Annotated in this window: 48 protein-coding genes and 1 pseudogene (1 of these 49 running past the window's edge); 18 read left to right on the top strand and 31 right to left on the bottom strand. The window is 65.5% G+C overall.

The features are described 5' to 3' along the window. Window positions 1–75: 75 nt before the first annotated feature. Together ACN0SE_RS06475 and ACN0SE_RS06470 are read right to left on the bottom strand one after the other, a co-directional pair. Window positions 76–225: pseudogene (locus ACN0SE_RS06475) on the bottom strand (IS1595 family transposase); the annotation flags it as partial. Window positions 226–939: 714 nt separating this feature from the next. Then, on the bottom strand, window positions 940–1,461 hold the full coding sequence (locus ACN0SE_RS06470) for a winged helix DNA-binding protein (protein ID WP_417523680.1): 522 nt from the start codon (window positions 1,459–1,461) through the stop codon (window positions 940–942). 236 nt (window positions 1,462–1,697) lie between these two features. Between ACN0SE_RS06470 and ACN0SE_RS06465 the strand changes: the two genes are divergently transcribed. The 6 genes from ACN0SE_RS06465 to ACN0SE_RS06440 are packed head-to-tail and all read left to right on the top strand — an operon-like array spanning window position 1,698 to window position 7,114. Further along, entirely contained in the window at window positions 1,698–2,669 is a 972-nt protein-coding gene (locus tag ACN0SE_RS06465) for a TRAP transporter substrate-binding protein (RefSeq protein WP_417523679.1), read from the top strand. 54 nt (window positions 2,670–2,723) lie between these two features. Beyond that, window positions 2,724–3,272, top strand: coding sequence for a TRAP transporter small permease (locus ACN0SE_RS06460; RefSeq protein WP_417523678.1), 549 nt, complete (start codon window positions 2,724–2,726; stop codon window positions 3,270–3,272). Window positions 3,273–3,283: 11 nt separating this feature from the next. Beyond that, complete coding sequence (locus tag ACN0SE_RS06455) at window positions 3,284–4,579, top strand: TRAP transporter large permease (protein WP_417523677.1); 1,296 nt, start codon at window positions 3,284–3,286, stop codon at window positions 4,577–4,579. Continuing rightward, a complete protein-coding gene (locus ACN0SE_RS06450; RefSeq protein ID WP_417523676.1) occupies window positions 4,576–5,316 on the top strand; it encodes a 5-oxoprolinase subunit B family protein in 741 nt (246 codons plus the stop codon). The genes ACN0SE_RS06455 and ACN0SE_RS06450 overlap by 4 nt, the downstream gene beginning before the upstream one ends. Beyond that, window positions 5,313–6,338: a biotin-dependent carboxyltransferase family protein gene (locus tag ACN0SE_RS06445; RefSeq protein WP_417523675.1), complete on the top strand. Its 1,026-nt coding sequence runs from the start codon at window positions 5,313–5,315 to the stop codon at window positions 6,336–6,338. Before ACN0SE_RS06450 ends, ACN0SE_RS06445 begins: the two co-directional genes overlap by 4 nt. Before the next feature lie 2 nt (window positions 6,339–6,340). Beyond that, window positions 6,341–7,114, top strand: a complete 774-nt coding sequence (locus ACN0SE_RS06440; RefSeq protein ID WP_417523674.1) for a LamB/YcsF family protein — start codon at window positions 6,341–6,343, stop codon at window positions 7,112–7,114. Between the two features lie 23 nt (window positions 7,115–7,137). On the opposite strand, the gene ACN0SE_RS06435 is transcribed toward ACN0SE_RS06440, so the two are convergent. Then, window positions 7,138–7,776, bottom strand: a complete 639-nt coding sequence (locus ACN0SE_RS06435) for a glutathione S-transferase family protein (RefSeq protein ID WP_417523673.1) — start codon at window positions 7,774–7,776, stop codon at window positions 7,138–7,140. Between the two features lie 66 nt (window positions 7,777–7,842). Next, window positions 7,843–8,505, bottom strand: a complete 663-nt coding sequence (locus ACN0SE_RS06430; protein ID WP_417523672.1) for a TetR/AcrR family transcriptional regulator — start codon at window positions 8,503–8,505, stop codon at window positions 7,843–7,845. A 111-nt stretch (window positions 8,506–8,616) separates the two neighbouring features. On the opposite strand from ACN0SE_RS06430, the gene ACN0SE_RS06425 reads away from it, so the two are divergent. Then, a complete protein-coding gene (locus tag ACN0SE_RS06425; RefSeq protein WP_417523671.1) occupies window positions 8,617–9,252 on the top strand; it encodes a glutathione S-transferase family protein in 636 nt (211 codons plus the stop codon). Here ACN0SE_RS06425 and ACN0SE_RS06420 read toward each other — a convergent pair. The 3 genes from ACN0SE_RS06420 to ACN0SE_RS06410 all read right to left on the bottom strand — a co-directional run bounded on the left by ACN0SE_RS06420 (window position 9,249) and on the right by ACN0SE_RS06410 (window position 12,025). Further along, complete coding sequence (locus tag ACN0SE_RS06420) at window positions 9,249–10,031, bottom strand: alpha/beta fold hydrolase (RefSeq protein ID WP_417523670.1); 783 nt, start codon at window positions 10,029–10,031, stop codon at window positions 9,249–9,251. The two genes, ACN0SE_RS06425 and ACN0SE_RS06420, sit on opposite strands and share 4 nt — an antisense overlap. Beyond that, window positions 10,028–10,810 carry a hypothetical protein gene (locus tag ACN0SE_RS06415; protein WP_417523669.1) on the bottom strand — a complete coding sequence of 261 codons (783 nt, stop codon included), beginning with the start codon at window positions 10,808–10,810 and terminating at the stop codon, window positions 10,028–10,030. Before ACN0SE_RS06415 ends, ACN0SE_RS06420 begins: the two co-directional genes overlap by 4 nt. Window positions 10,811–10,945: 135 nt before the next feature. Then, window positions 10,946–12,025, bottom strand: a complete 1,080-nt coding sequence (locus tag ACN0SE_RS06410) for a C4-dicarboxylate TRAP transporter substrate-binding protein (protein ID WP_417523668.1) — start codon at window positions 12,023–12,025, stop codon at window positions 10,946–10,948. A 184-nt stretch (window positions 12,026–12,209) separates the two neighbouring features. On the opposite strand from ACN0SE_RS06410, the gene ACN0SE_RS06405 reads away from it, so the two are divergent. Continuing rightward, on the top strand, window positions 12,210–12,737 hold the full coding sequence (locus ACN0SE_RS06405; RefSeq protein WP_417523667.1) for a TRAP transporter small permease: 528 nt from the start codon (window positions 12,210–12,212) through the stop codon (window positions 12,735–12,737). 1 nt (window position 12,738) lies between these two features. Further along, window positions 12,739–14,049, top strand: coding sequence for a TRAP transporter large permease (locus tag ACN0SE_RS06400; protein ID WP_417523666.1), 1,311 nt, complete (start codon window positions 12,739–12,741; stop codon window positions 14,047–14,049). Window positions 14,050–14,150: 101 nt separating this feature from the next. Here the strand turns inward: ACN0SE_RS06400 and ACN0SE_RS06395 are convergent, their stop codons facing one another. After that, the gene (locus ACN0SE_RS06395; protein ID WP_417523665.1) at window positions 14,151–15,077 is read right to left on the bottom strand and encodes a LysR family transcriptional regulator; all 927 of its coding nucleotides are present in this window, start codon (window positions 15,075–15,077) and stop codon (window positions 14,151–14,153) included. Window positions 15,078–15,185: 108 nt separating this feature from the next. Between ACN0SE_RS06395 and ACN0SE_RS06390 the strand changes: the two genes are divergently transcribed. Beyond that, a complete protein-coding gene (locus ACN0SE_RS06390; RefSeq protein WP_417523664.1) occupies window positions 15,186–15,971 on the top strand; it encodes a 3-keto-5-aminohexanoate cleavage protein in 786 nt (261 codons plus the stop codon). A 102-nt stretch (window positions 15,972–16,073) separates the two neighbouring features. On the opposite strand, the gene ACN0SE_RS06385 is transcribed toward ACN0SE_RS06390, so the two are convergent. The 14 genes from ACN0SE_RS06385 to ACN0SE_RS06320 all read right to left on the bottom strand — a co-directional run bounded on the left by ACN0SE_RS06385 (window position 16,074) and on the right by ACN0SE_RS06320 (window position 30,174). Continuing rightward, window positions 16,074–17,009, bottom strand: coding sequence for a p-hydroxyphenylacetate 3-hydroxylase reductase component (locus tag ACN0SE_RS06385; protein WP_417523663.1), 936 nt, complete (start codon window positions 17,007–17,009; stop codon window positions 16,074–16,076). 43 nt (window positions 17,010–17,052) lie between these two features. Beyond that, the gene (locus tag ACN0SE_RS06380; protein ID WP_417523662.1) at window positions 17,053–18,162 is read right to left on the bottom strand and encodes an LLM class flavin-dependent oxidoreductase; all 1,110 of its coding nucleotides are present in this window, start codon (window positions 18,160–18,162) and stop codon (window positions 17,053–17,055) included. Between the two features lie 349 nt (window positions 18,163–18,511). Further along, window positions 18,512–19,993, bottom strand: coding sequence for an inorganic phosphate transporter (locus ACN0SE_RS06375; RefSeq protein ID WP_417523661.1), 1,482 nt, complete (start codon window positions 19,991–19,993; stop codon window positions 18,512–18,514). A 63-nt stretch (window positions 19,994–20,056) separates the two neighbouring features. Next, window positions 20,057–20,584, bottom strand: a complete 528-nt coding sequence (locus ACN0SE_RS06370) for an NUDIX hydrolase (RefSeq protein ID WP_417523660.1) — start codon at window positions 20,582–20,584, stop codon at window positions 20,057–20,059. A 100-nt stretch (window positions 20,585–20,684) separates the two neighbouring features. Continuing rightward, window positions 20,685–21,683 (bottom strand): ABC transporter ATP-binding protein, encoded by a 999-nt coding sequence (locus ACN0SE_RS06365; protein ID WP_417523659.1) that lies wholly within the window; start codon window positions 21,681–21,683, stop codon window positions 20,685–20,687. Between the two features lie 5 nt (window positions 21,684–21,688). After that, window positions 21,689–22,525, bottom strand: a complete 837-nt coding sequence (gene ugpE, locus ACN0SE_RS06360) for a sn-glycerol-3-phosphate ABC transporter permease UgpE (protein ID WP_417523688.1) — start codon at window positions 22,523–22,525, stop codon at window positions 21,689–21,691. A gap of 62 nt (window positions 22,526–22,587) precedes the next feature. Further along, complete coding sequence (gene ugpA / locus ACN0SE_RS06355) at window positions 22,588–23,469, bottom strand: sn-glycerol-3-phosphate ABC transporter permease UgpA (RefSeq protein WP_417523658.1); 882 nt, start codon at window positions 23,467–23,469, stop codon at window positions 22,588–22,590. Between the two features lie 62 nt (window positions 23,470–23,531). Then, complete coding sequence (gene ugpB / locus ACN0SE_RS06350; protein WP_417523657.1) at window positions 23,532–24,842, bottom strand: sn-glycerol-3-phosphate ABC transporter substrate-binding protein UgpB; 1,311 nt, start codon at window positions 24,840–24,842, stop codon at window positions 23,532–23,534. A 94-nt stretch (window positions 24,843–24,936) separates the two neighbouring features. Then, window positions 24,937–25,875: an HAD-IIA family hydrolase gene (locus tag ACN0SE_RS06345; RefSeq protein ID WP_417523656.1), complete on the bottom strand. Its 939-nt coding sequence runs from the start codon at window positions 25,873–25,875 to the stop codon at window positions 24,937–24,939. After that, entirely contained in the window at window positions 25,839–26,654 is an 816-nt protein-coding gene (gene phnE, locus ACN0SE_RS06340) for a phosphonate ABC transporter, permease protein PhnE (RefSeq protein WP_417523655.1), read from the bottom strand. Before phnE (ACN0SE_RS06340) ends, ACN0SE_RS06345 begins: the two co-directional genes overlap by 37 nt. Further along, window positions 26,654–27,469, bottom strand: a complete 816-nt coding sequence (gene phnE, locus ACN0SE_RS06335) for a phosphonate ABC transporter, permease protein PhnE (protein ID WP_417523654.1) — start codon at window positions 27,467–27,469, stop codon at window positions 26,654–26,656. The genes phnE (ACN0SE_RS06340) and phnE (ACN0SE_RS06335) overlap by 1 nt, the downstream gene beginning before the upstream one ends. Beyond that, window positions 27,466–28,260 (bottom strand): phosphonate ABC transporter ATP-binding protein, encoded by a 795-nt coding sequence (gene phnC, locus ACN0SE_RS06330; RefSeq protein ID WP_417523653.1) that lies wholly within the window; start codon window positions 28,258–28,260, stop codon window positions 27,466–27,468. The genes phnE (ACN0SE_RS06335) and phnC overlap by 4 nt, the downstream gene beginning before the upstream one ends. A gap of 64 nt (window positions 28,261–28,324) precedes the next feature. Further along, window positions 28,325–29,299 carry a phosphate/phosphite/phosphonate ABC transporter substrate-binding protein gene (gene phnD / locus ACN0SE_RS06325; protein ID WP_417523652.1) on the bottom strand — a complete coding sequence of 325 codons (975 nt, stop codon included), beginning with the start codon at window positions 29,297–29,299 and terminating at the stop codon, window positions 28,325–28,327. Window positions 29,300–29,364: 65 nt separating this feature from the next. Continuing rightward, a complete protein-coding gene (locus ACN0SE_RS06320; protein ID WP_417523651.1) occupies window positions 29,365–30,174 on the bottom strand; it encodes a DeoR/GlpR family DNA-binding transcription regulator in 810 nt (269 codons plus the stop codon). A gap of 175 nt (window positions 30,175–30,349) precedes the next feature. Between ACN0SE_RS06320 and ACN0SE_RS06315 the strand changes: the two genes are divergently transcribed. From ACN0SE_RS06315 to ACN0SE_RS06290, 6 genes are all read left to right on the top strand, one after another. After that, on the top strand, window positions 30,350–32,011 hold the full coding sequence (locus tag ACN0SE_RS06315; protein WP_417523650.1) for a Na/Pi cotransporter family protein: 1,662 nt from the start codon (window positions 30,350–30,352) through the stop codon (window positions 32,009–32,011). After that, complete coding sequence (locus tag ACN0SE_RS06310) at window positions 32,008–32,475, top strand: NUDIX hydrolase (protein ID WP_417523649.1); 468 nt, start codon at window positions 32,008–32,010, stop codon at window positions 32,473–32,475. Before ACN0SE_RS06315 ends, ACN0SE_RS06310 begins: the two co-directional genes overlap by 4 nt. Window positions 32,476–32,530: 55 nt before the next feature. Continuing rightward, entirely contained in the window at window positions 32,531–33,556 is a 1,026-nt protein-coding gene (locus ACN0SE_RS06305; RefSeq protein WP_417523648.1) for an ABC transporter substrate-binding protein, read from the top strand. A gap of 153 nt (window positions 33,557–33,709) precedes the next feature. Next, a complete protein-coding gene (locus ACN0SE_RS06300; RefSeq protein WP_417523687.1) occupies window positions 33,710–35,836 on the top strand; it encodes an ABC transporter permease in 2,127 nt (708 codons plus the stop codon). Beyond that, complete coding sequence (locus ACN0SE_RS06295; protein ID WP_417523647.1) at window positions 35,833–36,906, top strand: ABC transporter ATP-binding protein; 1,074 nt, start codon at window positions 35,833–35,835, stop codon at window positions 36,904–36,906. Before ACN0SE_RS06300 ends, ACN0SE_RS06295 begins: the two co-directional genes overlap by 4 nt. Then, window positions 36,906–37,469: a histidine phosphatase family protein gene (locus ACN0SE_RS06290; protein ID WP_417523646.1), complete on the top strand. Its 564-nt coding sequence runs from the start codon at window positions 36,906–36,908 to the stop codon at window positions 37,467–37,469. The genes ACN0SE_RS06295 and ACN0SE_RS06290 overlap by 1 nt, the downstream gene beginning before the upstream one ends. Here the strand turns inward: ACN0SE_RS06290 and ACN0SE_RS06285 are convergent, their stop codons facing one another. Further along, a complete protein-coding gene (locus ACN0SE_RS06285; protein ID WP_417523645.1) occupies window positions 37,470–38,258 on the bottom strand; it encodes an inositol monophosphatase family protein in 789 nt (262 codons plus the stop codon). It abuts the gene before it with no gap. 215 nt (window positions 38,259–38,473) lie between these two features. On the opposite strand from ACN0SE_RS06285, the gene ACN0SE_RS06280 reads away from it, so the two are divergent. Continuing rightward, window positions 38,474–39,154, top strand: a complete 681-nt coding sequence (locus ACN0SE_RS06280) for a GntR family transcriptional regulator (protein ID WP_417523644.1) — start codon at window positions 38,474–38,476, stop codon at window positions 39,152–39,154. Between the two features lie 101 nt (window positions 39,155–39,255). On the opposite strand, the gene ACN0SE_RS06275 is transcribed toward ACN0SE_RS06280, so the two are convergent. The 7 genes from ACN0SE_RS06275 to ACN0SE_RS06245 are packed head-to-tail and all read right to left on the bottom strand — an operon-like array spanning window position 39,256 to window position 45,092. Further along, window positions 39,256–40,125, bottom strand: a complete 870-nt coding sequence (locus ACN0SE_RS06275; protein ID WP_417523643.1) for a dioxygenase — start codon at window positions 40,123–40,125, stop codon at window positions 39,256–39,258. Window positions 40,126–40,136: 11 nt separating this feature from the next. Then, a complete protein-coding gene (locus ACN0SE_RS06270) occupies window positions 40,137–41,444 on the bottom strand; it encodes a TRAP transporter large permease (RefSeq protein WP_417523642.1) in 1,308 nt (435 codons plus the stop codon). Beyond that, window positions 41,441–41,965 carry a TRAP transporter small permease subunit gene (locus ACN0SE_RS06265; protein WP_417523641.1) on the bottom strand — a complete coding sequence of 175 codons (525 nt, stop codon included), beginning with the start codon at window positions 41,963–41,965 and terminating at the stop codon, window positions 41,441–41,443. Before ACN0SE_RS06265 ends, ACN0SE_RS06270 begins: the two co-directional genes overlap by 4 nt. 10 nt (window positions 41,966–41,975) lie before the next feature. Next, window positions 41,976–43,061: a C4-dicarboxylate TRAP transporter substrate-binding protein gene (locus ACN0SE_RS06260; RefSeq protein ID WP_417523640.1), complete on the bottom strand. Its 1,086-nt coding sequence runs from the start codon at window positions 43,059–43,061 to the stop codon at window positions 41,976–41,978. A 34-nt stretch (window positions 43,062–43,095) separates the two neighbouring features. Continuing rightward, window positions 43,096–43,527 (bottom strand): OsmC family protein, encoded by a 432-nt coding sequence (locus ACN0SE_RS06255; RefSeq protein WP_417523639.1) that lies wholly within the window; start codon window positions 43,525–43,527, stop codon window positions 43,096–43,098. Between the two features lie 30 nt (window positions 43,528–43,557). Further along, window positions 43,558–44,214: a malonic semialdehyde reductase gene (locus ACN0SE_RS06250; RefSeq protein ID WP_417523638.1), complete on the bottom strand. Its 657-nt coding sequence runs from the start codon at window positions 44,212–44,214 to the stop codon at window positions 43,558–43,560. Continuing rightward, entirely contained in the window at window positions 44,211–45,092 is an 882-nt protein-coding gene (locus tag ACN0SE_RS06245; RefSeq protein WP_417523637.1) for a fumarylacetoacetate hydrolase family protein, read from the bottom strand. Before ACN0SE_RS06245 ends, ACN0SE_RS06250 begins: the two co-directional genes overlap by 4 nt. Before the next feature lie 92 nt (window positions 45,093–45,184). On the opposite strand from ACN0SE_RS06245, the gene ACN0SE_RS06240 reads away from it, so the two are divergent. After that, window positions 45,185–45,571 carry a YciI family protein gene (locus tag ACN0SE_RS06240; protein WP_417523636.1) on the top strand — a complete coding sequence of 129 codons (387 nt, stop codon included), beginning with the start codon at window positions 45,185–45,187 and terminating at the stop codon, window positions 45,569–45,571. 9 nt (window positions 45,572–45,580) lie between these two features. Here the strand turns inward: ACN0SE_RS06240 and ACN0SE_RS06235 are convergent, their stop codons facing one another. After that, window positions 45,581–46,400: the 3' portion of an NAD(P)/FAD-dependent oxidoreductase gene (locus tag ACN0SE_RS06235; protein ID WP_417523635.1), read on the bottom strand. Its footprint extends 398 nt past the window's final position; the window shows 820 of its 1,218 coding nt (coding positions 399–1,218); its start codon lies beyond the right edge, outside the window; its stop codon occupies window positions 45,581–45,583.

The raw sequence follows: 46,400 nt of genomic DNA, 5'->3' as shown, positions 1-46,400 counted from the left end.
ATCCACATCAGTGTAAGGGGGTCATTTTTGGACGCCGATCACCCCGTTACGGGGTCAAAATTGCACGCCTGTTCACAGCTTTGCCGCATGAAGTGGCGTCTTTGTGGTGACCACAAATTGGCGGCAACATTCCCTCTCGACGCACTGAGACAGACCAAGGCGCACAGACTTCCCGCGCAATGGGCCCGAACTCAGACTGCCGCAGTAAGGCCAGAACCTGCCTGTTCGCTTTCGGTGAAGCATGGACCGGATCACGCATTCTTAAAATGATCGGACACTCCCGTTCGGCGCACACTCAATTTCTCCGGTTCCTGACCAAAAAAACTATCAATTCTGCACTTCGGTTGGAAAGCTTTCGGCCAATGTCTCTTATGGCTGGCGCACAACGGATCGCCAATCACCTGCGGGAGGCACTGGTCGTGTGTGCGCGCCCTCGCCGCATGCCCTTGCGACGCGAGCCGTATTTGGCGGTCTGAATGAACGATCGAGGAAGCAATGCAACCTGTCACAGGAGCACTTATCGGAGTTGCCGCAGACGAGGATCCCTTGCTGTCGCGCTACAAAGTATTCATGAAGGTTCTGAAATCTCATGCAGCAGCGAAAGACGACCTTTCGGCCGCTCAACTTTGCTACAAGCGTGCTACATGGCTCGAAGAACACCCATAACATCCTGAAATTAAATAGTAAAAATTATGTCCCACCAGTCCATCATGGGCGCAACCGAGAGCCGGGCCGCCCGTCGGACGTCCGAAACCCATGGGCTTCCTGACTCTACAATCATGGCTACCGGACCCGTCTCTTTTCGACTTCGTGGCCTGTTGCCTTCGTTTCCGCGTGCGGTGCAACAGTCGATGGCGCGCGCTCTGAATTGTTCCACCACTTTGTCTTTCTTTGAGGCCAGCGAACGCAATCTATAGACCGGGAGCCCCGCGCCGCCCCTCAGAGCGAGGCGGCGGCGCGGCTGGCCTGATCGTAGTGGCCTGACAATGCCCGCAGGGTGCGGGCGATCTCGCGCAGTTCAGGGCCCGAGACATCGGTCGACGACAGCCCCTCGAGCAGGCATTGCCGCCGCACGTCGCGGTAGCCCTTGCAGAGCTCGATCCCCGCCTCGGAGGTCCGGTAGAACACCTCCTTGCCGCGTTTCTCGCTATCGAGAAGCCCGGCCTTCAGCAGCTTGCGCAGGGCGTAGTTGACCGTGTGGCTGTCTTCGATGTTGAGCAGGAAACAGATGTCCGACAGCCGCTTGTCGCGGGCGCGGTGGTTGACGTTGTGCAGGATCAGGATTTCCAGCGGGCTGAGGTCGGGGTGACCGGCGGCGGACATGCAGCGGGTCATCCAGCGCGAGAAGGCGTTGTAGGCGATGATCATGCCGAACTCGAGCTCTGAAAGCTCCCATCCTTCGCCGTCCGCAAGGTGCCGGGACGAGACGATCCGGCGTTTCTGGGTGTCAGGGTCGGTCATTTTCAGCCCTCATCGTCATGAACTCACCGGCGTTTTATCGGCATCATGCCATCAAACTCTGCCCGTCTCAATGGCGGCCGCGCCGGCCTGAGTCGGTTTGCATCGGGTCTGCACCGGTCAGCCCCGCGCTTCGGCACCCGCCAAGGCCCCGCTGTCACTTACTTTTATAAAACGTTGACAAAATGTCAACGTAGCGTCAGTGTCAGAGGGCATAACATTGCAGGGAGACCCCAAGAATGACTGTACATCGCATATTGGGCGGCGCCTTCGCCGTCGCAGCCGGACTGGCGGCACAGGTTCAGGCCGAGACATGGGACATGCCGACGCCCTACCCCGACGCCACCTTCCACACCGTCAACATCACCGAGTTTGCCGACGACGTGTCCGAGGCCACCGATGGCGGGCTCGACATCAAGGTGCATTCGGCCGCCTCGCTGTTCAAGCACCCCGAGATCAGCAAGGCCGTGCGCAGCGGTCAGGTGCCGATCGGCGAGTTCTTCCTGTCGCTGCTGGCCAATGACAACCCGGCCTTCGGTGCCGACAGCCTGCCCTTCCTCGCCACCAACTACGACGATGCCAAGCGGCTCTGGGCGGCGCAGAAGGACGTGATCGAAGGTCTGCTGGATGCGCAGGGCATGATGGTGCTCTATGCCGTGCCGTGGCCGCCGCAGGGGCTTTATACCACCAAGGAGATCGCCAGCGTCGACGACCTCGCTGGGCTGAAGTTCCGCACGTACAACGCCACGCTGGAAGAATTCGCCAACCTCGCCGGCGCCGCGCCGACGCAGGTGGAAGTGCCGGACATTCCGCAGGCATTCTCCACTGGCCGGGTCGAAGCGATGATCACCTCGCCGTCGACCGGCGTGAACTCCAAGGCCTGGGACTTCCTGACCCATTACACCGATATTCAGGCCTGGATCCCCAAGAACGTCGTGGTGGCCAACAAGCGGTCCTTCCGCCGCCTGGACGAAGCCACCCAGACCGCCGTGCTCGAAGCCGCCGCCGCCGCAGAGACCCGCGGATGGGAAATGAGCATGGCAGAGACCGAGGCCCAGACCAAGGTGCTGGCCGAAAACGGCATCACCGTCGTCGAGCCTTCGGAAGAGCTGATGACTGGCTTGCGCGAGATCGGAGCGCAGATGCTCGAAAACTGGAAGGCCGAGGCCGGCGATGCCGGTGCGGCCCTGCTGAGCGCCTACGGGCAATAACGACACGGGCCGGGCGCGATCCTGCGCCCGGCCATTGCAGATTGGGGGGCAGACATGCGGCGGACACTCGATTTCATCTATCAGGCGGCGGGGGGGCTCGCGGCCTTTTTCATCCTCGCCATCGTGGCGCTGGTCTTTGCCCAGGTCTGCCTGAACCTCGCCGACAAGATCGCGGTCGCCGCGACCGGCGCCGGGATCGGGCTCACCATCCCCTCCTACGCTGATTTCACCGGCTTCTTCCTCGCCGCCTCGACCTTTCTCGCGCTGGCCTACACGCTGCGCGCCGGCGGTCATATCCGGGTGACGCTGCTGATCGGGCGGCTGCCCGCGGGCACCCATCGCGCCTTCGAGATTGCCGTCGTGCTGGTGGCGCTGGCGATGAGCGCTTTTGCTACTTGGTATGTGATCCTGCTGGTGCACGAGTCGCTCGAGTTCGGCGACCGCAGCTCCGGCATGGTCTCGGTGCCGCTCTGGCTGCCGCAGCTTCCCGTGGCCCTTGGCCTTGCCATCCTCACCCTTGCCCTCGCCGACGAGCTGGTCGGCCTCCTGCGCGGCCGCCCGGCCTCGTGGGAGGGCAAGGGTGAAAGCCTGCTGAGCGAATAGGAGCCCCTCAGATGACCGTTGCCACGCTTTCCATCATCCTGCTGGTCCTGCTGTTCGCCTTTCTCGGCGCCGGGCTCTGGGTGGCCTTTTCGCTGCTGGGTGTCGGGATCGCCGCCATGGCACTGTTCTCAGACGCGCCGCTGGGGCTGGTCATGGCCACCACCATGTGGGGCCATTCGAATTCCTGGGCTCTGGCCGCCCTGCCGCTGTTCATCTGGATGGGCGAGATCCTGTTCCGCTCGCGGCTCAGCGAGGACATGTTCACCGGGCTGTCGCCCTGGATGAACCGCCTGCCCGGCCAGCTGCTGCACGTGAATGTCTTTGCCTGCGGGATCTTTGCCGCGGTCTCTGGCTCCTCCGCCGCCACCGCCGCCACCATCGGCAAGCTCTCGATCCCCGAACTGTCGCGCCGCGGCTATCCCGAGAAGCTGGTGATCGGCACGCTGGCCGGTTCGGCCACGCTGGGCCTGTTGATCCCGCCGTCGATCATCCTGATCGTCTATGGCGTCGCCACCGAACAGAGCATCGCGCGGCTGTTCATCGCCGGCGTCCTGCCCGGCATCCTGCTGGTCACGCTCTTTGTCGGCTACGTGGTGATCTGGGCGCTGCTCAACCGCGACAAGCTGCCGATGGAGGACATCTCGGCCAGCTTCCGCGAAAAGCTGCGCCGGTCGCGCCGGCTGCTTCCGGTGGTGCTGCTGATCGGCGGGGTGATCGGTTCGATCTATGCCGGCATCGCCTCGCCCACCGACGCCGCTGCCGTGGGCGTTGTGCTGGCGCTGGTGCTGTCGTGGAGTTCCGGCACGCTGACCCGCGAGAGCTTTGTCGGCGGGTTGATGGGCGCCACCGTGACCTCCTGCATGATCGCCTTCATCCTGGCGGGCGCGTCCTTTCTGACCGTGGCGATGGGCTTTACCGGCATCCCGCGCATCCTCGCCGAATGGATCGGCGGGCTGGGGCTGTCGACCTTCACGCTGCTGGCGGCGCTGACCGTGTTCTTCGTCATCATGGGCTGCTTTCTCGACGGTATCTCGGTCGTGGTGCTGACCGCCTCGGTCATCATGCCGATGGTGCTGCAGGCCGGGATCGACCCGCTGTGGTTCGGCATCTTCCTGGTGATCGTCGTCGAGATGAGCCAGATCACCCCGCCGGTGGGCTTCAACCTCTTCGTGCTCCAATCGCTGACCGGGCGGGACATCCTGACAGTCGCCTATGCCGCCCTGCCCTTCTTCTTCCTGATGGTCCTCGCGCTGGTGATCATCGTGATCTTCCCCTCGATCGTGACCTACCTTCCGGAGCAGATGTGACCGAGACCCAGACCAAATATCCCGTGATCCGCAGCGGCGGTGTCGACGGCATGCTGGTCAGCTTTGGCGACCGGCTGAGCGAGCCTGCCAATCGCGCCGCCCTGGCCTTTCGCGCGGCGGTCGAGGCCGAGAGCTGGGACGGGCTCGAGGAGACCTCCTCGACGCTGGTGTCATGCTTCCTGCGCTTCGATCCGCTGCACCTGTCGCACCGAAGCCTGCGGGCGAAGCTCGAGACACTGTTGAACGCCCGCGACTGGTACGCCGCCACGCTCCCCGAGGGCCGCCGCTTCTGGCGCGTGCCCACGGTCTATGGCACCGAGCTGGCACCGCAGCTGGCGCAGGCGGCCGAGGCCGCGGGGATGCGCGAGGCCGAGGCCATCACCTCGCTGTCAGAGGCGCGCGTGCGGGTCCAGACCCTGGGCTTTGCCCCCGGCCAGCCCTACCTCGGCACCCTGCCCGAGGCCTGGGACATCCCCCGCCAGAGCCAGCTGACCGAGCGCGTGCCGGAAGGCGCGCTGGTGGTGGCGATCCGGCAATTCGTGCTCTTTGCGGTCTCCGCCCCCACCGGCTGGCAGCACGTGGGCCAGACCGCGATCACCCTGTTTCAACCCGAAGCCGACGAGCCCGTCCTGCTGCGCCCCGGTGATGAGGTGCAGTTCACCGCCACCGATGCCGAGAGCCTCGAAAACATGCGCCGCGACCCCAGGGGCGGCGCCATCTGCGAGGCGATCCGATGAGCGCGCGCCTCAGGATAGTGCGCGCCGGTCCCAGCATGACGGTACAGGACATGGGCCGTGACGGTCATCTCGCCCTCGGTCTGTCGCGTGGCGGCGCGGCGGACCGGCTGGCGCTGGCCGAGGGCGCGGCGCTGCTGGGCCAGCCTGCCGACACCCCGGCGCTGGAAATGGCCGCGATGGGCGGCGAGTTCGAGGCCACCGAGGACATCCGCATCGCCCTGACCGGCGCGCCGATGCGCGCCACCATCGACGGCGAGACCGCGGCCTGGCACGCCTCCCACCTGCTGCCCGCCGGCGCGCGGCTCTCCCTCGGGGCGGTGACACGCGGCTGCTACGGCTATCTGCATGTCGGCGGTGGCTTTGCAGGCGAGAGCTTCCTCGGCGCCCGGTCCGCCCATCTGGCCGCCGGAATATGCCGGCTCCTGCGGGATGGCGACACGCTGGAGATCGGCCCTGACAAGGGCGGCGAGACGGGAATGTTGCTGGAGCCGGAAGACCGTTTCGACGGCGGCGCCGTGCGGCTTACCGCCAGCTTCCAGACGCATCTTTTCACGCAGGCCGACCTCGACCGCCTGCAATCCGAACCGCTGCACCGCGCCGCCCGCGCCAACCGCATGGGCGTGGCGCTGAACCCGTCCGAAGGCGGTTATCACATCGAGGGCGGGCGCAACGTGGTCTCGGAGATCGTGCTGCCCGGCGACATCCAGATCACCGGCGACGGCACGCCCTTCGTGCTGATGGTCGAATGCCAGACCACCGGCGGCTATCCCCGGATCGGCACCGTGCTGCCCTGCGACCTGCCGCGCGTGGCGCAGGCCCCGGCGGGCGCGGCGCTGCAGTTCTGCTTCGTCGATCTCGACGAGGCGGTGGCGCTGGAACGCACCGAGGCGAAACGGCGCGCCGAACTCACCAAGGCCCGCCGCCCGCTGATCCGCGATCCGCACCGGATGCGGGACCTGCTGTCCTATACGCTGGTCAGCGGCGTCGTGGCCGGTAACGAAGAAGACATCCAGGGAGAATGAACATGGCACAGTCCGTCGATCTCAACGCCGACATGGGCGAAAGCTACGGCCCTTGGAAGATGGGCGATGACCTGGCGCTGCTGGACATCGTGACCTCGGCCAATGTCGCCTGCGGCTTTCACGCCGGCGACTGGGACGTGATGGCCGCGACGATGCGGGCGGCGGTCGAGAAAGGCGTCGGCATCGGCGCCCACCCCGGCTTTCCCGACCTGCACGGTTTCGGCCGCCAGCGGATGAAGATCGCCCCGGCCTCGCTGCAGAACCTCGTCCGCTACCAGGTCGGTGCGGCGCAGGCGACGGCAAAGGCTGCCGGCGGCGAGGTTCGGCACCTGAAGCTGCACGGCGCGCTGGCCAACATGTCCTCGGAAGACGAGGCGATGGCGCGGGCCTGCTACGAGGCGGCGCTGGACGTGGCGCCCGACATCATCATCATGGTGCTGGCCGGCACCGCGCAGCAGCGGGCGGCATCGGCCCTGGGCTGCAAGACCGCCTGCGAGATCTTCGCCGACCGCGCCTACAACGACGACGCGACGCTGGTCGACCGGAGCCTGCCCGGCGCGGTGATCCACGACCCCGAACAGGCGGGCAAGCGCATGGCTGAAATGGTCCGCGAAGGCGCGATCCTGACCGAGAGCGGCAAGCGCATCGAAACCCGGATCGACACCATCTGCCTGCACGGCGACACGCCCACGGCGGTTAATATTGCCGCCGAGGTGCGCCGCGCGCTGCAGGACAGCGGTGTCACGCTGGCCAAGTTCGCGGGCGCGCCGGTCTGAGCCCCGGCCCGCCAGCGGGCAGGTCAGCCCGCCGGAATGTCCTGGACGAATTTCGGCACGTGATAGCCGCGCTGCACGGCGGGGCGCTCGGCAATGCTGCGGTACCAGCGGCGCACGTTCGGGAACGCCGCCAGATCGACCTCGTGGTACTCGTGCCGCGACACCCAGGGCCAGATCGCCATATCGGCAATCGTGTAGCTGCCGGCACCCTCGCCCGCCACGTAGTCGCGCCCCTCAAGCCGGGTGTTCAGCACGCGGTAGAGCCGCTGCGCCTCCTTGGCGTAGCGCTCTTCGGCATAAGGCGCCTTGCCGCGGTTGTATTTCACGAAGTGATGCGCCTGGCCCAGCATCGGGCCCAGCCCGCCCATCTGCCACATCAGCCATTCGATCATGCGCCAGTATTCCTCGCCCTTCACCAGAAACCGGTCATGCTTCTGCGCGAGGTAGAGCATGATCGCCCCGCTCTCCATCAGCTGCAATCCGTTGTCCCGGTCGACGATGGCGGGAATGCGGTTGTTGGGCGCGATCTTCAGGAAATCGGGGGCGAATTGCTCGTCCTTGGTGATGTCGATCGCATGCGCCGTGTAGGGCACGCCCAGTTCTTCCAGCAGGATGGAGACCTTGCGCCCGTTCGGGGTGGTCCAGGTATAGAGGTCGATCATGTCGCGTCCTTCGTGATGCCGTAGCGGTGGGGCCAGTTCAGATCGGTCGGCCCCGCCGGTAAAGTCCTAAGTGTCGTGAGATACCCTGTTCGCACTGAGCAGCATGTACATCTCCAGCGCCTGACGGATCACCCCGGCGCGGGCCGCGGTATCCTCCTGCCCGGTGACCTGCGTACGCAACCCGTAGTTCAGCAAACCGCCATGCAGCAGCCAGGGCGCTTCCAGCTCGGTGGCCGAGACCTGAAAGCCCTGCTCCACCCCCAGCTCGGTCCGGCGTTCGCGCACCAGCGGCTTGAGGATCTGCTCCTGCACCACCTCCTTGTACCAGCCATAGACCTCGGCATCGCGCAGCGACGCGAAATGCCACAGCCGCAGCCAGACCGGCTGAAAGACCGTCTCGGTATAGCTCTCGTAGAAGGTCTGGAACCGCGTCAGCACCGGCAGGCTGCCATCGGCCAGCATCTCGTCCCAGGCCGGGTCCCAGCTTTCGAGGAAGACCCGCGCATAAACCGCCTCGATCAGGCTCTCCTTGCTGGGAAAGTAGCGATAGAGCAGCGGCTGGGTGATCCCCGCCCCGCGCGCCACGTCGCGGGTGCTGCCGTCAAAGCCGGTTTCGGCAAACAGGGTCACCGCCGCCTGCACGATCTCGTCCCGCCGGGCCTCTGGCGACAGGCGACGCCGGGGCGCGGCCTCTTTCTCGGCGGCATGTGTCTGCTTCTGTATGGCCACGGGAACTCCGCTGGAAACAATGAACTCTGCTCCCTAAAAGAGCCTATTCCGTGCTTGCAGTCCAGTTATTTATCGTGTGATAATTTTCACGGTAATCAAGGAGGGCTGCGCATGCGCCTGTGGGGACGGAAAACATCGGTCAACGTGCAGAAGGTTCTCTGGGCGCTTGAGGAACTGAGCCTCGACTATGAACGGCTCGATGCTGGCGGGGCCTTTGGCGGGTTGGATGATCCGGCCTATCTGGCGATGAACCCGATGCGCAAGGTGCCGACGCTGGTCGATGGCGATCTGGTGATCTGGGAGTCGAACGCCGTGGTGCGCTACCTGGCCCGGGCTTATGGCGATACGCTGGGGGGCCGCGATGCAGTCGAGGCCGGACGGGCCGACATGTGGATGGAGTGGTTCCAGAACAACCCCTACCCGCAGTTCATCGCCCTGTTCTACCAGCTGGTCCGCCTGCCCCGCGCCGAGCGCGATGCCGCGAAGCGCGATCATGCCATCAAGGTGGTCAGCGAGAATTTCACCATCCTCGACCGGCATCTGTCAGACCGCGACTTCGTCGCCGGGGAAGCGTTCACCATGGGTGACATCCCGGTGGGCTCGGCGCTTTATCGCTATTACACCCTGGACTTCGACCGCCCCGACCTGCCGGCGCTCGCCGCCTATTACGACCGGCTGAGCCAGCGGGCCGCGTACCGGGAGACTGTCATGATGTCTTATGACAGCCTCCGCGCGCCAGAGGCCTAGCCCATCACCAGGTCGAGCGATTGCATCACCGCGACCGAGAAGTCCTCGGGGCGATCCACGTTGATCACGTGTTTCGCGCCGGGGACGACGCTGAACTCGGACCCCGGGCAGGCCTCTGACATGGCGCGCATGGTCTCCGGCGTGGCGCCGCCGTCGTTCTCGCCCGCGACGAAATGCACCGGCACCTTCATCTGGCCGAGGTGGCGCAGGTAATCGAGCTTCATCAGCGCCTGCGCACAGCCGCGATAGCCCTCTTCGGTGGTCTTGAGGAACTCGGTCCGCAGCGCCGCCTCGCGCTCGGGGTGGTCGCGACGGGTCTCTTCCGACAGCCAGAACGGCACCGTGCCCTGCCAGATCGCCTCGACCCCGCCGGTCTCCATCTTGGCCAGCCGGTCATGCCAGCTCTGCACGAAGGGCGGCGGCGCATCGGCGCGACCGGCGCAGCAGACCAGCCGTTCGATCCGCTCGGGCGCGGTCAGCCCCATGCCCAGCGCGGTCATGCCGCCCAGCGACAGCCCCATGACGCTGGCCCTCTGCACCCCGTGGGCGTCGAGCACGCCAAAGGCATCGGCCACGATGTCGTCAAAGGTGTAGGGCGCCGGCGGCGTCGGGCTCTGGCCATGGCCGCGGATGTCGCAGCGGATCACGCGGTAGAATTGCTCGAGCAGCGGCAGCTGCGCCTCCCACATCGCCTGCGTGGCGCCAAGACTGTTGAGCAGCAGCAGCGCCGGGGCGTTTTTCGGTCCGCTGATGGTGGAATGAAGGGTCGTGGAAGTCATGCGAGCTCCAGTTTTCTGAGTTTGCGTTGCGTGTGGGATTGATGGGTCTGCAGGACCGCGTCGGCAAAGAGCACCATTGACCGGCGGGCGCGGGCGGCATCGGCCCAGGGGTGATCGGCCAGGACCAGCGTCCCGAAGCCGTCCAGCGCCGCCTGCAGCGCGTCGAGTTGCGCCATGACCTGCGCCGCCGTGCCGAAGAGCACGCAGGCGTCGAGCCGCGCCTCGAGCGTGGCGGCATCGGCGCCCGGCATCTGCGCGGCGAAATGCGTGCGGCAGGGGCTGCCCGGGGCCTTGACCAGCGCCTCGGCGCGGGCCGGGTCGTCGTCCACCACCACTGTCCGCGTGATGCGCCAGTCGGTGCGGCGGGCGCAGCGCGCACCATGGGTAGAGCCGGTGACATGCGCCGCCCAGTGCTGCGCCAGCGTGTCGGTATCGGCCCAGCAGGCGGACAGAGGCAGGTGGCCCTGGCGGGATTGCGTGCGGATAGCCTCGGGGCAGCTCGCCGGAGCGGCCAGCGGGCCGGGCGTGCGGGCCGCGCCCCTGCGCGGCACCCCGTCGACCGAAGCCAAACGCGGCCCGGTGGCCGGCGGGCGATCCGGCAGGATGCGCAGCAGCGGCGCGCCATGCGGATCGTCGTCAAAGCGGGGTTGCGTGTCTTCGCTGTAGAACTCGGAAAAGCCCAGCGCGGCGGCCAGTCCGGAGCGGTCGCTGCCGGGGCCCCTGCCCGGCCCGGTGATCCGGCCGGGACCGGGCGGAATGAACAGGTATCCAAGTTTCATGTCGGGCCTCCTCCACAGAGCGGAGGCTCTGACGCGGCCTCCTGTCATTGAAGGCTAGAGGCAGCAGGCCCTACATATGAAATAATATAAGCGGGCGGCAACCATCAGAAAACCTGATGGACGCCGCCCAGCGCCTCAGTGCAGGTCGTATTCTACCGGCCAGACGTGGCCACCGGCCTTGGCAGCATCGATGAAGTCCTGCATCACCTTGGTTCCGGGCATGCCACGGCCATCGGCATCAGCAGCCGCCTTGCGCGGCAGCTCGGCCAGGCTTTGCGCCCATTCCGCGCGCACGGCTTCCGGCAGTTCGGTAATGATCGCGCCGTTTTCTTTCAGCGCGGCCAGACCCGCGGCCTGGCTGTCATCCATCGCCTTGCCGTTGCGTTTCTCCCATTCCATGCCGACCTCGGTGATGATCTGGCGCAGGTCTTCAGGCAGGCTTGCCAGCTTCTTCTGGTTGGCGGTCAGCACCACCACCGGCATCGCGCCATAGCCGATCAGCGTGTAATAGGGCGCCGGTTCATAGTACTTGAAGCCGTTGTAGCCCGCCGGCGTCATCAGCCAGCCGTCATAGACCCCGGTCTTCAGCGCCATGTAGCCTTCGGGCAGGCTCGATTGCACCGGCACCGCGCCGGCATATTCCAGCCAAGGCAGGTTCGGCCCCGCCCCGCCGATCTTGACGCCCTTGAGGTCGGAGACCTGGGTCCATTCCTTCTTGGTACCGAGGTGATAATTGTCCCAAGCGCCCAGCCCCAGCAGGGTCTGGCCGAACTCCTGTTCGAACTGCTCCGAGAGCCAGGGGTTCTTGTCATAGACGACCCTGACTGCCGTGATCGCATCCGACGAGGCCTGCGGCCCGAACGGCTGGAAGTAGGGGAAGTTGTGCAGGTAGAGGTTCGACGGCTCGAAGCAGACGCAATAGCCGCCGAAGTCCAGCAGGCCGTTCTGTACGGCCTCCAGCGTTTCCGAGACGCCGGCAATGCCGCCGCCGTATGATTCGATGAAGTTCACCTTGTGATCGGTCTCTTCCTCGGCGCGGCGCTTCACCTCGGCGACAAAGAACTCGGACATGGTGGTGACATAGGGCGCTGGCCCCTTGGGGTGGCCCGAGCCGATGCGGAATGTGAAGCGGTCGGCCTGTGCCGCGCTGGCCAGCAACGCCGCGCCAAGCGCCGCGCCGATGAAAGTGCCTGTCAGTCTGGTGGTTACGGTCATGTCGATGATCCTCCCTTGATGGATTCCTGCCGCGAAATCGCGCCGGGGTCACCTCCTTAATGACCCTGACAGACTCGCGTCTGCCGGTAAGTGATACATTAATTTATCGGTCGATAAACAAAAATCTTGTGCAGCCCGTCGGGGCCGCCTAGTCTGGCAGGCAATTCAGCACCGAGGAGGAGTGATGAAACAACAACTGGCAATCGCCCGATGGGCGCATGTTCTGTCAGCCGGGTGGGTTTTCCTGCTTGCGCTGCTGATCATCGCCGATGTGCTGGGGCGCACCCTGTTCCTGCACCCGATCGCAGGAACCAAGGAAATCCTGCAGAATTCCGTGATCGCGGTGACCTTTCTGCAGCTGCCGCTGGCGGTCTATTCCGGATCTATGCTGCGCACCACATTGCTTCTCGACAACCTGGGACCCCGCGCCGCGCTGACCCTGCGGGTCTTTGCCTGGTTGATGGGCGCGGTGCTGTTTGCGGGCATCGCCTATGCCTCGCTGCCAGCGGCGCTCACCGCAGTCCGGCTGGGCGAATACGAAGGCGAAGGCGCCATGCGGATCTACACCTGGCCCGTCCGCTTTGCCCTTGTCGGCACCAGCGCCTTTGCCGCGCTGGCTTATATCTCGGTCCTGATCTCGGACCTGCGCGGGCGGGACCTCGACGCCACCTTCCGCCGCCCCACCCCGCAACCCGTACCGGAGCAGAGCTGACATGACCCTCACGATATTCGGCATCCTCGGCCTGCTGATGCTCTTCATCTTCATGGGCGTGCACCTTGCGGTGGCGCTCGGGACGGTGAGCTTTGTCGGCGTCTACTGGATGATGGGCAGCTTCGACATCGGCCTGTCGATCCTGTCGACCACCGCCTACGAGGCGCTGCGCAAGGACGTCTTCATCATCATCCCGCTCTTCGTGCTGATGGGCGATTTCGTCAGCCGCTCAGGCTCGGCCAAGGACCTCTATGCGTTGTGCAACCGCGCCTTCCGGCGTCTGCCCGGCTGTCTGGGCGTAGCGACGGTGGCGGGCAACGCGGTCTTTGCCGCGATCACCGGCGTCTCGATCGCCGCTGCCGCCACCTTCTCGCGCATCGCCTATCCCGAGATGGTGGCGATGGGCTATTCCAAGCGCTTCTCACTGGGCACCGTCGCCGGCAGCGCCTGTCTCGGCATGTTGATCCCGCCGTCGATCCTGATGATCGTCTGGGCGGTGCTGACCGAGCAATCCATCGGCGCGCTGTTCATCGCGGGCCTCGTGCCGGGGCTGATCCTCGCCGTGGCCTTCTGTGGCTGGTGCGTGGTCTATGCGATCCGCAACCCCGGCTGCGCGCCGATGCAGACCGCCGCCACCGACGTCAGCCCCGAAGAGCTGCGCCGCCAGTCGATCGGCGGCCTTGCCATCCTCGGGCTGATCGGCATCGTGATCGGCGGCATCTGGGGCGGCTTCCTGACCCCGACCGAGGCGGCAGGTTTCGGCACCATGGGCGCCTTCCTGCTGGGGCTGGCCAAGGGCATGACCCGCGAAGAGGTGCTCGAGGCAATCTATTCCGCCGGCCGCACCACCGCGCCGATCATGATCCTGCTCATTGCCGCCTCGATGTATTCCCGCTTTCTCGCCATGGGCGGGGCGACGCAGGTGATCACCGACCTGTTGTTCTCGGTCAGCGAGAACCCGGCGGTGGTGCTGGGGATCATCTTCAGCGTCTGGATCCTGCTGGGGATGTTCATCGACTCGACTTCGATCATCCTGCTGACCGTGCCGATCTTTGCGCCGGTGGCCGATGCTCTGGGGGTCGATCCGCTGGCCTTTGCGATCTTCGGCATCCTGGTGATCGAGGCCGGGCTGTTGACCCCGCCCTTCGGCATCCTGGTCTTTACCGTCAAGGCGGCGGTGCCAGACCGCGACGTGACCTTGGGCGACATCTTCCACGGGGCGGTGCCCTTCTGGATCCTGATCCTGATCGTCGCGATCCTGGTGCTGGTCTTCCCGAGCCTCAGCACATGGCTGCCCTACAACCTGATGTAGCCTGCGCTCATGACGGGGCCGTCCGGCCCCGCCCGACCTCCCCCGGGCTCCTGATCGGAGCGCCGGGGGTTTTCATTTTCGCGCTCTTGCAGCGGCCAGCCTCACGCCCCGCGACTGAGCGGCGGAATCTCCAGCGAGGAATTCAGCTCTTCCTGCAGGATATCTGCAAAGGCCTGCGCGGCCAGGCTCAGCGGCTGCTTGCGCGCGTGGATCATCATATAGGTCACGCTGAGCGGCGGATCGGCCAGCGGCACGATCTTGCGCCGGTCGCCGGCGAGATCGGGCAGGCAGAGGATGCCCGGCAGGATCGACAGCCAGTCGGAGTTGGCCACCAGATCGAGCGTGCCGTGCATCGTGTCAAGCTCGAGCTTGTCGGTCACGTCGATGCCGTTGACCGAGAGGTAGGTCTCGATCCGGTGACGCCGCGCATTGGTCGGCCCCGGCACCACCAGCTTCAGCTCGTCGATCTCGCGCAGGCGGATGCCGCCATCGCGCACCGGCAAGACCCGGTCGCGCGCATAGACCAGGCATTCCTGATCCTCGCCCATGGCGCGCGAAGCCAGCGCCTCGTTCAGATCAAAGCTCGCCGGAACCACGGCAAATTCCAGCCGCCCCTCGGCCACCTCGTCCGCCAGCGCGCCGGAATAGGCCTCGGAGATCGACACCCGCACCTCGGGGTATTCGGTCGCCATCCGCAGCAGCACCGCCGTCAGGACCGAGCGGGTGAAGGTCGGCATCAGCCCCACGTGCAGATGCCCCGTCACCGCGCCCGACAGCGTCTTGAGCCGGTCCTCGGCGTGGCCCGCCGCCGCGAGCACCTTGACCGCCTCGAGGTAGAAGGCCCGCCCCGCCTCGGTCGGCGTCACGCCCGAGGACGACCGGGTAAACAGCTGAACGTCATAGCGTTTCTCGATCTGGCTGACATGCATCGAGAGGCCCGATTGCGTCGCGTTGACCTTTTCGGCAGCGGCCGAGAACGACCCCTGCTCATAGACCGCCGCGAAATACCGCAACTGCTGCAACTTCATCCGGCCATCCTTTTTCCTGCTAACGACTATCCACTCTTATAACTATCTCTGAAGGCAGGGCATCCGGTAATTTTCGGCGATCCACCGAAAGAAGGAGCCGAAATGACCATGATCCCTGCACCCCTGCCCCGCCTGATGGTTGCGCCCAACGGCGCGCGGCGCGGCAAGTCCGATCACCCCGCCCTGCCCGTCACCGATGACGAGATGGTCGAGACCGCCCTCGCCTGTCAGGCCGCCGGCGCCGACGGCATCCACCTGCATCTGCGCGACCCCCAGGGCGCGCATTTGCTCGACGCCGGGCGCTATGCGACACTTGTCGCGCGGCTGGAAGAGGCGGTGCCGGGCATGTACCTGCAGATCACCTCGGAATCGGCCGGTCGCTACGACGCCGCCGAGCAACAGGCCATGATGAAGGCGCTGAAACCTGCCCATGTCTCGGTCGGCTTGCGCGAGATGGTGCGCCAGCCCGGCGACTGGCCCAAGGCGCGGGACTTCTACCTGTGGGCGGCGGATCACGGCGTGCAGATCCAGCACATCCTCTATTCCCCGGCCGAGGCCAAGGCCTTTGCCGAGGCCTGCCGCAACCGGCTGATCCCCGGCGAAAGCCACCTGCTGCTGTTCGTTCAGGGCAGCTATGCCAATGGCGCCGCCGATGCCGTACCGCTCGAGGGCTATCTGGCGCCGCTGGCCGAGGCCGGGATCGCCCATGACTGGATGGCCTGTGCCTTTGGCCCCGAAGAAACGCAAAGCCTCGTCCGCGCCGCCGAGCTGGGCGGCAAGCTGCGCGTCGGCTTCGAGAATTCGCTCTGGCATACAGACGGCTCGCTGGCGCGGGACAATGCCGATCGCGTCGCCGCGCTGAAAGCCGCTCTGCCGGCGCTGGCGCCGGCCTGAGAACGGCTAAACCCCGGTCCGAGGGGAGCGCTCGGACCGGGGACTTCCGGGAGTGGTGGCAAGACTGCGTGACGGTCCTGCCAGGGAGCGACCGGAAGGAACCTAGCCGATCAGATGCCGCAGCACATGGTGGAAGGTCTCGACCTGCGCCGGTTCCAGCCCGGCAAAGGCCTCGTCGGCATGGGCGTCAGCCACGCGCCAGCAGCGGTCGGCCTGGGCCTGCCCGGCCTCGGTCAGGGTGTAGCTCTCGCCCTCCTGCGCCACGAAATCGCGGTCTTCGAGGTTGACCAGCGCGGCATGCGCCTCGGTCTCGGGCGTGTGCAGATGGGTGACCAGTTGATCCGCCGTCAGCCCGGCAAGGTCGTTCAGCACCAGCAGGATGCGCGCCTCGATCACGCTGAGCCCCAGCGCCGCCATCTTCGGCTGATAGCGCGCCTGATAGGCCCGCACCGCCTGCAGCATCAGAAAGAACCCATGGTTGCCGATGCGGCCAGAGCCGGTCTGCCCGGTGCCTGCCGCGCCGGTGTCACCAAAGGCGTCGGGGTGGTTGTAGACCATGCCGTAGGAGCCCTGGTGGAAGATCAGCGGTGCCCGGCCGAAATCATCGAAGCCCACCACGCGACCGACAAAGATCCAGTGGTCGCCGCCGTCGAGCTTGGCATAGCTTTCGCACTGGAACCGCCCGGCGCAATCGGGAAACAGCGGCGCGCCGCCCAGACCCTCTTCATAGTCGATGCCGGCGAACTTGTCCGGTTGCTGCCGGGCGAAATGGTTCGACATGTGCATCTGGTCGGCGGCCAGGATGTTCACCGCGAAATGCGTGGCGCTTTCAAAGATGGCGCAGCTGCGCGCCTCCTTCATGCTGCTCCACAGGATCAGCGGCGGGTCCATCGACAGCGAGTTGAAGCTGCTGGCCGTCACACCCACCGTCGAGCCATCGGGCGCGCGGGCGGTGATGATCGTCACCCCGGTGGCAAAGTTGCCCAGCGCGCGGCGAAAGGCTTTTGCGTCGATGGCCGGTCGGGTCATCATGGTCATGTCAGGTCCTCCCTGGGTCGGGGGCGCAAGGCCCCCTGGTGCCTCATGCGGCGGCATTGATCGGTTCGGCCTTGGTCGCCTCCTGCAGCAGCGGAAGCACCTTCTCGCCCATCAGGATCATCGACTTGCGGCCCAGCTCGTAATCCGTCCAGTCGTGGCCGGCATAGACCAGGTGCTTGAACGGCCCGGTCTCTTCGCGCAGCGAGAGGATCTGATCGGCGACGGATTCGGCATCGCCGTGGATCACCAGACGGTCGAGCACGTAGTCCAGCGTGACCTCGTCATCGGGCATGTTCTGATCTTCCTTGAAGAGGTTGAGCCGCTTGCCGGCCCGCATCTTGGTCAGAAGCTGCGAGTAGTAGAGCACGTAAGGCGAGCCCGGATCGCGCGCATAGGCCCGCGCGGTTTCCATGTCGTCGGCGACGCAGATGTTCTTGGCCACGCGCCAATCGGCGTAATCGGGCACGATGCCGGCCTTCTGGCAGCCCTCGACGTATTTCGGCCAATGGGTCGCCGCCCATTTCGGCAGCAGGAAGTTGCCCGAGATCGGCTGCCAGCCGCGTTCGGCCATGGCGCTGACGCCCTTGGAGAATGGCGCGACAGCGGTGCCGACGATCGGCGGATGCGGGTCCTGATAGGGCTTCATGATGTCGCCCTGGCCGATCTCGCGCATCATCGTGCGCTCGGTCGAGACCTCCCAGAATTCGCCCTTGAGGTTGTAAGGCGCCTCGCCGGCCCAGATGTCCAGAACCATGTTGATGCTCTCGACGAACATTGCATTGCGGTCCTTGTCGATCGAGCCGAAGACCTCGGCGTCGGACATCAGCCCGCCGGGCGAGATGCCGAAGTTCAGCCGCCCTTCCAGCATGTGATCGAGCATCGCCACCTCGGCGGCGATCCGCGCGGGGTGCGAATTGGGCATGTTCACCGTGCCGGTGCCAAGGCGGATGTTCTTGGTCTCGTAGGCGAGGCTCGCCAGAAAGGCCACGCAGGAGGTGATGATCTCGGCCTGGTCGGTGGTGTGCTCGCCGCAATAGGCCTCGGCATAGCCCAGCTTGTCGGCCAGGAGGAACGCTTCGCGGTCTTCTTGCAGGCTTTTGGCATACGGCTTGCCGACCGGATGAATGGGCATCGTGAAAAACGACAGTTTCATGTGGGCTCCTCCTTGGCTTCGTCGTCACTGTGGCGCAGCGAGGCCAGTGGAAAAACTGAAACTTTCTGATGTTTACTATCTGGTTTTCGGATGGGTGGATGGTGGGTGTCGGTCGGACTTGGCGCCGGTCTGGCCGCGTGTGCCGCCCTGCGCGCCCTCAACTTCTGCTCACTCACCCCTGCTGCCAGTCAGACGCTATGCCCCGCCGGACAAAGATGCCCGGGGCGTTCAAGCTGATCTGAGGGATGATGGGGATGATGACCGCAGCGGCCGGCGGTCTTGGCGGCGCGACAGCGCAACGCCGTGAAAACCGCAGGCCCGGCAACACCGGGCCTGCGGCGGGGTCCGATCAGAGGGTGATGCCCTTGATCACCATGAAGATGGTGGCCGAGAGGATCGCCGCGGCGGGCACGGTGATGATCCAGGCCGCCACGATGGTCAGGAAGTGCGAGCGGCGCACCAGCTTGCGGCGGCGGCGCTCTTCGGGGGCCAGGTCCGGCAGGCCGATCTTCTGCTTGGTCTTGCGCAGCCGGCGCTCGGTGTCCCATTCGCGGAAGAAGCCGACGCCGAAGACGCCGCCCACGGCGATATGGGTCGAGCTTACCGGCAGGCCCAGCCAGCTGGCGACGATCACGGTGATCGCCGCCGAAAGCGCGACGCAATAGGCCCGCATCGGGTTGAGCTTGGTGATCTGGTTGCCGACCATGCGGATCAGCTTGGGCCCGAAGAGAAACAGGCCAAAGGAAATCCCCAGCGCGCCGATGCTCATCACCCACAGCGGGATCTGCACGGCCTGGGTGAAATCGCCGGTGGCCGAGGCCTGGACGATGGCGGCCAGCGGGCCCACCGCATTGGCCACGTCATTTGCGCCATGGGCAAAGCTCAGCATCGCCGCCGAGACGATCAGCGGAATGCCGAACAGCACCTTGAGCGACTTGTTGCGGTTCTCGAGGCCCTGCGACTGCTTCTTGATCACCGGGATCATCACCAGCCAGACCGCGACGGCACAGGCCAGACCGATCAGCAGCGCCATCGGCAATTCGATCTTGATGAGCTTCTTGAAGCCCTTGACCGCGAGATAGGCGGCAAAGGCGCCGGCCATGATGCCCACCAGCACCGGCACCCACTTGCGGGCGGCGGCGATCTTGTCGTCACGGTAGATGATGTTGGACTTGATGAACCACAGGAAACCGGCGGCGATCAGACCGCCCAGGAGCGGCGAGATCACCCAGCTGGCGGCGATGGCGCTCATCTGACCCCAGCTGACCGCGCCGAAGCCGGCAGCGGCGATGCCCGCGCCCATGACGCCGCCCACCACCGAGTGGGTGGTCGAAACCGGCGCGCCGATCCAGGTGGCGAGGTTGACCCAGAGCGCCGAGGCCAGGAGCGCCGCCATCATGGCAGAGATGAAGGCCGCCGAGGTGCCCATGCTTTCCGGTGCGATGATGCCCTTGGCGATGGTCGAGACAACGTCGCCACCGGCCAGAAGCGCGCCGGCGCTTTCGAAGACCGCGGCGATGACGATCGCCACGCCCATCGACATGGCATTGGCGCCCACCGCCGGGCCCATGTTGTTGGCCACGTCGTTGGCGCCGATATTCAGCGCCATGTAGGCGCCAAAGGCCGCGGCGATCACGACGATCAGCGTGTTGTCGGCCTGACCAAAGACCAGGGCGGCGATCAGCGCCGCAAAGACCACGAACATCAGCGCGATGCCGGTGCCCATCATCGGCCGGCTGACATAGGCCGTTGCCTGCTCGAGCGTGGACAATCGGCCGAGGTCGCGGTCCAGTGTCTCGAGGTGGCTGGGATCGAGGTTGTTGTCGGACATGGGTCCCTCCCGTAGTAATTCGGGCGGGCATACGGCAATCGCCTTTCTCAGGCAAGGAACACGTCAGGCGCGGCGTTCTGCCCGAAAGCCGCCGAGGATGCGCTTGAGCTCCGGCTCGTCGACCATCCGCGCGGCCTCTTCCGGCGTGACCCAGCGGCGATCGCGCTCGGCGGCCTCGGGGAAATCGTCGGCCAGCGCCTGCACCTCGATCGGAAAGACCAGGGTCTCGACCTTCACCGGCAGGCCGCTGTCGGCGGTCTTGTCGTAGCGATAGCTGCCGATCGGGCGTCGCGCGCGCTGACCGGGGCGCACGCCGGCCTCTTCCCAGGCCTCGGTGGCGGCGGCCTCGCTGGCGTTCTTGCCGCGCATCAGCCAGCCCTTGGGAATGATCCAGCGCCCGGTGCCGCGGCTGGTGATCAGCAGCAGCTGCGTGGCCCCCTCGCCCCGGCGATAACACAGCGCCGCGGTCTGCAGCCGCCGCGGACGCCGCAGCATCGGCGCCAGCCAGGCCAGCGGCCACGTGGCGCGCGCCAGAAACCGGCGGATCGTGCCGTGCCGGGGGGTGTCACTGGTCTGGTCGCTACGTCGCACTTGATACTCTGATCGCTCTGGTTTTCCACGAAAGCGCGCGTCTATCGCACCGGCGGGGCCGGTGCAAATCGGGCGCGATGCCGCACCCGATGACCTGCGCTCAGATCCGCCGACCGGCGGCGTCGAAGTTCATCTCGCGGGTCTCGTCCCAGTCGAGCATCACCTCTTCGCCCTCGCTCGGAAACGGCGCGGCCGCGTCCTGCCGCACGGTGATCTGGGTGTCATCAGCCGTCCTGAGATGGATCAGCGTCTCGGCCCCCAGCGCCTCGGAGTTCAGCACCCGCGCCTTGAGCTTGCCGGTGCCCGACACCACCACATGCTCGGGCCGGACACCGATCCGCGCCTCGTCGGCCCGGCCCAGCAGGCTGCCAGAGATGAAGTTGGTGGGCGGCGAGCCGATGAAGCCTGCAACGAACTCGGTCGCCGGATTGGCATAGACCTCTAGCGGCCCGCCGATCTGGTCGGCGACGCCGCCGTTCATCACGATCATCCGGTCGGCCATGGTCATCGCCTCGACCTGATCGTGGGTGACGTAGAGCGCGGTCACCCCCAACTCGCGCTGCAAGGCCTTGATCTCGAGCCGCATCTGCACCCGCAGCTTGGCATCGAGGTTCGACAGCGGCTCGTCGAACAGGAATACCGCCGGCTTGCGCACGATGGCGCGCCCCATGGCCACCCGCTGGCGCTGGCCGCCGGACAGCTCGCGCGGCTTGCGCTTGAGATAGGGTTCGAGCTGCAGGAGTTTTGCCGCCTGCCCCACCCGCTCCTCGATCTCGGCCTTCGGCACCTTGGCGATCTTCAACCCGTAGGCCATGTTGTCGAAGACCGACATATGCGGGTAAAGCGCGTAGTTCTGGAACACCATGGCGATGTCGCGGCCCATCGGCTCGACCTCGTTGACCCGCGAGCCGTCGATGCGCACCTCGCCTTCGGTAATCGTCTCGAGCCCGGCCACCATGCGCAGCAGCGTGGACTTGCCGCAGCCCGAGGGGCCGACGATGACGATGAATTCGCCATCCTCGACGTCGATCGAGACGCCGTGGATGACATCGGTCTTGCCGAAGGATTTCTTGACGTTGTCGAGTGTCAGCGTTGCCATGATTGTTATTTCTCGCTTTCCACTAGTCCGCGGATGAAGAGTTTCTGCATCCCCACCACCACCAGCACCGGCGGCACCATGGCAAGGATCGAGGTGGCCATGATCACCGGCCAGTCGGCCCAGTCGTCGCCCGACGGGAACATCTGCTTGATGCCCATGACGATGGTGTTCATCTCGGGGTCGGTGGTGATCAGCAGCGGCCAGAGGTACTGGTTCCAGCCATAGATGAAGAGGATGACGAAGAGCGCGGCGATATTGGTGCGGCTCATCGGCAGCAGGATGTCGAAGAAGAACCGCATCGGGCTGGCGCCATCCACCCGCGCGGCCTCGGCCAGTTCGTCCGGGACGGTCATGAAGAACTGCCGGAACAGGAAGGTGGCGGTGGCCGAGGCGACCAGCGGCAGGATCAGCCCCTGATAGCTGTTGAGCATGCCGAAGTTGGCGATCACCTCGTAGGTCGGCACGATCCGTACCTCGACCGGCAGCATCAGCGTCAGGAAGATCAGCCAGAAGAACAGCTTGCGCCCCGGAAAGCGGAAATAGACGATGGCAAAGGCCGAGAGCAGCGAAATCGCGATCTTGCCCAGCGCAATGCCCAGCGCCATCACCAGCGAGTTCCACAGCATCTGCGCCACCGGCGCATTGATGCCCGAGGTCAGCGCCTTGGCGTAGTTGTCGAGGAAATGCGGGCCCGGCAGCAGCGGCATCGGCGGCCGCACGATATCGGCATTGGTCACCGTCGAGGCGACGAAGGCCAGCCAGATCGGGAAGAAGATGAAGAGCACGCCGATGATCAGCCCGAGATGGGTCAGCCAGTGGCCGGCGCCGCGTTTCTCGACCATGCCGGTCGGCGGCGCCTTGCGCGGCTTGGGCGGCACGGCGGCGGCAAGGGGATCACGGGCGGTCAATAGTGCACCCTCCGCTCGATATACTTGAATTGCACCACGGTCAGGATCGACACGATGAACAGCAGGATCACCGATTGCGCCGCTGACGACCCGAGGTCCTGACCGACGAAACCGTCTGAATAGACCTTGTAGACCAGGATCGTCGTCGCCTGTTGCGGCCCGCCGGAGGTGATGGTGTGGATCACGCCGAAGGTCTCGAAGAAGGCGTAGATGATGTTGACCACCATCAGAAAGAACGTGGTCGGCGACAGCAGCGGAAAGACGATGGTGCGGAAGCGGGTCCAGAAATGCGCGCCGTCGATGGCAGCGGCCTCGATCACGCTGCGCGGGATCGCCTGAAGCCCGGCGAGGAAGAACAGGAAGTTGTAGCTGATCCGGCCCCAGGCCGAGGCCACCACCACAAGGCCCATGGCCTCGCCCTCATTGAGCACGTGGTTCCAGTCATAGCCCAGCTGGCCGAGATACCACGACACCACGCCGACGCGGGTGTTGAACATGAACATCCACAAGACACCCGCCACCGCCGGCGCCACCGCATACGGCCAGATCAGCAGTGTCCGGTAGGTGCCGGATCCCTTGATCAGCCGATCCGCCAGCACCGCGAGATAAAGCGCCACGCCCATCGAGACCACGGTGACCAGGATCGAGAACACTGCCGTGGTGACGAAAGAGGCGCGGTAGTAGCGATCCGACAGCAGGTATTCGAAGTTGCCCAGTCCCACCCATTGCATCGAGAGCCCGAAGGGATCGGGAATGAACAGCGATTGCCAGATCGCCTGCCCCGCCGGGTAGAAGAAGAACACGGCAGTGATCGCAATCTGCGGCAGGACCAGCAGAAGCGGCAGCCAGAGCCCCTTGAATGTGACGCGCTTTTCCATGGTGTCTCCGCGGTTGATGCGCGCCCCGGAACGATGCCCGGGGCGCGGCTGTGCCTGACGGCTTAGCGCGAGGACTGCTCGAAGCGGCGCAGCAGCGCGTTGCCGCGTTCCACTGCCGAATCGAGCGCGGTCTGCGCATCCTTGTCACCGGCCCAGACGGCCTCGAGTTCTTCGTCGATGATCCCGCGGATCTGGTCGAAGGATCCAAGGCGCAGGCCCTTGGAGTTGTTGGTCGGCTCCTTGGCCGTCATTTGCGTGACCGCGATGTCGGTGCCCGGGTTCTCGTCATAGAAGCCCTGGCTGCGGGTCAGCTCGCCGGCCTCGGCGGTGATCGGCAGATAGCCGGTGTCCTGGTGCCACTTGGCCTGGATCTCCGGGCTCGACAGGAAGTTGAGGAAGGCGGCGACGCCCTTGTATTCCTCTTCCGTCTGACCCTCCATCACCCAGAGCGAGGCCCCACCGATGATGGTGTTCTGCGGCTCGTCGGCAACGGATTCCCAATAGGGCAGCGGCCGCACCTCGAAGTCGAACTGCGCCTCGGCCTTGATGCCGGCATAACCGGCCGAGCTCTCGGTGAAGAGCGCGCATTCGCCGGCGCGGAAGTTGGCACCGCCCTCGTTGCGGCGGCCGGCATAGATGAACTTGCCGTCCTTGGCCCAGTCGGCCATCGCCTGGATGTGCGTGACCTGCGGCTCGCCGTTGAACGCCAGTTCGGTGTCGGTGCCGCCGAAGCCGTTGTCCTTGGTGGCGAAAGGCACGTCATGATAGGCCGAGAAGTTCTCGAGATGGATCCAGCTCTGCCAGGCGGTGGTCATCGGGCAGTCGACGCCGGCCTCTTTCAGCTGGTCGAGGACCGAGCCCACCTTTTCCCATGTCGAGAGATCGGTGTCGGGGTCGATGCCGGCCTCCTGCAGCTTGTCGCGGTTGACCCAGAGCACCGGGGTCGACGAGTTGAACGGCAGCGAGAGCATGTCGCCGTCCGCCGAGGTGTAGTAGCCCTTGACCGAGCCGATGTATTTCGACTGGTCGAACTCGGCGCCGCCCATCTGCATCACTTCGTGCACCGGCTTGATCGCGCCCTTGGCGGCCATCATCGTCGCGGTGCCGACCTCGAAGACCATCAGGATGTCGGGCTGTTCGCCGGCGCGGAAGGCCGCGATGCCGGCGTTCAGGGTTTCCGAGTAGTTGCCCTTGTGGGTCGCCACGACGGCATAGTCGGACTGCGAGCCGTTGAAGGTTTCCACCTGCTCGGCCACCAGTTCACCGAGCCGGCCGGTAAAGGCGTGCCACATCTCGATTTCGGTCTGCGCCATGGCGGATTGCGCCGAGCCCAGAACGGCCGCGGTGGCCAATAAGCTGATCGTGTGTTTCATCTCTTACTCCCTGGTTTGAGGATTTGACGGCCTGTTGCCGCCCTGCTTCCGCGCGTTATCATCGCGCGTTGAAGAACGTGTGACACCGCGGCGCTCATGGCCGCCTCACGAGGTAATCGGGCGTTATTCCGGTCATCGCCACCGCGCGACCGGCATCGAGCCCGGCAAAGAAGCCGAAATCGGTGATCAGCGCCGAGGCGACGCCGGCGGTCTGCGCGCCGAGGATGTCGGTGTGCAGGCTGTCGCCCACCATCAGCACCCGGCCGCGATCCACCGGGCCGATCCGGGCAAAGGCCAGGTCAAAGATATTGCCGAACGGCTTGCCGAAGAATTCCGGCGTGACGCCGGTGCTGTCGGCCAGCCTGTGGGCGAAATGGCCGGGTTCGGCGGAAAAGCCGGTCTCGCGCGGGGCGACGATATCGGGGTTGCCGACCAGAACGGGCCGTGGGCGGCGCGCCAGAGCGGCCTCGAGCAGGGTCTGCCGCGCCTCGGTCCAGACCGCGCTGCCCACCAGCAGGAAGCCGTCGACGGCATCATAGGCCGCCGGGTCTTCCTGAAGATAGGTCAGGTTCAGCCCCTCAAGATCGCGCAGCCCCGCCGCCGGTGTCGCCATCAGCCCCCAGTGCAGCCCGCGCCGCCCGTTCAGCCCGGCCAGCAGCGTGGCGCGGCTAGTGATGATGTCCTCGCCGGCAAAGTCATAGCCCAGACGGGCGTATTTCTCGATCAACGTCGCATGGGGAAAGCCGGCGGCGTTCGACACCACCAGCACCCGCTTGCCCGCCGCCTTGAGCGCGGCAATGCGTCCGGGCGTCTCGGGGATCGCGGTCTCGCCGATGTTGAGCACACCGAAAGCGTCGAGCAGGAAGACGTCGAATTTCTCGGCCAACTCCTCCAGCGTCTCGCAGCTGCGGCTGGCCACTTGCCCATTTGAGGCGGGCGGCAGCCGGTGGCGCACGGCCTCGTAGGCCGCAAAGGCGATATCGGCGGTCAGCGCGGTCAAATGATCGCCCCCCGCACCTTGGCCGAGACCCATTCGCTGATGACGACAGCGGCGAGGATCACCAGCAGGATCAGGCTGACCTGCGGCCAGGCCAGCACGTTGAGCGAGGCCGAGAGCTGCAGCCCGATGCCGCCTGCCCCCACCAGCCCCAGCACGGTGGATTCGCGGATGTTGATGTCCCAGCGGAACACCGCGATGCCGGCAAAGGCCGGCATGATCTGCGGCACGATCCCGTAGGCCATGACCTGCCAGCGGCTGGCGCCGGTGGCGGTGATCGCCTCGACCTGGGCATGGTCGATTTCCTCGATCGCCTCGTAGAGCAGCTTGGCGCAGAATCCGACCGAGCGGATGGCGATGGCCACCACCCCGGCAAATACCCCCGGCCCGATGATGGCGATCAGCAAGAGCGCCCAGATCAGCGAGTTGATCGAGCGGGTCGAGACGATGATCAGAAGTGCCACGGGCCGGATCAGCAGCTTCGACGGCGTGGTGTTGCGCGCGGCGAGAAAGGCCACCGGCACCGCGAGGAACAGCGCGATGATCGTGCCCAATGTGGCGATGTTGAGCGTGTCCCAGATCGGCCGGCCCAGCTGGGTGATGTATTCCCAGCGCGGCGGCGTCGCCCGCGTCCAGATGTCATTGGCGATGCGCGGCGCGTCCCAGACGAAGAACCATGTCGTGCTTTCCGAAATGATCTGCCAGCAGATTGCAAAGACAACCAGCCCCGCCAGCCATCCGCCCCAGCGCATCGCCTTTTCGCGTGGGGTCCGCAGTCTCCAGACCTGCGCGCCGTCTTTTTCCAGAACCGGCATTACTGCACCCTCGCGCGGATGATGCCGGACAGGTATTCCAGCGCCATGACGATGCCGATGATCAGGATCAGGATCGCCGCGGCGGTGTCATATTCGTAGCGGTCAAACGCGGTGTTGAGCGTCGCGCCAATGCCGCCGGCGCCGACCAGCCCGAGGATCGCGCTTTCGCGAAAATTGATGTCGATGCGGTACATGCTGAGGCCAACAAGTCGTGGCATTACTTGTGGTTGCACGCCGTAGTTGATCCACTGCATCCAGCGCGCCCCGGAGGCCCGGATCGCCTCGGCCTGCACCTTGTCCATCGCCTCGATATCCTCGGCCAACAGCTTCGAGAGGAACCCGATGGTGGCGAAGGACAGCGTCAGGAAGCCCGCCAGCGGGCCGAAGCCGAAGATCGCCACCAGCAGGATCGCCACGATGATTTCCTGCAGCGCCCGGCTGATCGCGACGATGCCGCGGCAGATCACGTAGACCGGCAGTGGCGCCACGTTGCGCGCCGCGCCAAGCCCGATGGGGATCGAGATCGCGATGCCCACCACGGACGCCGCCACCGTCATCACGATGCTCTCCAGCAGCCCGCCCCAGATGTCGCTGGCGCGGCTGACGAAATCCGGCCGGGTGAACGAAAGCACGAACTGCCAGCCGCGGTCGAGCCCGGCATAGACCCGGCTCCAGTCGACCTCGATGGTCAGGAAGGCCGCCACCAGGTAGGCGAGAAAGCCCAGCGTCAGCCCCCAGCGCAGCGCCGGGTTCCTGACGAAATGCGGCTTGCGCCACCCCTTGCCCAGCATGTCGTCCAGCTCTCGATGGCTCATTCCGCGGCCTCGATCTCTTCTTCGTCCTCGACCTTTTCGATGGTGGCTTCCCAATCTTCCTCGCCGTAGATCTCGGTCAGCTTGTCAGGCGTCAGCCCGTCCGGCGGCCCGTCAAAGACGATCTCGCCGAACCGCAAGCCCACGATGCGCGGCACGAACATCTGCGCCAGAAGAACGTCGTGAATGTTGATGATCGCCGCCAGCCCGCGCTCGCGGCAAAGCTCTGTGATCAGCCGCATGATCTGCCGGCTGGTCTTGGGATCGAGCGAGGCTGTGGGTTCATCGACCAGCAAGAGCTTCGGGTCCTGGATCAGCGCGCGGCAAATGCCCACCCGCTGGCGCTGCCCGCCCGACAGCTCGTCGGCGCGCTTGTCGGCCATGTGCAACAGCCCCACCCGGTCGAGCAGGCGAAAGGCCTCGTCGACATCGGTCTGCGGATAGCGCCGCAGGAACGACCGCCAGAAGCCGACATAGCCCAGTCGGCCGGACAGCACGTTCTCCATCACCGTCAGCCGCTCGACCAGCGCATATTCCTGAAAGATCATTCCCATCTCGCGCCGCGCCCGGCGCAGCGCGCCGGGGCCCAGACGGGTCAGATCGGTGCCGTCCAGCATCACCGCGCCGCTGGTCGGTTCGACCAGCCGGTTGATGCAGCGGATCAGGGTCGACTTGCCCGCGCCCGACGGCCCGATCAGTGCCAGCACCTGCCCCGCGGGCACGTCGAGATCGACGCTTTTCAGCGCGAGATCCCCGGTCTTGTAGGTCTTGGTCAGCTTCTGAAGGCTCAGCATTAATATTCCCGACACGGCAAAGGGACAGGCCCGGCACAGGGGCCTGCCCGTGTTTCAAAGCGCCTTATTCGCAGGCGTAAGAGACGTCGTTGGCCGCGTCGATCTTGCGGATCACGTCCCAGTATTCCTTGTAGGTGATCGGAATGAACTGGGCTTCGCCGTTCTTCGAGAACTCTTCCTCGAGGCTGGTGCCTTCCCACTCAAAGCTGAAGAAGGCGTCCTGAATGGCCTCCTGCAGCTCGGGCTTCAAGTTGTAGACCACACCGTAGCCGGTGGTCGGAAAGGTCTGCGACTTGTAGAGGCTGACGATCTGGTCCTCGCTCACCACGTCGCGTTCAAGCATCCGCTGCATGACCGAGTTGGCGATCGAGGCCGCCGGATAGTCCTTGTTGGCGACGCCGAGGATCGAGTTGTCGTGCTTGCCGGAATAGACCGGCTCGAAATCGCGCTCGGGCAGCATGTCGTAATCGGCCTTGAGGATCGCCGAAGGCGCCTTGAAGCCCGAATTCGACGTCGGCGAGGTAAAGGCAAGCTGCTTGCCCTTGATGTCCTCGACGCTCTCGATGCCCGAGCCGGGATAGGTGATGATCTCCATCTCGTAGCCAAACGATCCATCCTCGCCCGCCATGATGGTGAATGGGCGGAAGCCGGCGCAATTCACAGCCAGCGGGTTCGACCCGGTGTTGAAGCCCGCGATGTGAAGCCGGCCCGAGCGCATCGCCTCGATCTGGGCGGCGTTGGACTGCACCGGGAAAAAAACGATCTCCTTGCCGGTCTTTTCGCCGAGGTAGGCCAGGAAGTCGGTCCAGGCGGTCTTGTAGACCGCCGGATCCTCGACCGGGGTAAAGGCAAAGATCAGCGTATCAGGGTCGATCCACTGGCTTTCGTCTTCAGGAATATCGGCGATCAGGTCGCCGTCGGCATCGCAGAAGCGCGCATCCAGATCGCCGCGCGGGCAGTCCTGGGCCGAGGCCGCCCCACCCAGGGACAGCAGCGCAATGGCCGAAGCCGAAAGCAGCAGTTTCACGTCGAATTTCATGGTTTTCCTCCCGTTGGTCGCGGCGTTTGCGCCGCATTTTGATTGGTCTTTTGGTCGTCTGATCCTCACGTCTGGTCGGCGACGATCACCTCCACTTCGGCGCCATCCACCGCCGCCAGAATCTCGCCCTGAGGGCGCTTGTCAACGACGATGGAATCCAGATCGGCCATGTCGCCGACCCGCGCCAGTCCCTTGTGACCGAACTTGGTCGCGTCGATCAGCAGGTGCTTCTGCGCCGCGCGGCGCAACATCATCCGCTTGACGGCGGCAAAGCCGCGCACGGTCTCTGACGGCCCTTCGGCCGACAGGCCCGAGGCCCCGATCATGCAGCGGTCGACGTTGAATCGCGACAGGAATTCCAGCGTCTCGGTGCCGATCACCGCCGATTCCGCCGCAAGGTATTCACCGGAACAGAGCACCACGTCGGGCGCGCCATGGCCAATGGTCATCGCCACCGGGATCGAATTGGTGATCACCGTGCAGCGGGTGCCGCGATAGGCCAGCGCGCGGGCCAGCTGGATCGTGGTCGAGCCGGAATCGATCATCACCGTCTCGCCCTCCTGCACCAGATCGGCGGCCCTTGCGCCGATGCGTTCGCGTTCGGCAATGCGCGCGGCGGTGCGTTCGTCGAGGCTGGGATAATGGCCCTGCGCGGGGGCCGAGGCACCGCCATGGGCGCGCGCCACCAGACCGTCTTCGGCCAGGGCATCGAAGTCACGCCGCACGGTTTCCGTCGAGACATTGAAGCTGCGCGCAAGGTCGCTGATGCGGACATGCGGATGCAACTTGAGCTCGAGCAGGATGCGCCGACGGCGGTCGGATTTCTTCAACCGGTCGCGGCCGCTCTCTGCGTGTTTGCTGCGTGTCTTGGTCACCGGCTCCCCATTTCCCGACTCGGTCCCCCGCCCAGAATTGTGGTGTTTCCGGCAATTTTGCAAATATTTTGTTGCATTGGCCGCACTTGAGTGCTGAGAATTGCCGGTAACCCAAAGGTTTGGGAGTCCGAGGGGGAGCAATGCACCACCAGATGACACACGCCGGTTCTCTCGAATGATCGTTCTTGCCACGCAACTGGCGGCTGCGGTCGCCCTTCTTTTGTGGTCGGTTCGGTTGATCCGGACCGGGGTGGAACGCGCCTTCCTGCCAGAGCTGAAACGCGGGCTGAAGGCGCTGTCCGACCGCAGGCTGACGGCCGCGGCAGGTGGTGGTCTGGCGGCGATGGTGATGCAGAGCTCGACCGCGGTGGCGCTGATCGGCGCGGGCTTTGCGGTGTCGGGCATGCTGGCGCCGGCGGCGGCTTTGGCGCTCTTGCTCGGGGCCGATCTGGGCTCGGCCCTGATGGCGCAGGTGTTGCTGCTGCCGGTGCAGGCGGTGGCGCCGTTTGCCATGCTGGTGGGGGTTGTCACCTTCTCCAAGGCCGGCAAGCGGCGCACCAAGCAGATCGGCCGCATCCTGATCGGCTTTTCATTGGTGCTGCTGTCGCTCGGCATGATCCGCGCCGCCACGGTGCCGATCGGCGCCGATCCGATTGTCCAGAGCATCGCGATCTACTTTCAGAACGACCTGGCCAGCGCCTATGTGGTCGGCGCCGTGCTGGCCTGGGCGATGCATTCCAGCCTCGCCGCCGTGCTGACCTTTGCCACCTTCGCCAGCACCGGGCTGATCGGTGTGCCGGTGGCCGCCGCCCTGGTGATCGGCGCCAACCTCGGCGGGGCCATCGTGCCCTTTGCCCTGCTCTGGAGCCAGGAGCGCCCGGCGCGGCTGGTGGTGCTGGGCAACCTGGTGGCGCGCGGCGGGGTGACGCTGGCGGCGCTAGCGCTGCTGATTACCGGCGTGCTGAGCCTCGACCTGCTGGCCGCCCTGCCCGGCCATCCGGCGGTGACGCTGCATATCGCTTTGAACGCCGTGCTTCTCATGCTGGCGCTGCCTGTGACCGGCCCGTTGATCAGACTGGCGACGGCGGTGCTGCCGCGCCACTCGGGAAGTTCACCCGAGACCGTGACCGCGCTCGACGATGCCGCGCTCGACCATGCGCCACTGGCCCTGGCCTGCGCCCAGCGCGAACTGCTGCGCATGGCCGAGACGGTGCAGGCCAACCTGCTGCCGGTGGTCCGGCTCTTTCGCAGCTGGGACGCCGAGCTGGCGCGGGTGATCGAGCTGCGCGAGGAAGACGTCGACCGGATGCACTTCGAGATCAAGATCTACCTCTCGCGCCTGCGCGAAGGCGATCTGTCGCCGCAGCAGGACAAGAAGACGCTCGAGCTGGTCGCCATGGCCAACAGTCTCGAGGATGCCGCCGACCGCATTGCCGTCAGCCTTGTGGCGCTGGCGCAGAAGATGTCCGAAGAGGCCGTGACCTTTTCGCAGGAGGGCCTCTCTGACATCGAGCAATTTCACGATCAGGTCGTCACCAACGGCCAGCTGGCGCTGAGCGTGCTGACCACCGGCGATGCCGAGGCCGCACGGCAGCTGGTGGCGGAAAAGGATCGCATCCGCTTCGAGGAACAGACCCTGCAGGAGCGTCACCTCAAGCGGCTGCAGAATGGCACCACCGCCAGCATCGAGACCACCAACATCCACCAGGAGACCCTGCGCCTGCTCAAGCAGATCAACGCCGCGCTGGCCTTTGTCGCCTATCCCATCGCCGAAGAGACCGGCGACCTGCTGGGCAGCCGCCTGGCCAAGCCGCGGGTGATCGGAGGTGCGGTGTGACCGAGGGCGACGGGATCGCCCGGCAGATCGCCGCCCTGCCCATCCGCTGGGACAAGACCGGCAAGCTGCGCATCCTGATGGTCACCTCGCGCGACCGCGGCCGCTGGGTCATGCCCAAGGGCTGGCTGATGGACGGCAAGAAGCCCTGGCGCGCCGCCGAGATCGAAGCGCTCGAGGAAGCCGGGGCGCTGGGCTTTGTCTCGAAGCGGACGATCGGCACCTACGACTACGACAAGCTGCTGGCCGATGGCACCAGCCTGCGCTGCCGGGTGACGCTCTATCCGATGGTGGTGAGCAAGCTCAAGCGCCGTTGGAAAGAGCGCAGCGAAAGAAAAAGGCACTGGTTTGCGCCGAAGAAAGCCGCAAAGCTGGTGGAGGAGGAGGAGCTGTCGCAGCTCCTGACGGAGCTGGCCGAAAAGCCGCAAAGGCGGGCAGTCATCGAGAAACTGCGCAAGGCCGCGTGAGGGCGGGCAGCGGTGGCGGGATCAACCCGGCACCGACACCAATGGGAGGACGACAATGACACGATTGACACTTACCCTGGCGAGCTCGCTCATGGCGCTCGGCGCCTCGGTCACCATGGCCTCGGCCGAGAAGCTGACGCTCTATTGCTCGGCGCAGGAAGACTGGTGCCAGCTGATGGCACGCAGCTTCGAGGACGCCACCGGCATCGACGTCAACATGACGCGGAAATCATCCGGCGAGACCTTTGCCCAGATCCGGGCGGAATCCTCGAACCCCAAGGGCGACGTCTGGTGGGGCGGCACCGGTGACCCGCATCTGCAGGCCGCCGAGGAAGGGCTGACCGAGGAATACATGTCGCCGATGCGCGAAGAGCTGCACGACTGGGCGATCAGCCAGGCCGAAAGCGCCGGCAACCGCACCATCGGCATCTATTCCGGTGCGCTGGGCTATGGCTACAACACCGAGCTTCTGGCCGCCAACGATCTGCCCGAACCCGCCTGCTGGAAGGACCTGCTGAAGCCGGAATACAAGGGCCATGTGCAGATGGCGAACCCCAACTCCTCGGGCACGGCCTATACCACGTTGGCCTCGATGGTGCAGATCTTCGGCGAGGACGAAGGCTTCGAGTTCATGAAGGGCCTGCACAAGAACATCAACCAGTACACCAAGTCCGGCTCGGCCCCGATCAAGGCCGCGGGCCGTGGCGAGAACACCATCGGCATCGTCTTCATGCATGACGCCGTGGCCCAGGCGGTCGCCGGTTTCCCGGTCAAGGTCGTGGCCCCTTGCGAAGGCACCGGCTACGAGATCGGCTCGATGTCGATCATCAAGGGCGCGCGCAACATGGAAGAAGCGCAGAAGTTCTACGACTGGGCGCTCTCGGCCGAGGCGCAGAACCTCGCGCTCGAGGTCAACGCCTTCCAGGTGCCGTCGAACACCGGCGCGCAGACCTCGGACAAGGCGCCGGACATGTCGACGATCAAGCTGATCGACTACGACTTCAAGAAGTACGGCTCGTCCGATGAACGCAAGCGGCTGCTGCAGAAGTGGGACGAAGACGTCTCGACCCTGCCGCAGTAACCCGTGTCACAGGTACAGCCTGCCGCCCGTCCCGGGCTTGACCCGGGACCTCGCGCCAAACAGGAGGCCCCGGGTCACGCCCGGGGCGCCACCCGCGTGTTGGCCTTCTGGATCGCTGCCGGCTGGATCGGGTTCTGCCTGCTGCCCTGGTACATGGTCGAGGACGGGCTCTGGTCCTTCGAGTGGCTGTTCGACGGCTATCCCTTCGACACCGATTATGCCCCCGGCGCCTTTCTGATCGCGCAGGGCGAAAAGATCTGGCTGGCGCCGCTGGTGATCCCCCTCGCCCTGCCCCTGCTGGCGCTCAGGCGGGCGAAATCCGATCCCGGCTATGCCCGCATCCTGATCCTGTCTGGCGCTCTGGGCTTTGGCTGGCTGATCGCCCAGGGCTTCGGCATCGGCATCCGCGGTTTCACCTACGACTGGCTGGTCGCTTTCTTCGGAGAGCTTGAGGACCGGCAGTTCGGCATGGGCTATGGCGCGATGATCTGCGCCACCGCATTCCTGTTTCTGCTGACCCAGGGCATCGCAGCGCGCGGCGCGATCAACGGCGATGTCTTTGTCGTCAGCGCCATCGGCGGGGTGATTGCCATCGTCACCGCCTTTGTCTTCTTTCCGATCGCCAAGATGCTCTTTGCCGCCTTCGTCACCGAGGACGGCGCCTATTCGCTCTCGGTGTTCTTTGCCAAGTTCTTCGACGACCGGCTCTGGGGTCTTGGCTGCCTCTGGGGCGCGCGCTGCGGGGCGGCGTGGAATTCGCTCTTTCTGGCCATCGCCGTGGGCTTCATCACCACGGCGCTGGGCCTCTGTTTCGCTCTGGTCGCCACCCGCTCGGGCTTTCGCTTCAAACGCGGGTTGCGGGCGCTCACCGTGCTGCCGATCATCACCCCGCCCTTTGTCATCGGCCTGGCGCTGATCCTGCTGTTCGGCCTGTCCGGCGCGGTGACGCAATTCGTGGCCGATCTCTTCGGTATCCCGCCGACCCGCTGGCTCTATGGCCTGCCTGGCGTGCTGATCGCCCAGGTGCTGGCTTTCACGCCGATCGCCTTTCTCGTGCTGATCGGCGTGGTCGAAGGCGTGAGCCCCTCGATGGAGGAAGCCGCCCAGACCCTGCGCGCCAACCGCTGGCAGGTGTTCCGCACCGTGTCGCTGCCGTTGATGCGCCCCGGCCTCGCCAATGCCTTCCTGCTGGGCTTCATTGAGTCGATGGCCGATTTCGGCAACCCGCTGGTGCTGGGCGGCAATTTCGACGTGCTCTCGACCGAGATCTTCTTTGCCATCGTCGGCGCGCAATATGACCAGGGCCGCGCGGCCGTGCTGGCCATGGTGCTGTTGTTCTTCACCCTTTCGGCCTTCTACGCCCAGCGCGTCTGGCTGGGCAAAAAGAGCTATACCACCGTCACCGGCAAGGGCGACGCCGGGGTGCATCCGCTGATGCCGGTGGGCCTGTCGATCCCGGTGCTGACCATCGCGCTGTCCTGGGCCGCCTTTACCATCGTGGTCTACGCGATGATCCTTTACGGCAGCGTGGTCGAACTCTGGGGCGTCAACAACACCCTGACCTTCAAGCATTACGTTACCGCGTTTTCGCTGCGCTTCGAAGAGGCCGGCATCCGTTGGACCGGCGCCGCCTGGGACAGTTTCTGGACCACGCTGACGATTGCCGCCCTGGCCGCGCCGCTGACCGCCGCGGTGGGGCTGGTTACCGCCTATCTGCTGACGCGGCAGAGCTTTGCCGGCAAGAATGCCTTCGAGTTCGGCACCATGCTGTCATTCGCCATTCCCGGCACGGTGATCGGGGTGAGCTATATCCTGGCCTTCAACGTGCCGCCGATCGAGATCACCGGCACCGGCATCATCCTGGTGATCAGCTTCATCTTCCGCAACATGCCGGTGGGGGTGCGGGCGGGCATCGCCTCGATGTCGCAGCTCGACAAGTCGCTGGATGAATCCTCGCTGACGCTGGGCGCCAATTCCTGGCAGACCTTCCGCAGGGTGATCCTGCCGCTCTTGCGGCCCGCGATCCTCGCTGCTCTGGTCTACAGCTTCGTGCGCGCAATGACCGCGATTTCGGCGGTGATCTTCCTGGTGTCGGCGGAATACGACATGGCCACCAGTTACATCATCGGCCGGGTCGAGAACAACGACTACGGCCTTGCCATCGCCTATTCGACAACGCTGATCTTCGTGATGCTGACGGCGGTCGGGCTCTTGCAACTTCTCGTCGGCCGGGTCCGCATCGGCCGGCGCACGCAACACGGAACGGAGGCTCATCCATGACCGCCACCATCGCATCCAAGGCGGCGCCGGTCCGCTTCGAGCAGGTCTCGAAAGTCTTCGGCAAGGATGTGGTGGCGGTCGACACCATCACCCTCGACGTGGCCGCCGGCAAGCTGGTGACGCTGCTCGGCCCTTCGGGCTGCGGCAAGACCACGACGCTGCGGATGATAGCCGGGCTGGAGATGGCCAGTGCCGGCCGCATCCTGATCGGCGGGCGCGACGTGACCCGCCTGCCCGCGACCGACCGCGACGTGTCGATGGTGTTCCAGTCCTATGCGCTCTTTCCGCACATGACCGTGCTCGAGAATGTCATGTACGGACTCACCTTCTCGGGCTTTGCCAAGTTAGAGGCCCGCGACCGGGCGCTCACCGGGCTCGATCTGGTCGGGCTCAAGGGATTTGACGCGCGGCTTCCGTCGGAGCTGTCCGGCGGCCAGCAGCAGCGTGTTGCCGTGGCCCGCGCGCTGGTGCTCGAGCCGCAGGTGCTGCTGTTCGACGAGCCTTTGTCCAACCTCGACGCCAAGCTGCGCCGCCAGGTGCGCGAGGACATTCGCGCCATCCAGCAGGACCTCGGACTGACCGTGGTCTACGTGACCCACGATCAGGAAGAGGCGCTGGCGGTCTCCGACGAGATCGTCGTCATGCGCAATGCCGCCATCGCCCAGATCGGCACGCCGCGGCAGCTTTATGATGCGCCCGAAGACCGCTTCGTCGCCGACTTCATCGGCGAGGCCAACCTGCTGGCCTGCGAGATCGTCGCACTCGAGGATGGGATCGCCACCATAGAGATCGAAGGCTATCGCCACGCCCTGCCCGCCCGCGGGCTCGGCCTCGGCCCCGCGACGCTTGCCGTCAGGCCCTCGCGGCTGCGGATCGGCGGGCGTGCGGGCATCCCCGCCACGGTGGCCAAGGCGACCTATGTGGGTGTGCGGATGGAATACACGCTGACCGGCAACTTCGGTCAGGTCTTTGCGGTGCACGAGGATGTCGACGCGCCGCTTGCGCCAGGCACCGAGGTGCGCATGGGCTTTGCCGACAAAGGCCCGGTGCTGCTGCCGAAGGAAGGCTGATGGCTGACCTGATCGTGGTCACGCATCCCGAAGTGACCGTCGACCCTGCCGTGCCGGTGCCCGAATGGGGCCTGAGCGATCTGGGCCGGGCGCGGGCACAGCGCTTCGCGCTCTCGGGCGAAATGGAGGCGGTCACCCGTCTCTGTGCCAGCACGGAGACCAAGGCGCGCGAGACTGCGGAGTTTCTCGCAGAGCCGCGCGCCTTGCCCCTGAGTTTCGATGCACGTCTGGGCGAGAACGACCGCAGCGCCACCGGGTTTCTGCCGCCGGAGGTCTTTGAAGCGGCCGCCGACGCCTTTTTCGCCACCCCCGCAGAGAGCCATCGCGGCTGGGAAACCGCTCTGGCCGCTCAGGCGCGCATCGTTCAGGCGGTGCGAGAGTTGACTGCGGTGCATGACGGCGGCGATCTGGCAATCGTCACCCATGGCGCCGTCGGCACGCTGCTCTATTGCCACCTCATGGGCCTGCCGATCGACCGCCGGTACGACCAGCCAAGCCAAGGCCATCACTGGCGCGCCGATCTCGCCACGCTGAGGCCCCGGCACGGCTGGCGCCCGCTCTGATCACCCCCAGGCGTCGTCGCAGATAGCCACCAGCCGGTCGAAGACCTGCGGCGCGCCGACGATCACCCGGCCGCCCTTGCCGATCATCGCATCGGCGTCCTGCACTTCGGCGCGGCCGCCGGCCTCTTCGACCAGCAGCTGACCGGCCAGGCAATCCCAGGCGTTCATGTGCTCTTCGACATAGCCCAAGAGCCGCCCCGCCGCGACATAGGCAATCGACAGCGCGCCGCTGGCATTACGGTGGAACATCGCGCCCTCGTCGATCAGCGCCGCCACCACCGGCACCACATTCCGCGGCGCGACGCGGTTGGAGTAGCCGACGCCCACGGTGCCCTGGGTCAGCGCCAGCCCCTCGGCCACCCGCATCGGCGCACCGTTGAGCTGCGCGCCCCGGCCGCGCAGGGCCACAAAGCTCTCGTCGGTCATCGGGTCATGGATCACCCCGGTCTGCGTGCGGCCATGGGCGACGCCGGCGATCACCACCGTCCAGGTCGGGATGCCGTTGACGAAATTCGTCGTGCCGTCGATCGGATCGATCACCCAGTCGAAACCGCTGGTGCCGGGCGTCGGCGCATGTTCCTCGCCGTAGATGCCATCCTCGGGCCAGGCTTCGGCGATGCGCCGGCGCACCAGCGTCTCGACATTGCGGTCGGCGTCGCTGACCCAGTCCTGCGCGCCCTTCTGCTCGACCTTGATGGCGCTGCGGTCGGCGAAATAGCCGCGCGCCAGCGTGCCTGCCTCCCGGGCCAGTGCCTCGGCAAAGCGGCCCCTGTCGTCCCAGTCTCCCATATCGCTCTCCCTGTCTCTCTTGGTGGAACCATGGAGACCCGCGCTCTGTGGTGCAACTGTGTGGCGGGCGAAGCAACTTTTTGTCGAGGTTATTCCCCATTCAGCCCGAAAATCGTTTACTTTGATCTGGCCAGCCCCGGCCCGCGCACGGTACCCACCTGCTGGCCCGGTAGCGCGGCGCGCGATTGACGACAGACTTCCCTGAGGAGGCCCAGATGAACACTTTGGACCGTGCGGCGGATGCGCCCGAAGGCTCGGCGACCCAGCAGGCCTATCATCGGCTGCGGTCGATGATCGTCACCGGCGCGCTGCGGCCCGGCGAAAAGCTCAAGATCGACGGGCTGCGCCGGGTGCTCGACACCGGCGCCTCGCCGATCCGCGAGGCGCTGAGCCTTCTGACCTCGGACAACCTCGTCGAGCGCATCGACCAGCGCGGCTTTCGCGCTGCCGCGGTCAGCGCCGAGAACTTCGGCGAGATCCTGCAATTGCGTTGCGTGCTCGAGGACCTGGCCCTGCGTGAGAGCATCGCCAATTACTCGCTGGAGTGGGAAGAGGCCGCGGTGCTGGCGCATCACCGGATGCAGCGGGCGCAGGCGGAAAAGGCCGAGAGCTTCGAGGACCTGCACAAGCAGTTTCACATGGCGCTGCTGGCCAATGCGCGCTCGCCGATCCTGCTGAAGTTCTGCTCGCAGCTTTATGACCTGAACATCCGCTACCGCTACCTCGCCGGCAGCGCGCTGGCTTATCAGAAACGCGACGTGCGGGACGAACACGCGGGGATCCTGGCGGCGGCGATTGCGCAGGATGGGGATACGGCGAGCGAGCGCTTGCTCAATCACTACAAGCTGACCGGGGCGTTTCTGTCGGGATTGTTGGGGGACGGGACGCTGGGGTGAGGTTTCTGGCGAGGGATGGCCGGGGCACGGTGGGTTGAAAACCCACCCTACGGTGCGAGCCGGGCGTAGGGTGGGTTTTCAACCCACCGCCCCGCCCGCCCCTATGCCCGCACAAGCGTCAGGTCGAACTCCACCTTCAGATACTCCTCAGTCACCTTTCCCGAGAGGTCGAACCCGCTCTCCGGAAAGCTCCCTGCCGGCATCTGCTGATAGCGCATCACCAGGTCCTCGCGGACGCCAAAGACCGTGTCTTGATCGAGATAGGGATCGTCCTCGGGAAAGACCTCGGTCACCAGCGGCTTGAAGCCCGGCGCCTCGGCAATGAAATGCAGGTGCGAGGGGCGCCAGGGATGGCGGCCGCAGGCGCGCAGGATGTCACCCACCGGGCCATCCGACGGCACGGTGTATTCCACCGGCTTGACCGAGGTGAAGGCATAACGCCCATTCGCCCCCACCGTCTGAAGCCCGTGGAAGTCATAAGTGTCCTGATCGGGGTCCTGGCTGGAATAAAGCCCGTTGGGCGCGGTCTGCCAGATGTCCAGCGTGGCACCGGGGATCGGGTTGCCCTCGGGGTCCTTGACGCAGCCCTCGACCAGCAGCACTTGTGCTTCGACCGCGCCGCGCAGGTCGCCGCCCACCGGCAAGGGCGGCGAGCCCGAGATGTGGAACGGCCCCAGCACCGAGGACGAGGTGCCCTCTGGCGTGGAATGCAGCATGTCGACCAGCGACGACAGGCCCAGCACGTCAGACAGCAGCACGAATTCATGCCGCTCGGCGTCGGAAATCTCGCCCGCCCGTTCGAGGAAGTTGATCCCCACCTGCCATTCGGCATGGGTCAGCTTCACCTCCCTGGCGAAGGCATGCAGGTGGCGGACAAGGCTGGTCATCACCTCGCGCAGGCGCGGGTCGGTTTCGTCGCCCATGTAGCTGATGACGGCCTCGGTGATATTGTCCTTGGTGACAGTGCGCATGAAACGAACCTCTAATTCAGAATGGCCAGGCTGAGGGCGGGGAACATGATCAGCAGGACCAGCACCACCAGCATGACAAGGGCAAAGGGCAGCGCGCCCAGAAAGACGTCCTTGAGCTTGATGCGGTCGTCGTCGAGCGTCGCCTTGATGACAAAGCAGCTCAGCCCGAGCGGCGGGGTCAGCAGGCCGATCTCGGCGGCGACCACGGCGACGATGCCGAACCAGACAAGGCTCAGGCCCATCGCCTCGATCAGCGGCAGGAAGAGCGGCACCACGATCAGGATGATCGAGGCGGTGTCGAGGATGGTGCCGAGAAACAGCATCAGCACCACCAGCAGCACCATGACCCAGACAAAGGACAGCTCGTTGCCGGCCAGGATATCCTGCAGCGCATTGGGTAGCCCCGCCAGGCCCAGCATCCGGGCGTACATCGAGGCGGCGGTGATCAGGAACAGGATCGCGGCGGTGATATGGCCGGTCTCGATCACCGTCTCCCAGAAGCTGCGCCAGTTGATCCGGCCCCGCAGCGCCGCGATCAGGATGCCCAGGGCCGAGCCCGCCGCACCGGCCTCGACCGGGGTGGTCCAGCCGGTGTAGATGCCGCCCAGCACGACAAAGATCAGCAGGACGATCGGCCCGAGCTTGAGCGCGATCTCGGACCAGGGCATCAGGTTTTCGACCTCGACCTTGCGGCCGCCGACGAACCCCGGCGTGAAGCGCGCCATGAACCAGATCGCCGCGACGTAGGCAAAGGCCAGCAGGAGGCCCGGCACCACACCTGCCAGGAACATCTCGCCCACCGATTGCTCGGCCACGAAGGAATAGATGATCAGCATCGCCGAGGGCGGGATGATCATCCCCAGCACCGAGGACCCGGCGACCACGCCCACGGCAAAGCGCGGGTTGTAGTCGAACTTCAGCATCTCGGGCACCGACATCTTGGAAAAGACCGAGGCGCTGGCAATCGACGAGCCGGTGACTGCGGCAAAGACCGCATTGGCCCCCACCGTCGCCATGCCGATGCCGCCGGTGATCCGCCGGAAGCCCTGGTTCATCACCGAATAGATATCCGCCCCCAGCCCCGCCTTCGAGACGATCAGCCCCATGAAGGTAAACAGCGGAATGGTGGCAAAAGTGTACTCCATCGCGCTGTCGCCGATGGCGATCTTCAGCAGCGCGAAGGAGAGATCGATATTGTCGCGCATGATCCAGATGGCGAGAAAGCTCACCATGCCCAGCGCGATGGGGATATAGACCCCGAGATAGATCAGCACGATGATCGCGATGATCGAGACAAGTCCGATTTCCACAGGGCTCATGCGCCGCTGTCCATCTCGTTTGCGGGACCGATCAGCGGCCGCGCCACGTGCAGCAGGAAATGCACCAGGCTCAGCGCCGCACCGAAGACGATGACCAGCTTGACCGGCCACCAGGGCGCGGTGAACACGCCGGGCACGCCGAAGTAGTCCTGGCTGTGCCACATCTCGAGAAACTCGGGCCACATGGCATAGACCACCAGCCCCATGAAGATCGCGCTCATCAGGTCGATGGCGCGGCTCAGCAGACGGCCCTTGGCGGGTGCCCGCGTGGCCAGCAGGCCCAGCGCCCCGTCAGAGCGGGTCAGCCGCCCGACGCGGATCACGTCGGGCAGTTGCAGAAAGACGATCAGCACCATGGTGAATTGCACCACCTCGACAGCGCCCATGAAGGGCCGGTTGAACACGCCGCGGGCGATGATGTCGTAGTTCACCACCGCGACCAGCAGGATCACGACGAAGGTGCCGAGGGCATTAGCGGCTATCGCGATGCCGTCGGCGACTTTCCTGACGATGTCGAGCACCGGGCGCCGCTCAGTTCATCGCTGCGTCGGCGGACCAGTCGCGCACCGGCTCGAAGCCTGCGTCGCGGAGCTTGGCCATGTAGGCGTTCAGCATGTCGGTGCCCGGCTGGCCGGCGTCGTCCAGACCCCTGGCCCATTCCGCCGCGATGTTTGGCATGGCATTGGCCCAGGCCGCGCGCTGGTCGGCGGTCAGCTCGGTGATCGTGCCCCCTGCGGCGACATAGGCGTCACGGCTTTCCTGGGCGCGGTCCATGGCGATGCCGGCAACGTGGTCACGGTAGAGCACCGCCACCTCTTTCAGCACCTCCTGGACCTCGGCCGGCAGACCTTCCCAGTAGTCCTTGTTGACGGTCACGGTCTTGGTGTTCACCGCGCCGAGATCGGCCTGCAGCATGTAGGGTGCCACTTCCGAGATCTTGAAGGTTGCCGCCGCTTCCGGCCAGAGCATGGCGTGATCGACCAGACCGGTCTGCACCATGTTGTAGAAATCGGTCAGGCCGCCGCGCACACCCGCCGCGCCTTCGATGCCTTCGAGGTAACGCAGGTTCATGCCGGCACCGGCGACCTTGTCACCCTGCAGATCAGCCACCTTCTCGACCTTTTCGCGCGAGAAGACCTGATAGGTGTCGAGCACCACGCCGGTCGCCAGATAGACCTGGTTCTGGGCGTCGAACTCGGCCTGCATCGCCGGGAATTCCTTGGCGATCTCGTCGACGGCCTTGGCCACAGCGCGGGCATCGGACGAGACGAAAGGCGTCGCCGCCGCCAGCGCCTGGCTCGGCAGTTTCGAGTTGTGGAAGATCGTCGTCACGATACCGATGTCGCCCAGCCCCAGCTTGATGCCGTCGAGCACGCCCTTGGGCTTGACGATGGTGCCGCCGTAGCTTTCCTGCCAGTCCATCTTGTAGGTGCCGGCCTCGGCCAGACGCTTGTCGACCTCGGGGATGAAGAAGTTGCTGAACTCCTGCACCCACATCGAGCGCGCCGGGTAGCCGTCGATCACCACCGCCTTGATGGTTTCGGTGGCAAGGGCCGGCATCGCCGCCGTGCCCAGCGCCAGCGTCAGCGCCGCGCCTCTTGCGATTGTCTTGAACATGTCTTCTCCTCCCAGAAATGAATGTTTGTGGTTCTTATGCCTTGCGCCAGGTGACGCTCAGATCGGTGCCGGCCGCCTCGAAGAGCTTCGAGATGGCGCAGAATTTCGCGGTCTCCGCCGCGACCTCCTGCAGCGCGTCTTCGCTGCAGGGCCCATCGGCGGCGACATCCAGCCTGACCGCGGTAAAGGGCACCTCGACCTCCTCCATCAGGAGGACCCCGCGGCGGTCGAAGTCGACCTCCATCTCGAAGGCCAGGTTGCCGATGTCATGGCCCAGCTTGTGCGCGCATTTGTGGCCGATCACATTGGTGCAGCCGATCAGCGCCGCATAGGCGGTGGCGGTGGGCGACGGGCCGTCGTTGGTGCCGCCGCGTGCGACGGGCTCGTCGATCACCACGGTGTTGCCGTCGATCTCGGTCTCGCTGCGGGCATGGCTGGTGCCGTGGCCGGTCAGCTTGATCGTCATGCTGGTCTTTTGTCTAATCGCCATGCGGCCTCACAGGATTTCGCAGATGTCGTCAAAGGCAAAGCGCGGCAGCTTCTGGAACAGCGCGCTTTCGTCGGCATAGCCCAGGTTGACGAGGAAGTTGGATTTCCAGCCGTTCTCGGCAAAGAACTCCGCGTCGACGATCTGGTTGGAAAAGCCCGACATGGCGCCGACATCCAGCCCCAGCGCCCGCGCCGCGATCATCAGGTAGGCGCCCTGCAGCGTCGAATTGCGGAAGGCGGTGATGTGGGCGTAGTCCTCCTTGCCGTCAAAGAGGGGCTTGCGGTCCTCATGCGGGAACAGGAAGTCGAGACGCTGCCAGTAGAGCGGATCCCATGCGACGATGGCGGTCACCGGGGCGGCGCGCATCTTGTCGATGTTCTTGGCCTTCAACGACTTGGCCAGCCGGTCCTTGCCGGCCTCCGAGGTCACGAAGACGAAACGCGCCGGGCAGGTGTTCATGCTGGTCGGCCCGGAGATGGTGATCTCGTAGAGCTCGCGCAGCATCGCCTCGCTGACCGGGCGGTCGGTCCAGTCGTAATGCGACCGCGCGTCGCGCAGGATCAGGTCGATGGCGTCGTCGTCCAGGCGGTCGAGCCGGCCACGCAGGGCGCGGACTGCGTCCTGCGCTTTGGCGCGATGGGTGTCAAGCGTCTCGGTCCTCATTCGGCCGCGGTCCGTTCGGCCTCGGCCTCGTCGATGATCGGGCTTGCACAAAGGCCGATGCCCTCGATCTCGACCTCGACCACCTCGCCGGGGCGCAGCCAGCGCGGGTTCGGCTTCTTGGCGTGGCCGACACCCGGGGGCGTGCCCATGGCGATGTGATCGCCGGGCTGCAGGGTGGTGTATTCCGAGATCGTCGCGATGGTCTGCGCCACCGACCAGATCATGTTGCCGGTGTTCGAGCTTTGCAGGATCTCGTCGCCCACCCGGCTCTCGATCTTCAAACCCGAAGCGCCCGGCGGCACCTCGTCAGGCGTCACCACGAAGGGACCAATGGCGCCGGTGTCGTCGAAATTCTTGCCCGGCGTCCACTGGTGGGTCTTGCGCTGGTAGTCGCGCACCGAGCCGTCGTTGAAGACGGTGTAGCCAAAGACATGGTCCAGCGCGTCTGCCTCGGGGATATGCCGCCCGCCCTTGCCGATAACGAGCATAAGCTCGGCTTCGTAGTCCAGCCGTTCGGAACACCGCGGCCGCACCATCGGCTGGCCCGCCGCCATGATCGACTGCTGCCCGCGCATGAAGAGCGCCGGGTAGTCGGGGATGTCGTAGCCGCCTTCCTTGATGTGGTCGGTGTAGTTCAGCCCGAGACAGATGATCGTCGGCGGCGCCGCCAGTGGCAGGGCCGGCGTGATGTCGGCCACCGCGACCGTCCTGTCGCCCTTGGCGGCCTCACGGGCCTGTCCGAGCAGTGCCGGATCCCCGATCAACGCCGCGAGATCGCGCCCGACCCCGGGCAGCGCCTCGGTGAGATTGACCGCCGTGTCGCCCTCGACCGCGAAGACACTCTGTTTTCCTGAAACGCTTCCGACCAGCAGCCGCATCGATTCCTCCATCTTGATTGACCGTGATTTTGCCGATAAATTTTATCTACGTCAAATAAAATCGATGTTTTTGCAAATCAGGGACTTTTGTCATGCCTTCATGGGACAGCTACAAAACCGAAGCCCGCGCGCGCGGCGCGCTGGCGCTCGAACTCTATGTCGCGCACTCCGTGCCTGCCGGTGATCCGGCCGCCGTCAAGGCCGCCCTGCCCGATCACCTGGCTTATCAGGCCCGACTCGAGGCCGAGGGCAAGCTGGCCCTTGCCGGACCGCTGTCGGATGAGACCGGCACGCAGATGGAGGGCATGGGGATGATCGTCTACCGTGCCGAAAGCCTCGAGGCCGCCCGCGCCCTGGCCGAGGCCGACCCGATGCACCGGGCCGGCGCGCGCAGCTTCACCCTGCGCCGCTGGCTGATCAACGAAGGCAGCCTGACACTGAGCGTGGGGTTGTCCGGCAAGACGGTGGCGCTCTCCTGAGCGCCGCGCTCAGATCACCGCGCGCTCGACGATCGGCGTGCCGGCGAGAATGCGGTCGTAGTGGAACGGTGTCAAATCAAGCGTGCGGTAGCCGCCGTAGGTCAGCCATTCCGCCGTCCCCCGCCCCATCGCCGGCGACTGCTGCAGGCCATGGCCGGAAAAGCCGTTGAGAAAGATGAAATTGCCCAGCTCCGGATGCGGCCCGGTGATGGCGTTGTGGTCGAAGGTGTTCATCGCGTAATGCCCGGCCCATTCCGCCGTCACCTTGATCGCCTCGAACTGCGGGATCCGCGTCGCCAGCACCGGCCAGACGTGATCCTGCCAGAGCGACGGGTCCATGGTGAAATCGGCCGGGTCGACCGCCGGGTCCTCTGCGCCATGGCCGCCACATTGATAGGTGCCACCGCCGTTTTCGCGCACGTGTACGCCAGAGGGATCGATGGTCAGCGGCAGGTCGCGGTCGAGCGGGCGCTCGGCCTTGAACACCCAGGAATAGCGCTTGCGCGGCTCGACCGGCACCTCGATCCCTGCCATCCGCGCGGTCAGCGCCGCGCGGGGACCGGAGGCATTGACCAGCTGGCCGCAGGCGATCACTTCGCCTGATGTCAGCGTCACGCTCTCGACCTTTGTGCCGGCCGCATTGCGATTGACCGCCACCACCTCGTTCTCGATATATTCGACACCCCGCTCGCGCGATTGCCGCCGCCACCAGTCAAAGACCGCGGCACCGTCCCAATAGCCTTCGTCCACCAGGTTGATCGAGCCCAGCAGGATGTCATCGACGTTGTAGAACGGATAGGCCGCCTTGATCTCCTCGGCGCTCATAAGC

Origin of the sequence: Marinovum sp. (assembly GCF_048263515.1) — a bacterium.
Lineage (GTDB): Bacteria > Pseudomonadota > Alphaproteobacteria > Rhodobacterales > Rhodobacteraceae > Marinovum.
The sequence above is the reverse complement of the archived record's forward strand: the minus strand, read 5'-3'. Positions and strand labels throughout refer to the sequence as shown.

Bases quoted from the DNA above. Each gene is read 5' to 3' on its own strand.
- ACN0SE_RS06415 (WP_417523669.1), bottom strand. From the start codon at position 10,810: ATGAAACTTGGATACCTGTTCATTCCGCCCGGTCCCGGCCGGATCACC.
- ACN0SE_RS06275 (WP_417523643.1), bottom strand. From the start codon at position 40,125: ATGCGCACTGTCACCAAGGACAATATCACCGAGGCCGTCATCAGCTAC.
- ACN0SE_RS06445 (WP_417523675.1), top strand. From the start codon at position 5,313: ATGAGCGCGCGCCTCAGGATAGTGCGCGCCGGTCCCAGCATGACGGTA.
- ACN0SE_RS06305 (WP_417523648.1), top strand. From the start codon at position 32,531: ATGACACGATTGACACTTACCCTGGCGAGCTCGCTCATGGCGCTCGGC.
- ACN0SE_RS06390 (WP_417523664.1), top strand. From the start codon at position 15,186: ATGATCCCTGCACCCCTGCCCCGCCTGATGGTTGCGCCCAACGGCGCG.
- phnC (WP_417523653.1), bottom strand. From the start codon at position 28,260: ATGCTGAGCCTTCAGAAGCTGACCAAGACCTACAAGACCGGGGATCTC.
- phnD (WP_417523652.1), bottom strand. From the start codon at position 29,299: ATGAAATTCGACGTGAAACTGCTGCTTTCGGCTTCGGCCATTGCGCTG.
- ACN0SE_RS06240 (WP_417523636.1), top strand. From the start codon at position 45,185: ATGCCTTCATGGGACAGCTACAAAACCGAAGCCCGCGCGCGCGGCGCG.
- ACN0SE_RS06290 (WP_417523646.1), top strand. From the start codon at position 36,906: ATGGCTGACCTGATCGTGGTCACGCATCCCGAAGTGACCGTCGACCCT.
- ACN0SE_RS06255 (WP_417523639.1), bottom strand. From the start codon at position 43,527: ATGACGATCAAGCTGACCGGCCACGGCACCAGCCATGCCCGCAGCGAG.
- ACN0SE_RS06460 (WP_417523678.1), top strand. From the start codon at position 2,724: ATGCGGCGGACACTCGATTTCATCTATCAGGCGGCGGGGGGGCTCGCG.
- ACN0SE_RS06400 (WP_417523666.1), top strand. From the start codon at position 12,739: ATGACCCTCACGATATTCGGCATCCTCGGCCTGCTGATGCTCTTCATC.
- ACN0SE_RS06455 (WP_417523677.1), top strand. From the start codon at position 3,284: ATGACCGTTGCCACGCTTTCCATCATCCTGCTGGTCCTGCTGTTCGCC.
- ACN0SE_RS06245 (WP_417523637.1), bottom strand. From the start codon at position 45,092: ATGCGGCTGCTGGTCGGAAGCGTTTCAGGAAAACAGAGTGTCTTCGCG.
- ACN0SE_RS06405 (WP_417523667.1), top strand. From the start codon at position 12,210: ATGAAACAACAACTGGCAATCGCCCGATGGGCGCATGTTCTGTCAGCC.
- ACN0SE_RS06300 (WP_417523687.1), top strand. From the start codon at position 33,710: ATGGTCGAGGACGGGCTCTGGTCCTTCGAGTGGCTGTTCGACGGCTAT.
- ACN0SE_RS06440 (WP_417523674.1), top strand. From the start codon at position 6,341: ATGGCACAGTCCGTCGATCTCAACGCCGACATGGGCGAAAGCTACGGC.
- phnE (WP_417523654.1), bottom strand. From the start codon at position 27,469: ATGAGCCATCGAGAGCTGGACGACATGCTGGGCAAGGGGTGGCGCAAG.
- ACN0SE_RS06270 (WP_417523642.1), bottom strand. From the start codon at position 41,444: ATGAGCCCTGTGGAAATCGGACTTGTCTCGATCATCGCGATCATCGTG.
- ACN0SE_RS06260 (WP_417523640.1), bottom strand. From the start codon at position 43,061: ATGTTCAAGACAATCGCAAGAGGCGCGGCGCTGACGCTGGCGCTGGGC.
- ACN0SE_RS06385 (WP_417523663.1), bottom strand. From the start codon at position 17,009: ATGACCATGATGACCCGACCGGCCATCGACGCAAAAGCCTTTCGCCGC.
- ACN0SE_RS06280 (WP_417523644.1), top strand. From the start codon at position 38,474: ATGAACACTTTGGACCGTGCGGCGGATGCGCCCGAAGGCTCGGCGACC.
- ugpE (WP_417523688.1), bottom strand. From the start codon at position 22,525: ATGGTCGAGAAACGCGGCGCCGGCCACTGGCTGACCCATCTCGGGCTG.
- ugpB (WP_417523657.1), bottom strand. From the start codon at position 24,842: ATGAAACACACGATCAGCTTATTGGCCACCGCGGCCGTTCTGGGCTCG.
- ACN0SE_RS06420 (WP_417523670.1), bottom strand. From the start codon at position 10,031: ATGACTTCCACGACCCTTCATTCCACCATCAGCGGACCGAAAAACGCC.
- ACN0SE_RS06365 (WP_417523659.1), bottom strand. From the start codon at position 21,683: ATGGCAACGCTGACACTCGACAACGTCAAGAAATCCTTCGGCAAGACC.
- ACN0SE_RS06410 (WP_417523668.1), bottom strand. From the start codon at position 12,025: ATGACCGTAACCACCAGACTGACAGGCACTTTCATCGGCGCGGCGCTT.
- ACN0SE_RS06395 (WP_417523665.1), bottom strand. From the start codon at position 15,077: ATGAAGTTGCAGCAGTTGCGGTATTTCGCGGCGGTCTATGAGCAGGGG.
- phnE (WP_417523655.1), bottom strand. From the start codon at position 26,654: ATGCCGGTTCTGGAAAAAGACGGCGCGCAGGTCTGGAGACTGCGGACC.
- ACN0SE_RS06315 (WP_417523650.1), top strand. From the start codon at position 30,350: ATGATCGTTCTTGCCACGCAACTGGCGGCTGCGGTCGCCCTTCTTTTG.
- ACN0SE_RS06470 (WP_417523680.1), bottom strand. From the start codon at position 1,461: ATGACCGACCCTGACACCCAGAAACGCCGGATCGTCTCGTCCCGGCAC.
- ACN0SE_RS06285 (WP_417523645.1), bottom strand. From the start codon at position 38,258: ATGGGAGACTGGGACGACAGGGGCCGCTTTGCCGAGGCACTGGCCCGG.
- ACN0SE_RS06295 (WP_417523647.1), top strand. From the start codon at position 35,833: ATGACCGCCACCATCGCATCCAAGGCGGCGCCGGTCCGCTTCGAGCAG.
- ACN0SE_RS06345 (WP_417523656.1), bottom strand. From the start codon at position 25,875: ATGGGTCTCGGCCAAGGTGCGGGGGGCGATCATTTGACCGCGCTGACC.
- ugpA (WP_417523658.1), bottom strand. From the start codon at position 23,469: ATGGAAAAGCGCGTCACATTCAAGGGGCTCTGGCTGCCGCTTCTGCTG.
- ACN0SE_RS06465 (WP_417523679.1), top strand. From the start codon at position 1,698: ATGACTGTACATCGCATATTGGGCGGCGCCTTCGCCGTCGCAGCCGGA.
- ACN0SE_RS06375 (WP_417523661.1), bottom strand. From the start codon at position 19,993: ATGTCCGACAACAACCTCGATCCCAGCCACCTCGAGACACTGGACCGC.
- ACN0SE_RS06250 (WP_417523638.1), bottom strand. From the start codon at position 44,214: ATGAGGACCGAGACGCTTGACACCCATCGCGCCAAAGCGCAGGACGCA.
- ACN0SE_RS06435 (WP_417523673.1), bottom strand. From the start codon at position 7,776: ATGATCGACCTCTATACCTGGACCACCCCGAACGGGCGCAAGGTCTCC.
- ACN0SE_RS06425 (WP_417523671.1), top strand. From the start codon at position 8,617: ATGCGCCTGTGGGGACGGAAAACATCGGTCAACGTGCAGAAGGTTCTC.
- ACN0SE_RS06380 (WP_417523662.1), bottom strand. From the start codon at position 18,162: ATGAAACTGTCGTTTTTCACGATGCCCATTCATCCGGTCGGCAAGCCG.